This window comes from Pseudoalteromonas sp. S2893, from assembly GCF_005887105.1.
Taxonomy (GTDB): domain Bacteria; phylum Pseudomonadota; class Gammaproteobacteria; order Enterobacterales; family Alteromonadaceae; genus Pseudoalteromonas; species Pseudoalteromonas atlantica.
Genome location: NZ_PNCY01000019.1, coordinates 1 through 57,671 on the forward strand (window position 1 = coordinate 1; position 57,671 = coordinate 57,671).

Genomic DNA, 57,671 nt, shown 5'->3' on the forward strand with positions numbered 1-57,671 from the left:
GCTTTGCAGTGGTGGCCGATGAAGTACGCGCGCTTGCTAATCGTACCTCGCAATCAACCACCGAAATTCAGTCAATGATTGAAGAGCTAACCACTATTTCTGAAGATGTAGTAAACGATATTAGTCAATCTAAGCAAAAAGCCCAACAAAGCGTAGGCGCAATGCAAAGCTCTGTTGAATTACTTGATGCGATAAGCGAAACAGCAAATCAAATAAACGACATGGCTACCTTAATTGCCACCGCAACTGAGCAGCAAAGTAACGTGGTTGCTGATGTAGGACGTAATATTGAGCAAATAAGTGAAATTAGTGACCGTGCTATGAATGAGCAAATAAACACCGAGCAAGCAATTCGCGATTTAGCAAATAGCGCTCAAACCCTTGATGCACTCGTAGCCACCTTTGAAAAACACCACTAAACACCTTTTGTAACACTTTAATAAACCACCTACGCATATTGCATCTACACTTATAGATGTAATATGTTGGAGGTGGTTTATGAACATATCTTGTTTTAACGCATTATTACTAAGTAGTTGCTTATATTTAAGCGCATGTAACACCACGGTGCGTGAACCTCCACCGCTAGCCCTTGCAAACCATCCAACATTTAACCGTATTAACGTTGAAACCAAGCAAGAGATATTTAAGCTCGACAAAACAATCACTTCCCAACTTGATGCCCACTTAACCAGTAAGCGCAGCGCGCATTACTTAGCGAACAGTATTTTAAGTTTTTTATTAAAAAACGGCGATAACTCATTAACCTATCAAAGTGGTGCCACATTGAGTGCATCGCAAACCTACGCTAATTTAAATGCTAATTGCCTGTCGTTATCGATATTAGCGTATAGCTTAGCCGATTATTTAGGTATAAAAGCGCGCTTTCAAAAGGTCCATATTCCTGAATATTGGGCAATGAATAAAGGGGTTAATTTACTGACAGGGCATATTAATTTATCAATTGACAATGCGCTTATGCAAACAATACCAGCCACAATGGTTTATCAACGTGATAAACAGTTAACCATAGACTTCGACCCGAATATAAGAAAACAACGCTTTAAAACCAGCCCAATAAGCAAAGAGTTTGTTACGGCTATGTTTTATAACAATAAAGGCGCTCAAGCTTTAGTAAATAAAAATTATAATTTAGCTTATAGCTACTTTAGTGCCGCCGTTGAAGCCGCCCCATTATACAGTGGTGGCTGGGGGAATTTAGGCATTGTATTTAGGCAGCTTAATTATTTAAAAGAAGCTGAACAGGCATATAACTATGCATTATTGCTTGATAAAAATAACCATACTGCCATAGGTAATCTCGCTGTGCTGTACACCTTAAGTAACCGCGCTAAACAAGGTCAGCAAATGCTAAAACAGCTCAATAAAAAGCGCCAAGCTAACCCGTATTACCATATATCATTGGGTAATAGTGAACTGGTACTTAAAAATTACTCTCAAGCGATTAAGCATTTTAAAAGCACTTATAAAATTGACGCTAAGTTACACGAAAGCCACTTTGGCCTTGCGCGAGCATATTATTTTATCGGCAATATAAAGCAGGCAACACATTATTTGCGTTTAGCAGGTATAAACGCCGAGTTTAACTATGACAAAGCCCGCTATCATAATAAATTAAAAGCATTAAAAAATGCCACAGCTTCACTTAGTCATTAGCTGTTGTACGTAGTGCTCTTTTTGGGCCCTACTTAATTTTTTAATTTGCCACTCTAACTTGCTGGCTTCGCTTTTTGAGCCCACCTTTTGTTGATGAATTAAAACTAAAGGGCCTTTGCCTTTTAAGTTTTTTGCGCCTTTACCCGCTTGATGCGTGGCTAAGCGCTTATCAACATTGGTTGTTATACCTGTATACCAGTGGCCTAGACGCGTTTGCACTATATACAAATACCACGTTGAGGGTACTTTGTGTGCTTTGCTTATATTTATACTTAAACTTTTTTGTGTGTTTGTGGTCAAAACTTTACCCTAACCCTCGTAACTAAAAACAATTTCTTAAAAGGGTTTTACCTTCAGTGACTAATCGGTATCATGCAGATTATAAAAAATAAGGATCACAACTAACAATGCAGTCGTTAAAAACTTTTTCTCTTTGGCTTATCGTTGCTCTCACATTCAGCTCTTTAGCAGGTTGTTCTAGCTGGGTATATAGAATCAATATCCCACAGGGTAACTTTTTAGAGCAATCAGATGTAGATAAGCTTCGTGTAAACATGACACGAGAGCAAGTTATTTATGTATTAGGTCGTCCAATAGCAGAAGATGCGTTTGATAATAGTACCTGGCGTTATGTGTACAGCTTTAACAAAGGCCGCGATAATGAGCAGCATAAAGAGTTGCTGGTTAAATTTGAAAATGATCAACTAGTTGCTGTTTCGGGTGATTATGATCGACCAGAAAACTTTGATACTCCGCTAGAGCAGTAAACGCTTTAGTTATTAAAAAAAGGTGAGCATGGCTCACCTTTTTTATTTACTACATTAATAACCTTTATAAAGGACGCCCACCGGTAACTTTATTTGCTCGACCTTCCTCTTTTGCTTTTTCAGCCCGCTTTCTTCGAGCATCTTTAGGGTCTGCAATTAGTGGACGGTAAATTTCTATTCTGTCGCCATCTTTTAATTCGTAATGCGCTTTTACTGTTCTATTCCATACACCTAAAGTAAGCGCAGTTGGGTCTATTTCAGGGCACTTTTCAATGATCCCCGATTGAATAACAGCTTGTTCGGCTGTGGTTCCTTGCGCTACTTCCACTGTTAATGTGGTTGCTTTAGTCGGTAATGCAAAAACTATCTCAACGCTAATCATTATCTTGCTCCGTATACATCTTTTGCACGTTGCGTGAATGCACTAACCATATTTTTAGCTACATCATTAAATATTTTACCAAACGCCAATTCTATAAGCTTGCTAGAGAATTCAAATTCAAGCTTAAGCTCAACTTTACAGGCTTTTTTATCTAACGCTTGAAAATGCCAACGCCCTTTAAGAGTTTTAAATGGGCCATCAACCAGCCTTAATTGCACGGTTTGCTCGTCAATAAAGGTGTTTTCAGTGGTAAACCACTTTTTTATACCCGCCTTGGATATTTCTAAACTCGCGGTCATGTTATTATTGTGCTGCGAAACGATTTTAGAGTCTGAGCAATTAGGTAAAAACTGCGGATAAGCTTCTACATCATTAACTAGGTCAAACATCTCTTTAGTGCTGTACATAACCAGCGCACTTTTTTCTATTTGTGGCATACTCACTCCCAACTGTGTGGGCGAATTTTAGCAAGCTTTGCGCGTTTCCCCAAATTTTCATGGTCTTAAGTTCACCAGATTATTTTAAAGGCACATATAAAAAATCGATGTAAAACATCTCTTAATACGTATATTATAGGGCACTATGGCTAAGAACAAATCATCAAAATCGAACAGTAATACCATCGCGCTTAACAAAAAAGCGCGTCATGAGTATTTTTTACACGACAAGTTTGAAGCAGGTGTTGAACTACAGGGCTGGGAAGTAAAAAGTATCCGAGCTGGTAAGGTAAACATCTCAGAAACTTATATTCATCTTAAAAATGGCGAAGCTTTTTTATTAGGCAGTCAAATTCAGCCTTTAAATAGCGCCTCGACTCATGTTATTTGCGATCCAATGCGATACCGTAAACTGTTATTAAGCCGCAAAGAGCTTGATAGATTAGTCGGTGCCACTGAACGAGATGGCTACTCACTTGTTGCCACTGCCATGTATTGGAAAAAATGTTGGGTGAAACTTGAATTTCACTTAGCAAAAGGTAAAAAAATGCATGACAAGCGTGAAGACGGCAAAAATAAAGATTGGTCGCGTGAGAAAGAACGCCTCATGAAACATAAAGTATAAACACAACGCCTAATTTATTTAGGCGTTTTTTTTAATTTCTCACCGGTTAAATTTAAAACAACCTGATCAAATTACCCTCAGCTTTATTTAATTCATCCCTGTGCGTGATATAAATAAATTATTACACTTTATTTATTTTTTTAATTTCTTTAGATGCCTGCCCATTTTAGTGCGCAAATTTTATGGTACAAAGCGAGTAATTTAGCCTTGTCTATCCTTTTTCGTTGTTTCTATTATTGAATATTTTTCCCTCAATACTCTACAAAAACTCATACTAAAATCGCAAAGGGTGTAGATTGATAACACTTAAGTTACATGATATTAATGTCAGCGCTTGTTAAGCAACTAAATTTATAACATATCAACAAGGACTTAAGGATGAAGCAATCAATTGCATTTACACCTAGCATAATTGCAGGTGCTACAATCGCACTTTCAGCAGGATTTACAACAACAGCTTATGCTGCTGAAGAAGCAAAAAAAGTAGAACGCATTGAAGTAACAGGTTCGCGCATAAAACGCACCGATATCGAAGGGCCTTCGCCAGTACAATCTATTGGCAGAGCAGATATCGAAAACATGGGTTACGATAACCTTCAACAACTCCTCGAAAGAATGCCTGTGGCAGGCAGCGGTACTTTCTCAACACGCGGCAACAACCAAGATTCAACTGCAAATGGATCTGCCGCGGTCAGCCTACGTGGTTTAGGTGCTGATGCTACATTGGTGCTAATCAACGGCCGCCGTGTGGCTATTAGTGCCTTTGCCGAAGGTATTACAAACTCATTTGTCGATATTAATAGTATTCCGGTATCGGCGATTGAGCGCATTGATATTTTAAAAGATGGCGCATCAGCAATTTATGGCTCTGATGCAGTAGCGGGCGTAGTCAACGTTATTTTGAAAAAAGACATAGATGGCGTTGAACTAAACTTAGGCTACGGTGGTACCGATGGCCCAAATTACGAAGAAACAACAGCAAGTTTAGTATGGGGTACAACTAGCGAAAAAAGCAGCGCCTCAATTATTATTGATTACTTTAAAAACACCTCGCTTTCGTCAGATGAAATGGGCAGCTTAGGCACCGCTAACCAATCACCTTATGGCGGCGAAGACTTTCGCTCTTCACGTGGCTTTCCAGGCTACTTTTATGTTGATGGTGTAAAAACAATTGATCCAGATTGTCCTGCAGAAAACGCCACATCAAGCGGCAGCTGTTTATTTGATTACGGCCCATTTGGCTACATCGCCCCTGAGTCTGAGCGCGTAGGTGCTATTTCTCAATTTGAATACAATTTTGATAATGGTATTACCGGCTTTTTAGAAATGGCAGTGCAGCATAATACCTCAGTTGCAGCCGGTGCCCCTACTCCACTTGATGAAGATGCAGGTTTAACAGTACCCGCTAGCCACCCTAACAACCCGTTTGGTGAAGATATTCAAATTGGCCGTTACCGTACGGTTGATGCGGGCGCTCGCCAATGGGATATTGAATCAGACACGCTTCGCTTTGTAGCTGGCCTAAGAGGCGAAATCAACGAATGGAGCTGGGAAGCTGCGGTTCAAAAAGGCCGTAGTAAATCACTTCAAACAGGCGATCGCTCGCAAGGTTGGGTTCGCACCGACTTTTTACAACAAGAAATTGATGCCGGTAACTACAACCCATTTGGTGGCACCTATAACAGCCCAGAAGTTATTGACAGAATTACCACAAGCTTAGTTCGCCGCGGTGAGTCTCATATGACCTCATTCGACGCTAACATCTCTGGTGAAGCATTTAGCTTTGGTGATGATGTGGTTATGATGGCCGCGGGTATTGAATACCGTGAAGAAGATGTAACCGATACACCGGATGACCAATTTCAGCGCGGTTTAATTTTTGGTACTGAGTCTGTGTCTGCTGCAGCAGAGCGCGACCAATACGCAGCCTATGTGGAATTTTCAATCCCACTTGCTGAAAACCTAGAGCTACAACTCGCTGGACGTTACGATGATTACAGTGACTTTGGTAATACAACAAACCCTAAAGTCGCTTTACGCTGGGCACCTACCGACGAAATAACCATTCGTGGTTCGTGGGCACAAGGGTTTAGAGCGCCATCGCTTGCACAAGTAGGTTAAGGTCCATCACAAGAAAGTCAGTTTTTTGTAGATACTTATCGCTGTGAAGCAACTGGCCTTGATTGTGACGCGCTAGATTACAACATTGAATTCGCTGGTAACCCTGACTTAGAAGCAGAAGAGTCAGAATCATGGAACGTTGGCTTTATTTGGGCACCTTCTGCTGAGTTTGGTTTAAGCGTAGATGTGTGGAGTATTACCCAAGATAATAAAATTGATGAACAAGAATTTGGCCCAATTTATAACTCTGAGTGTAATAACCAAGATAGCACAGTGTGTGTACGCTTAGCACCTAGTGGTGGTAATAGCTTAGGCACCATTCAAAAAATATACAGCACCTTTGAAAACGTCTCTTCGCAAGAAGTGTCAGGTGTTGATTTATCAGCAAATTACAACCATTCGCTGGATGATTTAGGCTTACTTAAATTTAACTTAGAATGGGCGTACCAAAACAAGTTTGAAAAAGACGGCCGCGATTACACGGGTGAATACAATTACCCAGAGCACCGCTGGATTTTCTCTACTAACTGGGAAATTGGCCAATTTAATACCAACGTAAATATTAGCTACGTAGGCGAGTTTGAAGATACCCCAGATATAGACTTTGACGGTAATTTAGACTTTGATAGCAATACATCGCGTATGGTTGACTCGCAAGCATTGGTAGATTTACAAACATCTTACCGTGTAAGTGATGCAACTAAAGTGTCGCTTGGTGTAAATAACGTATTCGACGAAGAGCCACCATTTGCCATTGGTGATGGCGATGCCGACCTTTACGGGTATGCATCGGGTGTACACAACCCACGTGGTCGTTACTTCTACACTAAAGTAACCTTCTCGTTTTAATTTAATATAGCCCATTATTAAATGGGCTATGCTAAAAACAAAAAAACCGCCATTTGGCGGTTTTTTTATTAAAACGTAGGGGCTAAATTATAGCTCGCCTTCGTTTTCAGATAGGAACTTAGCAACACCTTCAGGGCTTGCGTCCATACCTTTTTTACCTTCTTCCCAACCAGCAGGACATACTTCGCCGTTTTCGCTGTGAAATGCTAGCGCGTCAACCATGCGGATCATTTCGTCGATGTTACGACCAAGTGGTAAGTCGTTCACTACTTGGTGACGTACGTTACCTTCTTCATCGATTAGGAAAGAGCCACGAAATGCAACGCCCGCTTCAGGGTGCTCAACGTCGTATGCTTTACAAATTTCGTGCTTAACGTCTGCAACTAGTGCGTATTGAACTTTACCAATACCGCCGTCTGCTACAGCAGTGTTACGCCATGCGTTGTGTGAGAATTGTGAATCGATAGAAACACCAATTACTTCTACGCCACGCTTTTGGAATTCTTCATAACGCTTATCAAATGCGATAAGTTCTGAAGGACATACAAACGTGAAATCTAGTGGGTAAAAGAAGATTACTGCTTTTTTACCTTTAATTGTTTCATGAAGGTTATAGCTATCTACAATTTCACCATTACCTAGTACAGCTGCAGCGGTAAAGTCTGGTGCCTGGCGGCCTACTAATACACCCATTTTATTCTCCAAATATTTTGAGTTTGTTGTCGATTGCATACGCAATGCTGATACTTATATGGGCGCTAAAAATTAAAAAACAATAGCGCCAACACATAATTACGTGGCATTTTAAATTTAATAAGGAAAAAAGAACAATCGTATTTAGCGATGTGCACAATCGAAAATACCGAACAGATATTAAAACTTTATTACGCCTATAAAAAAACCTGCATTTGCAGGTTTTAAAAATGGGCTAATCCATGATATCGGAAGGCATATCGCCTTTAATATTTTGCCAGATTTCACCGGTTTGATGGCCAAACTTACGCATCATTGAAATCGCGCCATCATGCTCACGGTTTTCAGCCAATACTGTTAGGTCTTTATAAAATTGACGTGCTAACTGGCGAGTGCCTGCGTCTGAGAAATAATGACAACCAATTTTAAAGTAAAACCCTCTAAAACCGTTAAGTATAAGTACGTAAATGCGGTTATTACCAGCGACAGCTAATTCGTGGTGTACTTTGTAATCGTAATCTGCAAAAGCTTGCGCAGTGTCTTCAAGTTCATCGCTTTTTGATAAAATCTCAATAACACGCTCAGGGTTAAGCTTTATCGCTGCACGGGTATAAATAGCACTAATATTAGTACGTGCAGATAATAACTGATCGGTCAGCTCTGGCATTTTGTCTTCATCTAAGCGCGCCAGCGTTTCGAGTATGTTTAAACCCGATGTTTCCCAAAAATTATTCACTCTGGTTGGCTTGCCGTGCTGAATAGTTAGCCAGCCATCGCGTGCTAAACGTTGCAGTACTTCACGTAAGGTTGTTCTGGTTACACCAATTAACTCAGAAAGCTCACGCTCTGCAGGTAGAATTGAACCTGGAGGGAAATCGCCGTTCCAGATAGATTCAACTATATACTCTTCAGCAAATCCTGCTGGGCTTTTAGCTTTAAAAATTCTCATTCAATTCCCACTCGAATTAATCACAACTCATCGTTTTATACGAATAACTGACAGATTGTACCAGATGAAATATAACTAACAAGTAAACTCGTGGATATAAGTGCCAACCAACCGCTGAAAATTTCGCAATAGTAAATAATAAAATTCAACATGCTTAAATTAGGCCTAATTAGCTAAATAAATTAACCCTATTCATAGTAGGTACATTAATGCTATTGCTGTTTTTGCTTAACCATTGCATTACTACAATAATTCCCGTGTGCGGCAACAAGCACATTCAAAAGTCGCATACAGCAGAGCCTGTTAACTGTAACGTTTAAACAAGCCTTTTTAGCGAACCAATCTTATATTACATGTTCACTTAGCAAATTAAGCTTAACCTTTCCCTAAATAGGATTGGCCATAACCGCTTATTAATTTCATCTTAAAAAAAGCGACTTCGGTAGCTTTTTTACCCTTTTTGTTGCTCGTTACTTTATCCTAGTACATAATTCAACGTCTTATTTCAATGCGGATTTTTTATGAACTGGCTAGCACAACTCCCTACTCAACGTACTCCATGGCTACTATTTACAGGCATTGTATTTTTATTAGAAGTCACCGCACTGTTTTTTCAATACCAGATGGGACTTGCTCCATGCATTATGTGTATTTACCAGCGAACTGCGGTATTAGGCTTATTAGGGGCAGGCATTATTGGCGCAACTAAACCACAAAGTAAATTAGTACGCGCTATCGCTTATTTAGTGTGGGGTGTATCAAGTGTGTGGGGTTACTTTATTGCACGTGAGCACATTGAAATGCAAACAACCACCGATCCCTTTGCGTTTAGCTGTGAGTTTGAGCCAAACTTTCCTTCATTTATGCCATTGCATGAATGGATCCCAAGCTTTTTTCAAGCCACAGGGGATTGCGGTAATATCGATTGGCAATTTGCGGGATTAAGTATGCCAGCATGGATGGAAATACTATTTGCGTTATTTACTATCACGCTTTTTGTAATTGTTACCACTCGCTTACTTACTAAAAAGACTATTTAATATGTTTACGTTTTTTACCAGTCAGCTGCCTGAACTAAAGCACCTTAAAGTGAGGCAGCGACAAGCCGTTGTTGCTATTGCGCTAAGCATGCTACCTGCCACCGATAGAGTGTTATTAAGAATAGTAAAGCTGATATTGCTCAGCCCATTGTTTTTATTATTTACTGTTTTTAAAGGGTGGGAACTCATTCCCTTTTTAATTTTAGGTGGCCTATGTTACCCGCTTTTAACAACCCCGATTGAAATAAACTTCGCTAAAAAATATTTAGCCAAAGCACTTGAGCAGTATTCACAGGGCGCTTAGCGCCCTGCCTATTATAAAGACACTTTTCCTTCTAGTTTAGCTACAAGCTTTTTACCTATTCCTTTTACGTTAGCTAAATCGCTCAGCTGGGCAAATTCGCCATTTTCAACCCTGTAATCAACAATAGCCTGCGCTTTTTTCTTACCAATACCAGGCAACTTGGCCAGCATTTCTGAATCGGCACTATTAATATTAATAACCGGCGCTTGCGGCATTTCAACCATAGGCTTATCTTCAACAGGGTTAGCGTGGGTAAACGCGCTAAAGCTTAAAAAGCTAATAATAAGTAGCGTTAATAGATTTTTCATTTGTCATTCCTTATTTTTGTTTATACCAAAGCGTTATAGTTAAACGGCTAATTTGGCTTTAAACATGTGCTTAATTTTTATTTGAGGAAATAATGTTAAATAAGGAGCAACGCGCATCACTTACATTATTTCCAGTGCATAATCACCTAAATCCGAAAACCTAAAATGCAGCTGGTACAACAAGTGATTGCTTAACTAAAGTAAAGTTACGCTTTTTTGTCAAATTGATGACAAGCTAAAAATGCACCGAATACTTGCAATTTTACACACAAACATTTACTGTATATAAAAACAGTGACCTACGGGTCAGTAACCACATTACCACGCAATCAAGCAGGAGAGATCATGGCTGTTGTTGTTAAATATGTTGTAGAACGAAACGGAGTTGAGCGAATGACGTTTACTACTAAAAAAGAAGCGGATGCCTATGACAAAATGCTCGATATAGCAGAATCGCTTGAAGTAATGCTGGAAAAAGTAGATGTGCCACTGAGCGAGCAACAGGTTGAATCGCTTGCGCTTGAAATTGCAAAGAGTAAAGATGACTTTATGGCGGTGTTAAAAGGCGCAAAAGAGCCCACAACAAAAAGTACAGCTAAAGCTAAAAAAGCCGACAACGTAGCATCAATAAAAGATAACGACGAGCAACAAGCTAGCTAATTTGTGACTATTTTAAATAAAGGGCTGCTACTAAATAGCAGCCCTTTTTTATTAATTTTTGAACAGTTACAAATTTTTTCTGGCTTTTTAAACTGAAATTGATACATTAATCCGGTTAATAGCGAGTGTTTATGTGCCATGTCAGTATTTATTAAGTCTTTTTACCAAAAATTTTTCCCAGCCCGTCAGTTGCTTATTCGTCAAAATGGCGAAGTTAAGCATGTTGTTTTGGCGCCTTGGTTTCAGCTTTTTACAGTACTGCTTATTTTAGGCACTATTACTTGGGTCGGTATTTCTAGTTTTCGTGTTTATAGCCAAACAAATAAAATTACCGACATAGAACAAAGCCAAATTGACAAACAACAAGTGTGGCAAAAACAGGTCCAAGAACAAAAAGCACTGCACGCTAAGCAATTAGAACAACTTGCTGTACTAGAGCAAAAGCAGGCACTTTTGCAAGGTATGATTGAATCCCTCCCCGCATCTATTAGTAAAGAGACAATAAAACTAGAAGAACAACTTGAATCGCCTGTTAATCAAGACAAAGGCGAGTTTCATGAACCACTTGTAGATGAAGAGCCGAAAAACAAACACGCCAGCCTTCTAACGCCAATCACTTTTGCCGCACGTTATGAGCGCTTAAATAAATACTACGAGCATAATTTTGCGCTTATTGATGCGCAAATTAATAAACGCCATGATGCAATTTTAGCGATGTTAAAAGGCGCAGGCTTAGAGTCAGCCCTTGAACAACATTTAGCACTGGGCGCACAAACCACTGCGCAAGGTGGCCCGTTAGATGTATTTGATGAAACTAAAATACCAGGGCAGTTTTTAGCCATTGTTGATAAGCTATTATTACTTAACAACCTTGAAAACTTTTTAACAGAGCTGCCTAACTCACTGCCCTTGCCTGCGGCTAAATACTATATTTCGAGCAACTTTGGGTTACGTAAAGATCCGATGAACAACCGCCGCGCTTTTCACAAAGGTGTTGATTTAGCCGGCTGGCATAAAACCGAAATTTTTGCCCCTGCTGATGCACGTGTATTGCGCGCAGGTAAAAATGGCGGCTATGGTAACTTTATCGAGCTAGAGCACAAAAATGGCTTGGTCACCCGTTTTGGCCACTTAAATAAAATTAAAGTGAAAAAAGGCCAAACAATTGCTAAAAATGAGGTAATTGGATTAATGGGCAGTACTGGCAGAAGTACCAGTACCCACTTACACTATGAAGTGTTACTCGATGGCAAACATGTCAATCCTCTAAAAATAACAAAGGCGCTTTCTCGTGTTCGGTAAAAAAAAGCAACCAAGTAGTCAAACTACGTTAAAAAGAGTAAATCATACCCCTTCTATTATTTCTGAAGATGTGCGCTTAACTGGCACACTTACCAGCCAAGGCGAAGTGCAGCTAGATGGCCGAATTGATGGCGATATAAAGGCAGAGCACCTGGTAATTGGCTCTACCGGCATTGTTGAAGGTGTGGTTGAAGCTAAAAGTGTCATTGTAAAAGGTAAAATTATTGGCTCACTAAACGCAAGTGAAGTGAATATTCAAAGCAGCGCTCACGTACATGGCGATGTTTTTCACGATACACTAAGTATTGATGCGGGAGCCATTATTGAAGGCAGCTTAAAACAGCGCTTTGAAAAAGAAGAACCGGAACTTATTAGCGAAGATTTAAAGCCGGCTAAAGAAGTAAAAACTTTGCTTGATGATGCTGATAGCGACTTGTCGTTTGTTAATAAGCAAGCCGCTGATAAAGCCAAATCTAATTAAGCGCTCATTACTTTTTCTCGGTTATGTACATCGTAATATCTGCAGTGAACACCAGTTCATTGCGGGTATTGTAAAGCTTAACTGGCACCACTAAATCTTCTTTATCTACCCATTGGCGAGGCAAGTCGATTTCTGCAATAGCAGTTACATCGGTATCAACCTTTGCTAAATAGTGTACCGTCATTCCTTTTGGGATCCAGCGATGCGTTTTATAAGGCACGGTGGCATCTACCATTACACCAGCACACAGCTCAGCTAAGTTACATTGTGCAATAGCATGAATAGTCCCAATATGGTTATGCACACTACGGCGGTTTTTTACGACAGCGCTACAGTGCCCTTCTCTTAAATCGAGTACGTAAGGTTTCATTGAGCCAAAATACGGGGCTTTTATGCATACCGCTTTGCTAAACAACCAATTGCCAAAAGGTAAGCGTTTAAATTTAAGCCAGGTTTTTAAAAGGGCTGATTTATTACTCATTGTTATTTCCCATTTTGTGTTTATAAATTCAAACTAACACATCAGACCAGTTAAAAAAAGCGCAATTCACCGCGCTGTTAATCCTAATGTCATGAAATATTTATCACAATAAAGCGTGGCTCACTCATAAGCCCTTTCTTTTTTATATGCGGGCACCTAAAATAGCCAGCAAAAGGAGACCTAATGCAAACACAGCCCGCTAAACCTAACTTAATTTTATTACTCATCTTAGCGTTACTCGTAATATTTTGCCCTATGGCAATTGATATTTATCTTCCCGCTTTTCCAACTATTGCCACGCAATTTAACGTAACCGAACAACAGGTTCAGCAAACAGTGGCTATTTTTATGCTTACTGTGGGTTTAGGGCAATTAATTGCAGGGCCATTAGCAGATAAGTTTGGCCGAAAGCCGGTAGCGGTTGTAGGTGTTAGTTTGTATGCAGGCTCAGCCTTACTTGCCTACATGGCACCCTCTTTTGCTGTATTAATGTTTGCACGCGCTCTGCAAGGGTTAGGTGCATGTGCTACGTTTGTTGTTGCTTTTGCCATTGTACGTGATAAATACGGCAGCGAACGCAGCGGGCAAATGATTACCTATTTAAATGGAATTGTGTGTTTTATTCCTGCGCTTGCGCCTATTTTAGGTGCTTGGCTTACCGTGCAATTTGGCTGGCGCATGAACTTTATGTTTTTAACCTTGTTTGCGTTAGCGGGCCTAGTCATTACGCTCACCTTATTTAGAGAAACCCGCCCTGCTGATAGTCACTACCAAGGGCATATATTGGACTTACGCCGCTTTGTGCCAATATTAAAAACACCGATATTTTTATTTAATAGCTTACTGTGTATGGTCGCCATGTCGGCGATTCTTGTGTATGTCACCTTGGCACCTGGGTGGATCATTACGCACTTAGGGGGCACCGTTGCCGACTTTACTTTTTGGTTTACGCTCAATGCCGTATTAAGTATTGTAGCCAGCTTTATTACGCCCATTTATATTAAACGTAATAGCCAAAAAGCCCTGCGCGTTGGAGTTACAGTATTGGTAGCCTCTGGCATATTAATGATTGCACTTAGCCATATAGAATCGGCCATTGCGCTTATGCTACCTATTTTAATTGCTGCACTTGGTTTTGCCCTGAGCTTAGGCTCTGCGGCTGGTATGGCGTTATCGCGCTTTCCAAAACAAGCCGGTACAGCCTCTGCCTTAATTGGTGCTATGCAAATGAGTGGCGCTAGTGTGCTTGTGTTTTTAACGCAATATTTAGGCCTTAGCACACCTTGGCTAATTGCTTTTCATTTATTGTTACTGGCACCACTTTGGCTAATTTTAATGAGTAAAAAAGCCCATACATTGCACCCGGTTAATACATGATCAACCCTGATTTTTTAGCATCCTTTTTACTAGCGAGCTTTTTAATGGCGGTGGCCCCTGGGCCATCAAACGCATTTTTAATGGCGCAAACATTTGCCAATGGCAGAGCGGCAGGTATGCAAAGCGCATTTGGCTTTGCTTTAGGTGGAGTAATACACACATTTTTTGCTGTTATTGGATTAAGCGCGGTATTAAAAGCCTCGCCCACCGCTTATAGTGCAGTACAGTACTTAGGCGCGGCTTATTTGTGCTATTTAGGGCTTGTGATGATTAAAAGCACTTTTTCGCAGCCAAATACCGTGGATTGCGCTAGTGATGATAAGCCTCATGTAAGCACCAGTAAAAAGCCAAATGTCATGTTTCAAGCCATGATGACCGAGGTATTAAACCCTAAAGTCGCGTTATTTTTTATTGCTTTTATCCCTCAGTTTGTAGACCCAAGCTTATCATCGGCAACGTTTCAATTAGCTTTTTTTGGTCTGCTCTACCCTATTTTTGCTTTCCCAATTGACTGTACGTATATTTATTTTGGCGACAAAATAGCGCAATTTTTCAAAAAATACCCACATAGCCAACTTTGGATAGACCGAGTGACTGGCATGGTATTTATTGCACTGGCCATTAATTTATTATACTAATTACACTAAATTGGTATTACTTAACCAAAACCTTGGTTACTCAACAAAATAAGATGCAGCATGGAACAAAAAAAACAATCGCTACCCGCTAATAAAAATATTGCCTTAGTTGCGCATGATGGTAAAAAAGCCGCGCTTAAATTATGGTGCGAAAAACACAAAGAAGCCTTAAGCAGACACACCTTATACGGTACTGGCACCACAGGCCATTTAATCGAAAAAACCACCGGGCTAGAGGTTATTCAGCTATTAAGTGGCCCTATGGGGGGCGATCAACAGCTAGGAGCTAAAATTGCCGAGCACGAAATTCATGTATTGGTGTTTTTTTGGGATCCGTTGGCATCGCAACCACACGACCCTGATGTTAAAGCATTACTGCGTTTAGCTGCTGTTTGGAATATTCCTGTGGCCTGTAATGAAGTCAGCGCCGACATGTTATTAAGCTCGCCCTTAATGGACACTGAGCTTGAACGTACTTTGCCAGATTACGAAAAATACCTCGCAACCCGACAAATTAGTCTTTAAAGCCTTTTAAGCTACTTATAAAGCATGCTGGCCCATTTTGTTAGGCCAGCCGTTACACTACCAAAGTGATCGCCATTCAGCATTTTAATATCACCTAAATGCTCACTTAACGCGGCTTTAATAAGTGGTGACTGCGCACTCCCCCCTGTTAAATAAATAACGTCTGGGGTGGTTCCTGCATCGGTAATTGCTTGTTTTGCTAACGTTACTATTTGGCTAATGCTACTTTCTACTGCAACCGCTAAATCGCTTACCGATAGGTTTTTACTAAGGTCATTATCTAAAAAGCGAAGATCGCAATCAAAAGCATCTGCCGATGAAAGCGCTATTTTAGCCGCCTCACCTTGCTGTACTAACTGATGGCCCTGTTTATTTTGCTGTAAATGAATTAAGCGTTTGAAAAGCGCAGGTGCACTGACATCGCGTAATTGGGCAGTGAGTTCTCGATAGTGGCTTTCACTATAAAACTGACTTTGTAAATTTACATCATTAATTTTACAGGCTTGCCAAAAAGGTTGGTTTGGTAAAGGTAGGCCCGATTTAAAGGTACTGCCTAAACCAAGCAATGGCATTAAACCATGAAAACTAAGCGCTATATCTAAGTCATTCCCGCCAACTCGCTTACCGCTGTGGGCTAAAAAGTCATTATCGCGCTCACTGTTGCCTCTAAAGCTTGGCCCCATTTGTACAAACGAGCAATCGCTGGTACCACCGCCAATATCAATAACCAGCACTTTTTGGTCTTCCACTAAACTACTTTCGTAATCAATCCCTGCTGCAAGCGGTTCGTATAAAAACTCAACGTCTTTAAAGCCCGCACGCTTAGCTGCGCGCTCTAAAATACCTACAGCTTGCTGATTTGACTGCTCACCGCCAACGGCCTGAAAGTTAACTGGACGACCAATAACCGTTTGCGTAAGGGGGGTTTTAAGTGAAAACTCTGCGCGTTGCTTTATTTTTAAAATCATTGCGGTAGCAATATCTTCAAAAAAATTAATTTGCCCTTGCTTTAAGCCTGTGGCACCAAAAAACGATTTAGGAGATTTTACAAAGTAGCCTTCTTCAGGAAACTGCACATATTCACTAATGGCTTCACGGCCAATAAAAAGCGTTTCATCTGTAGGTTGTAAATCAAGATCTGACTTAATACGCGGGAGTGTATTTAATAAAGCTTGGCGCTGCGTTAAAAAGTCATGCTCGTGGGCTGTGCCTTTTACATGCTTTGCCACAAAGTCGACAACTAATGCGCTGTGGTGTGTATAAAGAGTAGAAGGTAAATAATGTTTTCCTTGCTCAAGTGGCACTAACTGTACTTCCTCTTGCTCCATAACACCCATGGCACAATTAGAACTACCGTAATCAAAACCTACAAACATACTTCACCATACATTAGAAAAAGGCCGCGCAATTTAGCATACTTTGCCAAAATTATAAACGCTAATGACCCTCCCTCACCCTTAAAAAGCTCGCAAAACGTGGTAAGCCATGTTTTGTTAACCCATGGTACCGATACGTTACCGTGCTGCCTATAGCCGGCGGTGTTTGGCGCTGTTTGTTACTAAAGCCCGTGCCTATTTTAAATATTTGCCCATGGGGTGTTTTTACTTTTAATGCACCTAACATACCGGTGTATTTTCCTTTACCCGGTAAATGTGCAATCACAACCGCTTCAGCATCAAGATAGGGCTTTAACTTTAATAATGTATTGCTGCGCCCGCTTTTATATTTAGCATTGGCTAAATGCAGCATCACCCCTTCAGCCCCTTGCTTAGTTAAATCTTCAAAGTACGCTGTTAATTGGGCTGTGCTAGTAAAGCGGTGTTGCTTAACTGCAGTTATATGCTGCTTATTGATTTGTTTTACCAAGGCTTGGTAGTTTTTATAACGCGCACTAAAAGGAAGGGTTGAGTCTGGCATATCAAATATTTGATAGCGTATAGCGTGCCAATCTGAATTACTGGGGCGTTTGGTTCTTACAATCCCACTGACCAAAGAAAATTGAGTGCGTGCTATCCACAGCTCCCCATCTAACCAAACATTTGGTAATGGCGCCGTAAACCAATTCGGGGCGTTAATCGCATTTCCTTTACGGGTAATAAATTTATCGCCCGTCCATATTGCTCTTACACCATCAAATTTTTCACTAACGAGGTATTCACTAATATTGCCATGTTTAGCTTCATCATATACTTTTGCCAATAACACCTGAGGCTGCGCCGGAAAAACAAGCGATGAGCCAATTAAGCTGACAATGAAAAGTAAGTACTTTAGCTGAGCCATTACTGCATCCCTGCAAATAAAATAAGGCTTTAACTATAGTTGAGATTCGACCCACTGCCAAAACTCACCTAGGTCAGCCATTTTGTACGTCGCCTTACTAAAGTCATGGTCAATTGTATGATGATTTGCAATCGCAACGACTCTAACCTGTGCATTAGTTGCAGCACAAACGCCCGTAAAGGTGTCTTCAACAGCAATTGCATGCTCTGGGTCTACATGTATGTGCTCAAGCGCTAAAAGGTAAGGATCGCCTGCTGGCTTTGGATTTGTTACATCGTCTTTTGTCACTACAGTATCAAATAACTCATAAAAACCTAGCCCTTTTAAAATAGGCATAGCTTCGCTGCGAGCACTACCGGTAACTAACGCCATTTTTAGCCCACTGTTTTTAACAGCGTGTAAGGTTTGCTCAGTAAAAGGCATAACAGGCGGTAAATTAGTTTTTACGTATTCACCAAATAATCGATATTTTTCATCTGCTAAAAACTGTGCGCTGACGTCTAAATTATGCTCATTTTTAATATCAATTGCTGCTTCTAACGTTGGGCGCCCTGAAAAGCGCTGACAAAACTCCACTTCGTTATAACTTACATTGTAGGGTGCAAGCAGCTGACTCCAACACTCAAAGTGCATGCTTTCAGAGTCAACTAGCGTGCCATCCATATCAAACAATACTGCGTTTAAGCTCATCCTCATTCCTTAAATTTTAACGTTAAAAAAGGCGCCTAGGCGCCTTTATAATATTATGCTGTTAAGCCAGCAGGTGGCTCAGCAAATGCTTCCTCACCGGTTTCAACATCAACCAGTTCGTAGCCTCGGGCTTTGCGCACAACCTTAAGTATTGGTTTTTCTAGCGCCGTTTTTAAACGATCGGCATCAGCTGCTAACTCATCTAGCGTTGTACCAAAAGGTGCTGCGCCTGTTTCTGACCAATTAGTTACTTTGCCATTTAAGTTATATTCTACTTCGTGTATTTGGTATTGCGCTGCTTCATCTTTCGTTGCTTCACAAAAAATTACACGGTAGTTCCAAAATCCAGCCATTTTTCTATCTCATTAAAGTTAATTAACGCTACTTTACCAGCTTTATAAAAACATAAAAGCCTGCACTAGGCAGGCTTTTAAAAATTAATAAAATTTAAGGTTATCTTTAGAAGAAGTTAACTTTAAATTCAGCACCAATGTAGCGCTCTTCATTAACAATACCCGTATTGTTATTGAAGTCTACCGCACCAATTGCTTGTTGCTCATCAAATAAGTTACGAACAAATGCAGATACTTGGTACTCGTAGTCACCTTCAGCCCACTCGTAGCCTGCACGTAAACCTACTTCTGTTAATGCTTTACCTTCAAATTCTACTGAATCGTATAGGAACATGTTAATTTCGCTACGGTAAGAAATATCACCTAGCGCAAAGAAGTTACCATCTTCAAGCTCTTTGTTGTAACGAAGGGTAAAGTTAGAGATCCACTCAGGAGCATGCGGTAAGCTATTGCCATCTAGCACAGCTAAACCAGCATCATTAATAGGGTCATTCACGATACATTGAGCACATACCGCTACAGCTAACTCATCATCTTTAATTTCAGTCTTGTTGTAGCTTAAGTTAAATGTTGCATTAAACTCATCGCTTAATACCCATTCTGTATCTAGCTCAAAACCGTAGCCTGTTGTTTTATCAGCGTTAACTAGGCGGTTAAAGTTAGCACCACCACCTACCGCAGTAAGCTGTTGGTCGTCCATTGTGTAGTAAAATACCGTTGCATTTACACGGCCTTGGCCATCAAGAACGTCTGATTTAATACCGGTTTCGAATGAAGTAACGGTTTCTGACTCAGCCGTTGTTACGTCATCACCAAATAAAATACGACCTTGTAAGCTAGGCGCACGGAACGTGTTTGCTACACGGCTGTACCAGTTTACATCGTCATTAACTTTGTAGTTTGCAGATAAATCCCAGCTTACGTGGCTGTCACTTACACTACGCTCTACGTATAAAGCACCACCGCCAATTGGGCTAATTGTACGGTCTGCAACAAAATCTTTTTCGTCATCAGAGTAACGAAGACCCGCTGTTACTTTTAACTTATCTGAGAAGATGTAATCTACTGAGCCGAAAATAGCCCATGCTGTCGTGTCTTGTTGTTGCTGAACATAACCGTTTAAAGCGCCAGCAGGTGAAGAGAACGTATCGTAACTAAAGTTTTCGATTGTAAGCTCTTCATCAAAGTAAAAAAGACCAACTTGGTAGTTTAAGTCACCGCTGAAGTTACTAGCAAGGCGAAGCTCTTGCGTTAACTGATCTTGCTCTGGAATACCATCCGCACTTTCTGAAGAAAACGGAATAAAACCTGGACCCATGTAATCAGGGATATAAGAAGCACCGTAACCGCCGTCAATATCTGCACGTGAGTATATTTCTGCACTTTCCCAACCTGAAATAGAGGTTAGCGTGTATTCATCGCTAATATCCCACTCAAGCTTTAAGCTTGCGCCTTCAGATTCAACTTGCTGGGTATTGCGTACAGCGGCATCTTGATAAACAACATCATGCTCGTAGTTGTCTACTAAATCGTTTGAGCCTGATTCAATAACGTTTGCACGAAACGCAATTGGTGAGCCGTCTAGGTCACGCGTGTGGTAGTTTAGAAGAGCAGTAAAGTCATCGCCTTCGTATAAAAACTGAATACGCGCTGCTTTTTCTGTGTAGCCGCCCTGCTCGTCTTTCGCTTCAAAGCCAGGCGCTTGGTTGTCGATGTAATCATCTTTATCTTGCCATAGCAAAGAAACACGTGCAGATAAACGGTCAGTTAATGCACCACCTACAGCGCCTTCTGTATCTACAGCGCCACGGCTACCGTAAGAAACAGCACCGTAACCTTCAAATTCTTGGCTTGGTTTAACAGTATCAAATTTAACTAGGCCAGCCGGCGTATTACGGCCAAACAAAGTACCTTGTGGACCACGTAGTACTTCTACACGCTCAACATCAAATACTGGAAAGCCTTTTAAAATGGCATTTTCTTGAACCACTTCATCAACAACTAATGAAACAGGTTGTGAAGCATTAAGATCGAAATCGGTATTACCCAAACCACGAACATAAAAACGAGGGAAAGAACGTCCAAACGATGATTCGATTGAAAGACTTGGGATTTTCGCACTCATAAAGCGAATATCCATACCAGCAGAACTATAAGCATCAAGGTTATCACCTTGTAATGCAGATACAGCAACAGGCACTTCTTGTGCATTTTCTACACGTTTACGAGCAGTAACTTGAATAACTTCTAATTGGTTATTTTTTTTTACAGTTTCTTCTTCAGCAGCAAGAGTAGAAACAGAGGTACCAGCTGCAGATAATAAAGCAGCATTAATTATGGTCGCTATTGCAGTTTTTTTGATTGCTTTCATGTCGGGTATAAACCTTTTGTATGCACTCTTGTTCAACGGTTTTTTGTGTTGCGCAATGTATTCATTGCGGGCTCGTACAATTTTTCGCGTCTAGCTTTATGGCGCGCGGACCTCATCACCGAGAGTACAAAAACGGAGTAATGAGGCTGAACGAACGATGAAGATTATACCATCGTATTACAAATTTACTGCATAAATATGTACAAAAAAGTAAACTTTTTTGCAACATTTAACCTCATTTTATAGCTTATTTACCCGCTTTTAGATGCAAAAGACTAATAATGCGGACATATGTCCTTTCTTTCAAAAGTCACTTTAAAGTAGCAAACTGCGTATTTTTACAAATAAACCCAAACTAGAAACGCGCAGTTAAAACCCGTTAATGCTTGCTAAATTTTAAAGGCTAAATTCATTGAGTACGCTTTAACGCAATTTCTCCATCAATGTGAATATCGCGCTGTGGAAACGCAATCACCACATCGTGTTTTTCAAAAACAGCATAGATACTAAAACGGATATCACTACGTACTTTTCTGAGCATGGTTTCTGACTCTGCACAAACCCAAAAAATTGCATTAAACACCAGTGAGCTATCAGCAAAGTCGTCAAATAAAACAGAGGCTTTTGGATTTGTTAGTATCGCATCATGATCATCAAGCACTTGTTGAATTAACGTTTTAACTAACAATACATCGCTGCCATAAGCAACACCTACGCTAACCGAGGAGCGGGCATTACCGTCTATTAAGGTCCAGTTAGTCACTGTGTTTTCTAATAGTTGCGAATTAGGGATTAACATATGCACACCATCGTTACGGCGAATGCGGGTAGAGCGCGTATTAATAGTCTCTACTACGCCCTTTGCATTACCCACTTCTAAAAAGTCCCCAATACGAATTGGCCGCTCCCACATTAAAATCCAGCCACTAATAAAGTTATTAATAATGTTTTGCGCACCAAACCCGACTCCAATGGCTATAGCCCCTGATACAAATGCAAAGGCCGTAAGCGGAATACTTAAAACCTCTAACGAGGTGAAAATTAATATTGCGATACTCAAAATAAAATAAATACGCGTAAATAGATGGACCGCGTCTTGGCTGATTTTTTTTGCCAACAGTGTTTTTTTAATAAGTTTGCCAATGCGCGTTACTACAAACCACATAGCAAATAAAATTAAAGGAACTTGTATAACCTTAGCCACAGTGATGTGTACATCGTTATAGGTAAAAATAACCAAGCTGAGATAATGTTGAATGTGTTCGAGCGTCATGTGTTTTCCAAAGTATTATTTATTGTTTGTTATTTGTTCAGTAAAAATGAGTGTGGTTCAGTCTTCGCTAAGCTTAGCACGGCATAATAGTGTTAAAACGCTAAGTTAATAGGTTTAACGTTTTTGTTTAAACAATTTATTAACTCTTTATTGCACCGAGTGCTATATAAATAGTGTACAAGCACTGGAGATTACATATGTCACAACTTACTCTAAATCAAAGACTCGCTACTTTGCAGCCGCAGGTAGATTTAAATTTGTTTGAAAGCAGCCTAGATTACCGCAATAAAATTTTGTGCCTTCTTGCTGAGCAAGAACAAACACTTGCTACTATTAATAAAGAATTTGGCCAGCAATCTAATAGCTTTGGTTCTGAAAAACGCTTTGTTCTTGGCTATAACTAGCCTTTAAAAAACACACACAATACAATATTTAAGTAGCCTTACGTTTATTTTTAAGGCTACTTTTACCTCCAAATCGCATTTTTAGTAGCTAATTTGCGTTTAAATCCCGCTTAATACCGATAAACTTTATTGTATAAACGCCAAAATTTGATAAGTTAACTGGGTTTTCGACTCGAAAAGCCTATTTCGGCTCATCTTTTTATGGAGTTATTATGCGTAAAACACTGATCGCCACTACTATTGCTAGTGCCCTAATCCTATCTGCTTGTTCATCTAACGAAACTCAGAACACAGCTAAAGAGAGCGCAGCACAAGTGCAAGATATGAACGCAAACAATGTATTATTCAAACCAAGCCCATTACAATACATGGCACCAGAGTTTGATAAGTTTGGTACAAAAGACTACGAAGCAGGCTTTGATGCAGGTATTGCTCAGCACACTGCGCAAGTTCAAGCTATTGCAAACAACCCAGAACCAGCAACATTTGAAAACACACTTGTTGAGATGGAAAAATCTGGTGAGTTGTTAAACCGCGTATCTGCTGCTTTTTACAACCTATCGGGTTTAATTTCAGATGACGAATACCAACGTATAAGCAAAAAAATGGCGCCGGTATTATCTGCTCACTCTGATGACATTTACCTAAATGGTGCGTTATTTAAGCGTGTACAAACTATTTACGACAATAAAGATGCGCTTAACGCTGAAGATCAACGCTTAGTTGATTTCTACTACAAGCAATTTGTAAAAGCCGGTGCTAAGTTAAGTGATGCTGAAAAAGCAAAAATGCGTGAAATAAATGCTCAGCTTGCAGAGCTATCTACTGCGTTCTCTCAAAACATTTTAAAATCGTTTAAAGAAGACGTTATTGTTGTTACAGACAAATCTAAACTTGCTGGCCTATCTGAAGGTGAAATTGCAGGCCTTGCAGCCGCAGCTAAAAAAGCAGGCAAAGACGGCTACATGATCACCTTGGTTAATACCACTCAGCAGCCTATCTTATCAAGCCTTGAAAACCGTGAACTACGCGAGCAAATTTTTAAAGCCTCTACAAACCGTGCTGCTAAAACTAACGGCCCTATCATTATTGAAGAAACTAACCTGCGTGCACAAAAAGCAGAGCTGTTAGGCTTTAAAGATTGGGCATCGTATGTAATGACTTCGCGTATGGCACAAACAACCGACAACGTATACGGCATTTTAGATGACCTTGCACCAAAAGCTGTTGAAAAAGCCAAAGCAGAAGCGGCCGCTATCCAAAAAGTAATTAACGATTCTGGCGAAAGCTTTGAGCTTAAGCCATGGGACTGGGCGTTTTACGCAGAAAAAGTACGTGCTGAAAAGTACGACCTAGATCCTGCGCTAGTTAAGCCATACTTTGAAATGAACTCTGTGATCCATGATGGGTTATTCTTCGCAATGAACAAGCTTTACGGTATCACCTTTAAAGAGCGTAAAGACTTACCTGTTTACCACGAAGATGTAACAGCGTACGAAGTATTTAACGCAGATGGCAGCGCTATTGGTTTATTTTACATGGACCCATACGCACGCGAAGGTAAGCGTGGCGGTGCATGGATGAGTGCATACGTAAGCCAAAGCGGCTTAAAAGGCACTAAACCGGTTATTTACAACGCACAAAACATTCCAAAACCAGCTGAAGGTGAGCCAACGCTAATGACCTTCGACGAAGTATCGACTATGTTCCATGAATTTGGTCATGCTGCGCACGGTTTATTCTCAAATGTTAAATACCCAAGCCTAGCGGGTACTGCTACAGCACGTGACTTTGTTGAATTTCCTTCACAGGCACACGAAGACTGGATGATTGAACCTACCGTACTTGCTAACTACGCTAAGCATTACAAAACGGGTGAGCCAATTCCACAAGCATTACTTGATAAAGTATTAGCATCGCAAAAATTCAACCAAGGCTTTGGTACTACTGAATACTTAGCAGCTGCTTTACTTGATATGGAATGGCACTCATTTGGTTCTGATAAAAAAATCAGTGATGTTCAAAAGTTTGAAAGCGATGCGCTAAAAGCACACGGTATTGATTACTACCCAGTGCCACCGCGTTATAAATCAAACTACTTTAGCCATACTTTTGCCGGTGGTTACTCAGCAGGTTACTACGCCTACCTATGGACTGAAGTATTTGCAGCCGATGCGTTTGCACATATGGAAAATAACGGTGGTCTAACCCGTGAAAACGGTGACAAGTTCCGTGAAGAAATCCTATCAAAAGGTAACAGCCGCGACTTAATGCAAAGCTACATTGAGTTTAGAGGCCAAAAACCAACGACAGACGCACTTCTTAAGCGCCGTGGTTTGGTTGATTAATAACCTCGTTTATTAATTTTAACCTTATAAAAGCCCGCTTGCGGGCTTTTATTGTTTATAACAGATAAACTAGCCACACTATAAATTATAAAAAACGACAATTATGGGCTATTTATTTGCAGTTACCCTACTTTGGGCTTTTTCATTTAGTTTAATTGGTGTGTACCTAGCAGGCCAAGTTGATGCGTGGTTTAGCGTATTAATACGAGTTGCATTAGCCACATTGGTTTTTTTACCCTTTTTAAAACCTAAACTTACCTCAAAACCACTCGCACTTAAGCTAATGCTGATAGGCGCTGTGCAACTGGGTGTTATGTACAGCTTTTACTATCACTCCTTTTTATTTTTAAGCGTACCCGAAGTGTTGCTCTTTACCGTTATGACGCCGCTTTATATAACGCTTTTAAACGATGCACTTAATAAGCATTTTAACCCTCGCTTTTTTGCGGTTGCGCTTATTGCCGTACTAGGCGCGGTAGCTATTCGCTGGGAAAGCCTCAATAGTCATTTCATCATCGGTTTATTACTGGTTCAGGGTGCCAATATTAGTTTTGCCACCGGACAAGTAACTTATAAACGTTTAATGGCCACTAATCAGCTGGATGACAAAACCGTATTTGGTTGGTTTTTTATTGGCGCATTAGTAGTGGCGAGTGCTTGCTACGCTTTATTTGGCAATACAAGCAAATTACCGAGTACACTTACCCAGTGGGGTATTTTAATATATTTAGGTATTGTAGCCTCGGGCCTTGGTTACTTTTTATGGAACAAAGGGGCAACAAAAGTAAATGTGGGAGCATTAGCCGTTATGAACAACGTGCTTATTCCTGCCGGTATTATTGTTAACGTGCTTATATGGAATAAAAATGCCGAAATTATGCGCTTAAGTATGGGGGGTGCAATTATGTTAGCGGCACTGGTAATTAATCAATTGGGGACAAATAAACAGAACGTCACATCCTTGTAGCTAATTTGTCATTGAACGCGATTAGGGTTGAATAAAATAACGTTAAGGAACAAACATGAAACATCTCACCCTAATAACAAGCTCAGTAATACTTGCACTACTGAGCGGCTGCGACGACGATGTCGAAGTTGTAGAAAAAGACGTAGTCGTTACCAATACCACCGTTGAGGTTGTTGAAGTACCGACGCCTGTAATTGTTGAAGTTGCAAAAGGCGAGGCGCCTGATATTCAATTAGGTACTCGTGCCGACTACCTAATTAACGATATGGCACAAAGCGATTTAAAAACAAAATTAGAATCGTGTACAGATGGGCCATTTTACCGTACAGATTTTTCTATTAGTCATCGTGGTGCGCCAATGCAATACCCTGAGCATACAAAGGAGTCTTATATAGCTGCGGCGCGTATGGGCGCAGGTATTGTTGAGTGCGATGTAACCTTTACCAGCGACAAAGAGCTCGTGTGTCGCCACTCTCAGTGCGATTTGCACACCACCACCAATATATTAGCCATTCCTGAACTTGCCGCTAAGTGCAGTGTGCCTTTTACTCCAGCTAACGCGGCCAGTGGCACGCCTGCCACCGCTAAATGCTGCACAAGCGATATCAGCCTGAGCGAATTTTTAACGCTTGAAGGTAAAATGGATGGCGCCAACACCCAAGCCACTACTGTTGGTGAATATATGCAGGGCACGCCCAGCTGGCGCACCGATTTATACGCCACAGGTGGAACATTAGTAACTCATAAACAAAGTATTGAGTTATTTAAAAGCCTGGGTGTAAAAATGACCCCAGAGCTAAAATCGCCGCAAGTTAGCATGCCTTTTGAGGGAATGACACAACAGCAATACGCGCAAAAAATGCTTGATGAATACACGCAATTGAACGTACCAAGCAGTGATGTGTACCCGCAATCGTTTAATCTTGATGATGTGAAATATTGGATAAATAACAACCCCGACTTTGCAAATCAAAGCGTATATTTAGATGGCCGTGACAGCGAAGCGGGCTTTGATCCAAGTAACCCTGCAACGTGGCAACCAAGTATGGAAGAGCTAGTAGCCGATGGCGTTAAAATATTAGCGCCCCCTATTTGGATGATGCTCACCATAGACAACGAAAGTAATATTGTCCCCTCACAATACGCCATTGACGCAAAAGCTGCAGGGCTTGAACTGATAGCATGGAGCCTTGAGCGCTCGGGGCCTCTTAACGAGGGCGGTGGCTACTACTATCAATCAATCGCCGATGTTATCGATAACGATGGCGACATGATGACGGTGGTTGATGTACTCGCGCAGGATGTTGGGGTTATGGGTATATTTTCGGATTGGCCCGCGACCGTAAGCTACTACGCAAGTTGTAATAAAATGCCTGCAAGCATTTAAAAAACCAGTATCAGTGGTCGTTTATTTTTTTGCGCTCAGTTACCATAACCTTATTAATTATTTAACTGAGCGCTTTTATGATAATCCAACACCATAATACCGACCTACCCACCCCAACAGGCTTAATGCGTACTACCGTTTACCGCCCACAAGCAGCTGGCCAATATCCAAGTATTATTTTTTACTCTGAAATTTTTCAGCAAACCGCGCCTATTGCGCGCAGCGCTGCTATTTTAGCAAGCCATGGTTTTGTTGTGTTAGTGCCTGAGGTATTTCATGAGCTAAACCCGATTGGTACTGTACTTGCGTACGATGACGCGGGTAAAGATAAAGGCAATGCCGATAAATGGCAAAAGCCACTTGAGCACCACGACAGCGACACACAAGCACTCATCGACTTTGTACAAAATCAAGATTACTGCACTGGCACAGTAGGCGCCATGGGTGTGTGCATTGGTGGGCATTTAGCTTACAGAGCCGCATTAAACCCACACATAAAAGCTGCATTTTGTTTATACGCCACCGATATTCATAGTGATACCTTAACTGCTAATACAGGTAACAATTCGTTTGAACGCATGGCTGATATTCAAGGTGAAATACACTTTATTTGGGGTAAGCAAGACCCACATGTACCGCAACAAGGCCGAAATAAAATTTATCAGCAATGTGTAGCCACGGGTATTAACTACCACTGGCAAGAAGTAAACGCACAGCATGCGTTTATGCGTGATGAGGGCGAGCGTTACGATGCCGCGCTTGCAATTACTATGTACCAGCAAGCGGTTGCATTATTTAATCGTACTTTATAATTAAGTGCGGCTTTACGTGCTTTTTAGCATGCCCAGTGCAGTATGCTGTTTAACAAAATATGCTTTTAAATAATCAATAAACAACCTGAGCTTTTTGGAGCCTGCCGCCCCAGGTGGAAACACGCCATAAAGCTCAATATCTTTTGTTTTATAATCATCGAGTATTATTTCTAACAGCCCTGCTTGCACTTTAGGCCACGCATCATACAACGGAATGCGCCCAAGCCCGTGCCCGGCCTCTACAAACGCGGTACGCGCTGCGGCATTATTGGTGCTTATGCCGCCTTGTAATATTACATCGTATTTTTTGCCCTCTTTGCTAAGGGTTAATGTTTTACTGCTAAGTTGGTACACCACCCATTTATGCAAGGCTAATTCAGCTGGCGTTTTAGGTTTGCCAAAGTGTTCAAAATACTCAGCTGAGCCACAAATACAGGTACTCATGGTTGTTAGTTTAGTGGCTTGTAAGTTTGAGTCACTTAAAGCGACCCCACGAATAGCAATATCAAAGCCGTTTCTTATTATATCAACCACATCATCGGTTAGTTGCAGGTCTATTTCAATTTTGGGGTATTGGCGTTTAAACGTATTAATTGCAGGCACAATTAGTTGCATGCCTACATTAACAGGGCAGCTAATTTTTAATACTCCTTGTGGCTCACTTTTAATGTTTTCTATTTGCTGATTAGCTGCGTTTGCTTGTTCTGTGATCACTCTACAGCGCTCATAATACGCAATGCCCGCCTCAGTTAGCGCCATAGTGCGGGTTGAGCGATTTAGCAGCGTAACTTCTAATTGCGTTTCTAATTTTTTAAGGTGATAACTTACCACCGCACGCGTTAACCCCAACTGCTTTGCAGCCGCGGTTAAACTGCCCTGCTCGACAATTTGCGCAAATACCACCATGCTTTTAAGTTGCTCAAACGACACTTTCATCACAAACCCACCAATGATTATTCAACTCAATAATTGTATCAATAATTAAACCAATAAAGTTAAATTTATCATCGTTGTTTAAATACTTTTAAGTGCATATAGTTATTACAACACCTTGGTTAACACCAAGCTTTAATTTACTCACTAATCGAAGGAATATTGTTATGGCTAAAAAAATACTTATGGTACTTACCTCACATTCAGAGCTTGGCAACACAGGCGAAAAAACAGGTTTTTGGGTAGAAGAATTTGCAGCACCTTACTATGCATTTGTTGATGCTGGTGCAGAGGTAACACTTGCATCCCCTGCGGGTGGCCAACCGCCAATTGACCCAACTAGCACGCTTTCTGACTTTGAAACCGATGCAACAAAGCGCTATGACAACGACAGCGCAGCACAAACACTTATGGCAAACACCAAAAAGTTAAGTGAAGTAAACGCCAGCGACTTTGACGCGGTATTTTACCCAGGCGGCCACGGTCCACTTTGGGATTTAGTAGATAACAGCGATTCAATCTCACTTATTGAAAAGTTTGTAGAAGAGCAAAAGCCAGTAGCGGCTGTTTGCCACGCAAGTGCCGCTTTTTTAAATGTTAAAGATGCACAAGGCAATGCGCTGGTAGCTGGTAAAAAAGTAACAGGCTTTACTAACTCAGAAGAAGCTGCCGTGCAATTAACAGACGTAGTGCCATTTTTAGTTGAAGATGAACTAATCAAAAAAGGCGGCGATTATCAAAAAACCGACGACTGGGGCGTATTAGCGCTCGAAGATGGTTTAGTGATTACAGGCCAAAACCCGGCAAGTTCAGAGCTTGCTGCGAAAAAACTATTAACTAAACTAGGTTAAAATAACCCCTGTGCGCGGCGCATAACGCCGCGCTTATTAAATCGCTTTTAATAGCGAAAACATACTCCTATACTGGTACAAAACAATCCTACTAAAGCGTTTATATGCCAACTACCCCATCATCATCTTCACTGATAACCAGTACGCGATTTGCAATATTTAGCGTAGTTTTTATATGCCTAATACTACAAGTGATCAATAGTTTACCTGGCATTACGCTTAATGGTTTAGGTATTTACCCTCGCAGCGTTCAAGGGTTAATCGGCATTTTATGCGCCCCATTTTTACATGGCAGCTGGTGGCACTTTGCTAGCAACATGTTGCCTTTTGCTGTACTTAGCTGGCTAATTTGCCAATACAGTGTAAAACGCTTTTATACCGTGTTTATATTTACTGCGTTAATTGGCGGGCTATTAGTGTGGGCCTTTGGTCGAAGTAGTTTTCATGTTGGATTAAGCGGCGTTATTTATGGTTTATGGGGATTTATACTGTGCTATGGCGTGGTTAGGCGCTCATTTAAGTCTATTGTTATTGCCCTAGTAGTGGCAGTGCTTTACAGCGGATTTATTTGGGGCGTGCTACCACAACGCTTTCATGTCTCGTTCGAGAGTCACCTTTTTGGAGCATTAAGTGGGTTCTTTTTAGGGTATAAACTTGCCAAAGCAGATAAATTAAAAGCACGATAATTTTTTCATTGCCTTTAATTAATTTTTTACGCCCCCAGCTTGTTATCTATGAGTATATAAATTAATTACATTTTTAAATTGAGGTTATTTATGAGTAATGAACACGAATACACGCCGCCTAAAGTTTGGACGTGGGACAGCGAAAGTGGTGGTAAATTTGCTAATATTAACCGCCCTATTGCCGGCGCCACTCATGACAAAACCTTAGACATTGGCAAGCATGCGTTTCAACTTTATTCATTAGCCACGCCTAATGGCCAAAAAGCGACCATTATGTTTGAAGAGTTATTAGAGCTTGGCCTAACCGATGCCGACTACGATGCCTATTTAATTAACATTGGCGAAGGCGACCAATTTGGCTCAGACTTTGTTGATATTAATCCAAACTCTAAAATTCCTGCGCTAATGGATCACTCTACCACGCCACCAACACGCATTTTTGAGTCGGGTTCAATTTTACAATACTTGGCAGAAAAATTTGATGTGCTAATCCCAAAAGATTTTAAAGCCAAGACCGAGTGCCGTAATTGGCTATTTTGGCAAATGGGTTCAGCGCCTTATTTAGGTGGCGGATTTGGTCATTTTTATAGCTACGCACCAACAAAAATGCAATACCCAATAGACCGTTTTACTATGGAAACTAAACGCCAGCTCGATGTATTAAATCGCCACTTAAGTGAAAACGAATACATGGCGGGTAGCGAATACTCTATTGCCGACATTGCCATTTGGCCTTGGTATGGCTCGTTGATGCTTGGAAAATTATACGACGCCGCTGAGTTTTTAGATGTTGCCTCTTACACTCATGTAATGCGCTGGGCAGAGCAAATAGCAAAGCGCCCCGCTGTTAAACGTGGTCAACGTGTTAATCGCACCTGGGGCCCTGAAGAAGAGCAACTTAGCGAACGACATAACGCCAGCGACTTTTAATCTAACAGCCCATAACAAGACATTGTGTTATGGGCATTTTTTTATTTAAAATCTGCATTTCCCTGTCATTAAACTATATTTATTATTGTGTTTTTATAAAATCTAACCTGCTTTACCCGCATTACTTTTCATAAGGCTTTAATGAGTGCAATATAAAAATTTAAATAGTGATGAACGCAGAGAAGCCGTAAAACTTTTATATTCTAATGCTTTATCTGGCATTGGTGTTTCGGCGTTAGTTAGCTTTGTACTTGTATTTGCATTTGACCTAACGGATGAGAGAACAAATCAAGAAAAAATAATTTGGCTTTTTTTCATGCTGGTTGTTTTAGCAGCAAGGCTAATGGATGTTATTTACTTTAACTACACCAAAGGAGTTAACCAGCCTTTTAATGCAAATAGCTTTTTAAAACGCTTTTCGGTGGGGTGTATAGCGACCGCGATTTCGTGGTCATGTTACGCACTGTGGTTTCATAAAAGCTCATCCACCGTTGAAATTACCACCACAATAGCTATTTTGTCGGCATTTGCTGGAGGCTCAGCCAATTTGCTCTCGGGTAGTCGCTTTACCTCGGTGTGTTACAGCATTATTTTATTAATGCCTTACTCTATAGTACTAACCTTATCTGATGACTATTACCACTATGTATTAGGTTTTTTAGGCATTACTTTTTCGGCAATTATGGTCGCCTCTTCTTATAAGTCGGCCACGTTTACCCAAAAGGCCATAAAATTACGAAATCAAAACCGCGAACTACTTAACGAAATGGAAAGTAAAGTAGAAACACGCACAGAAGAAATTTACCGTTTATCAAATACTGACCCGCTAACAAGCTTGTTAAACCGCACCGCTTTTTTAAAAGTGGCAAATAAACAACTGGCAGATCACCCCGAGGAAAAACTCGCTTTACTTTTTGTAGACCTAGATGGCTTTAAGCAAATTAATGACTCTATGGGTCATAAAGTTGGCGACCAAGTACTTAAAGAAATAGCCGAGCGACTCACTAACGTTTGCACCCGCCACTTATACAAATGCCGCTGGGGCGGAGATGAATTTTTAATTTTAACAACCTATGAAGATGAACAAGACTTATTTGATTTTGCCAAAAAGGTTATTAAAAGCATTCGTGCCGAGCATGAACGATACAAATACCAAAGCTGGGTATCTGCCACTATTGGCATAGCGTTATTTCCTGAGCATGAGGGTAATTTAAGCGCGTTAATTCGTTCAGCAGATTTAGCAATGTACCATCAAAAACGTATTGCCAAAGGCTGCGTAAATATCTACAACAATGACTTAAAGCGCCAACAAGAACGCGAACAATTGCTCAGCAAGCGCTTGGCAAGTGCAATAAAAGACAACGGCTTGCGGTTAGTGTTTCAGCCTATTGTGGATAGCCAAACAGCGAAGGTGACCTCGTTTGAGTCACTTTTACGCTGGCAATTAAATGACGAAGCGATATTTCCTGATGAATTTATTGCCATTGCCGAGCAATACAACCTCATAACCGAACTTGGCTTATGGGTTATTGAGCAAGCGTGTGTGCAAGCTTGCACGTTTAAAAACGTACACCCCCCTATTGCTGTGAGCGTTAATGTATCTGTAATACAACTTCAAGACCCTGATTTTGTCACTAAGGTTGTAAATATCGTTGATCAATACGGCGTAAAGCCAGAAAACCTGCACCTTGAAATCACTGAATCTGTGTTTGCTGAGGATAAGCTCACCTTTTTAGCAGCAGTAAAAGAGCTGCAAAAACAAGGATTTTGTATTTCTATTGACGATTTTGGTACTGGGTACTCATCCTTGTCGAGCATGTTAGATATTGGTGTAGACATAGTAAAAATAGATAAAAGTTTCATTCAAAATATGGATAAGCGAGGCTTAAGTATAATTCATGCGATTGTGCAAATGGCCTCAACACTTGATTTTATAGTAGTCGCTGAAGGTGTAGAAACCCTAGAGCAAGCCAACATGTTAAAAGAAATTGGCGTGTCTCACCTACAAGGTTATTACTTTTCTAAACCTATGGAACAACACTTTGTAGATTCGTACCTCAAAGAGCAAAACAAATTGTGTAGCTAGCAGTATGAAAAAACTCACTAAAGATCAAGTCTATAAACGCCTTAACAACGATGAAGACGCACGCGCCTGTAAAGACATAAACGAAGATGACTGCAAAGAAGTGGCCGGTAACTTTATTCTTTTATTAACAAGTCAGCTTTTTAGTAAATTTGCCGATGCCCTCCTCAACCCTAAAGTCACTCTGCCTTGGTTAATGCAAAGCTTAAACGTACCAAGCGCGTTTATAGCGTGGCTGGTGCCTATAAGAGAATCGGGCTCTTTATTACCACAATTAGCGATAGCCAATATTATCCGTAAACTCTCAGTAAGAAAGTGGGTATGGGTTTATGGTGCATTTGCCCAAGCGGTATGTATTGGCGCTATGGTTGGTGTTTCATTTGTGCTAGAAGGCGCTCAGGCTGGCTATGCAATTTTAGCCCTGCTGGTGCTCTTTAGCCTCGCCCGCGGGTTTAACTCTATTGCCGCTAAAGATGTATTAGGTAAAGTTATTCCTAAAAAAAAGCGGGGCAATATAAGTGGCCTGGCGGCAAGTATTGCCGGCTTTGCAACACTCACTTTTGGTTTAATGATGTGGTTTTTTTCGGGGCAAAAAGAGCAAAATACGGTATTAATTGCGCTGTGTTTAGGCGCCGTTTTGTGGGTTGTTGCTGCACTTTTTTATAGCCGCATAAACGAATACAAAGGGGCGACACAAGGCGGTAAAAATGGCTTTTTAAATGCGCTAAGTAAATTAAAGCTGCTTTATCAAGATAAACAATTTGCACACTTTGTAATTACCCGCGCCTTTTTACTTTGCTCAGCCCTAAGCGCGCCTTTTTATATTATTTTAGCAAGCTCTCAGCAGTTTGAATTTTCATTATTGGCAGTATTTTTAGCCGTGTCTGGCTTAGCAAGTTTAATTTCTGGGCCAATATGGGGAAGACTCAGCGACTTTTCTAGCCAAAAGGTGCTTGTGATCAGTGCGTTACTTGTCACCATAAACGGCGTGAGCGTGTTTGTAATAGCCACATGGTATAGCCAGCTGTTTGAATATGCTTGGGTAATACCTGGTTTTTATTTTTTGCTATGCATTGCTCATCAAGGCGTGCGGCTCGGGCGTAAAACCTATTTAGTGGATATGGCACAAGGCAATAAACGCACTGATTACGTGTCGGTTAGTAATACTGTAATTGGCATTTTGCTTTTAATGTTAGGCAGTATAGGGCTTTTAGAAGCATTTTTATCAACCGCACAGCTTATTCTGCTGTATAGCCTGCTCGGTTTGTTAGGTGCTATTAGCGCGATTTTTTTGCCTCAAGCGGAGTAATACCAATGCGCAATAATACGTAATCAATTAAGCGAATTGGTATATTAAAAAAAGCCCAACAAAATAATTGCCGGGCTTTGGACTTAAGACCTAAGGATAAACAGTCAGCTTTACCTCAAGTTATAACACCTAAGCAGTTACATTTAGCAGTGAATCACCTTCACTTAAACCAAATTTTTCTTGTACCGATGAAAGAATTGATTCTTTATCTTCATCAGATAGTTGGCTTGAATACTCAGTTAATAACTCATCTAAGTAGCTAACCACTTCGTCAGTATCAACAGATTCTAGCGAGTTTTGCGGCGGCGGTGGCGGGCGCTGCCCTTCAGGGCGTCCTGCATCGCCAATACTTTTAGCGTCAAAATCAAGTTCGCTCATTAAATCAGCTAACTCTTTTGTAGGTGAGATCCCCTGCTCTTCAAAAGCGGCTTGAATACTTTGCGCATCTTCCGTACTTAGGTTTTGTGCATCAAATTCTGCAAGTGTTTCTTTAACAAACTCAGTTTGCTCTGAAGTTAAAGCGCTTACTTGGCTAGATTGTTGAGTCATAAAACTCGCTGAGCTACCAATACTGTTGATCATATTTTTCTCCCTTAACGTGCGCGGCGTGGTGGCTTGTGTTCACTTAACTCTTGTTCGCTAATTTCGCCATTCCCATCGGCATCTATTTCGTCAAAAATAGTTTGCGCATCGCCTTGCGGTGGCGCACTTTCGCTAAATTCTGCAAGGCTAATCACACCGTCACCATCTGCATCTATGCTTGAAAAGTCAGGTTTAGGTGGTGGGTTATCACCGCCTCTGGCTGCAACATTGGCTGAAAAAGCCATTGATAATAATGCAGCAACGGCAAAAGTAGAAAAATGCTTCATCGTGGTCACCTTGGGTTAAATATTAATAAAGGGTATGAATATAAAGTACGCTTAAAAAACGCAAACATTGTGCAAACAATAAGGAAATAAAAATAAATCCGATTTTTATCATGTTATTTTTACCTTATTCGGTATTTCGGTTATTGTGATAACTAATTACTTAAAACCACTTTCAACACCTGTTTTGAGAGCTAACATACTAAGGACTTATTAACATACATGTTTAATCTTCCAATTTTTCTAGTTGTATCGCAGTGAAAATACCTAAACGCCTCCAGCCACTCGTTGATGATGGCCTAATTGATGAAGTGATAAGCCGCTTAATGAGCGGTAAAGAAGCGGATGTATTTGTGGTGCGCAGCGGTGGCGAAATTCGCTGTGCTAAAGTCTACAAAGATGCCGTTAAACGCAGCTTTAAAAAGGCAGCTCAGTATCAAGAAGGCCGAAAAGTAAGAGGCGGACGCCAAGCCCGCGCCATGGGTAAACGCTCTAGTTATGGGCGGCAACTAGAAGAAGAAATTTGGCAAAATGCAGAAGTAGACGCGCTTTCACGTTTATCACGCGCTGGCGTCAGAGTTCCTGATACTTATTACTGTATTGATGGCGTGTTGTTAATGGAGCTTGTGTGCGATGAAGACGGTGATGTTGCTCCACAGTTAGGGCATGTGACCCTTACACAGCAAGACGCTATTGAGCAGTACAGTATGATGGTTCATTATATTAAATTAATGCTGTGCGCTGGTATTATCCACGGTGACTTATCGGAATTTAACGTACTTGTTGATAGTAAAGGGCCTGTAATTATTGACCTTCCGCAAGCTGTAAACGCCGCAGCCAATAACAGTGCGCAAGCAATGTTTACGCGCGATGTAAACAACATACGCCGTTATTATGCGCAGTTTGCACCTAGCCTATTAAACACCCATTACGCTAAAGAAATGTGGGCACTGTTTGAAGAGGCCAGCTTAACACCAAACACTGTGCTCAGCGGAGAATTTGAAGACAGTAATGAATCTGCAGATGTAGATGCGGTACTCGATGAAATACAAGCGGCCGAATACGAAGAGTTCGACCGTTTAGAGCGTATTAAAAACGCTGACGATGAGTAAAACTGCGCTCACGTTTAGCTATTGAGGGTGAACAAACCGATAGCCCACACCGTAAACCGACTGAATAACGCTGTCGGTTTGCGTTACTTCATCAAGCTTTTTACGTAACTTTTTTATGTGGCTGTCTATAGTACGGTGGCTAACTATGCGTTGGTCTGCGTACATGGTGTCCATTAAGCTATCGCGTGAATAGATTCTGTTAGGGTTGGAATACAAGGGCTTAAATAGCTGAAATTCAAAATTAGTAAGTTCTATACTGCTATTTTTATAGTTTACACTGTAAGTACTTTCATCCAGTGTCATGGCATTATTTACCGGCTCTTTTGTGGTATTCACACGCCTTAAAATTGCTTTTACTCGCGCCACCAGCTCAGCATAACTAAACGGTTTACAAATGTAGTCATCGGCGCCTAGTTCAAGTCCGAGTAACCGGTCAATCTCCTCTACCTTTGCCGAAACCATAATAATGGGCACATTAGAGAACTTTCTTATCGCTTTGCACAGCTCTATACCGCTTTGCCCTGGCAACATAATATCTAATAAAATAACACTTGGCTTATTACTTTCAAGCCAGCTAAGTACTTCATCACCATGATGAATAAGGTGCGTTTGATAATGATGACTTGTTAAAAAGTCGCTCATTAAATTGGCAAGTTTTATTTCATCTTCAACAATGAGTATTTGCTCACTCATATTTATCCTCTACTGAACTAATAAGGGTAATTTAATAACAATGCCAAGCCCGCCAATACTGGCTTTTTCGGCTGATATTTCGCCATTATGACCTTTAACAATATGCTGACAAATAGACAAACCTAAACCAGAGCCACCCTCTTGGCGATTGCGAGAGCTGTCTACACGGTATAAATATTCAAACAAGTGCGATAAATGCGTTTGCTCAACGCCTATCCCGTTGTCCTCTATTATAAGCTCTAAATAGGCTTGGCCTTTAATATTTACGTTATTGGCACTTAAAGAAATAGTTGAGCACTGGGCATAATGCACCGCATTCATTAAGATATTATCTAGTAATTGCAGTATACGTGTTTTATCTGCGTTTACTGTGGTGTTGTTAGCACTATTAAGAAGGTAAAAATTAATAGCGTGCTGCTCAAAAATAACGTGATACTTCTGCTCTATGGAGTTAAGTAAAAAGCCTACGTCGGTAGGTTGCATGGTGTAATGCATGCCGCCTAGTTCTGCGCTGTTTAACATGTGTAGGTCGTCAATCAAGCGCTTTAAATGCAGCGCTTCATCGTTAGCAGAACTAATATTTTTATTGTTTGGTTCACGTATCCCAAGCAACATAGCTTCGAGCTCACCGAGTAAAATGCTCATGGGCGTTCTTAGTTCATGAGAAATATTAGCTAACCAGCGTTTACGTACTTGCTCATCTTTAGCGAGCGTAAAGGCCAAGGTGTTAAAATCTTCACTAAGCTGGCCCAGCTCGTCTTTTCTATCTAATAAAAGCTTTGTGCTGTACTGCCCTTTGGTTAGCTTATGCATACCACTGGCAATTTGCTTTACAGGGCCAACTAAATGCCTTGCCAGTAAAAAAGACAACAGTAAGGTAAGTAGCCCTGCGGTTAACGCAATAAGCCATAAATAGTTAGTTTGTTGCTTTAAAAAATCCAGCTCGTACCCATCTGCTAGGCTTTTTCTTTTTGAAACAGCAAGGTAAGCAATTGTTTTACCTTCAAGCTCTATGGGCGTTTTAATGTACTTTAAATCCTCAAATAATTTACCAAAAATACGCTGCTGGTTTTCATCCAGTAGTGCATAGTGCGCGGCATGCTCGGGCGGTGGGCGACGATCTCGTTGCGCCATATGCTGTGGGGGTCTGGGTCTGCGTTCACCGCGAATTTCTGGGCGCTGTGGCATATCGCGTAAACTAGGTAAAAACTGGCTTGATTGCAATTGCGATTCAACCAACCTTAAAAAGCGCTGATCGTTACCTATAATTTTATCCCACGAGGGAGTTTGCGCGTATTTATTAGCCAGCTGTACCGCTAATGGCTCTAATGCTTTTACTTCTTTGGCGTTTACAAAATCAATAATACCTTGGCCAATACTGTACTGAATAAGCACAACTAGCCCCGCAATAATGCTAAAGGTGAAGCTAAATAATATTAAAAAAAGTTTGTTATGAATTTTCATTTATTTTTTATAAACCTGACTCTAAAAGCATTTGAGCTGTTATTTATTGCGTATTTTTTTACTGCTAAAACGTATTTTTAAAAGCTCTAAGCACTTTAAAGAATAGCCTGTAATAACAATTGTATTAATTGCGTGTTCTATTATAGCGACTTATAAATAGCGCCTTTAATAACAACGTATAACGTTAACAAGTAAAAGTGCAAACAATGTGCATTATATAAAAAATTAAGCTCAAAAAAGGCGACCTAAGTCGCCTTTGTTATTAATCGTTTTTTAAATGCTTATCAAAAAAATCGAGAAACGCTTGTAACGTTTTAATTCTATGCGGCTGATAAGACAAGTAATGATCGCCATCTTCTAGCTCAATGTAAGTAACATCTTTATCTTCGTCATCTAGTTCATCTTCCATTTCTCTACTATGGTAAATAGGGACAACACTGTCGTCGCTACCATGCACAAGTAAAACAGGTTTGTTAATTGATTTAGCAAAATTGACCGGCGAATTGGCCTCTAACTTATCGCTATTTGTTCCAAACTGTTTTCGTACTATGTCTTTGTTTGTAAAGTGTCGGGCTTTACTCACAATATGCTCAAGGTCAGTTACCCCTGCAAAACTTGCCGCACATTTAAATGTTTCAGGGTGTTTAATAACAGCCATTAAGGCGGCGTATCCACCATAGCTTGCGCCACCAATACAAATTTTATCTGGCTGAGCAATCCCTTGGTCTATTAACCAGTTAGCTCCATCTTGTAAGTCATCTTGCATGGCTAAACCAAAACCTTGGATCGACTGCATTAAAAAGTCATAACCATAACCACTTGAGCCACGAAAGTTAGGCTGTAACACGGCGTAGCCATTATATGCCAGTAGCGCAGTCCAATAGTCAAAGCCTGCATAGTCTCGCGCCATAGGCCCACCATGTGGAAATATAATAGTGGGTAACTTATCGCCTTTCTCATAGCCAACAGGCAGCGTTAAGTAGCCTTCTATAATAAGCCCGTCACGTGCTTTATAGCTAATGTGTTCTTTACCGGCGTATACGCTTTCGTTAATGTGTGGGTAAACGTCTGCAAAAAATGTTAAATCACCTCGCTTTCTGTCACCTAACATATAGGCGCCTGATGTTTTATCTGAGCTGACATAAAGTACATATTTTTGCTGATCGTCGCTGGTGCTAACAATATCCATTTCAAATGAATCTTTAGGTAGTGATGCTCGTAAAGAGCGATGTAGCTTGTCTAAGTCTTCATCCCAATACGCAATACCATCTTCTAAATGCGAATGCGTAAAGCCTGCCACTTCGCCAGTTTTACGTGAGTAAAAAATATCGCCATCTACATCATACTTGTCGTCGCTAAAAATGAGCTCACGTTTGTTAGTTGTTAGATTAAGCTTAAATAATGCATCACGCCCTTCATGGAGCGCAGTGATGTATAAAAAGTTAGGATCTTTATCAAAGCCAAGTATCGAAATGCTTTGCTCACTAAATACTTCGTAGCTAAATAGTGTTTGCCACGACTCATTTTGCTCATTGTACAGCTCGTAAGTAAATTGTGTTTCATCCATTTTTTTAGCAATACGAACCTTGCCTTGTCTATCAGCAAACCAACTGGTTACATCTGCACGAGCACGTTGTATTTGTTTTTTGCGTAAGGTAGTTAGGTCAAGTTCATACACAGCAGGGGTATTGGCTATTTTAAAATCGCCCTGAACGAGTATTTTATTTTCTTGCTCCGGTAAAAAGCTAATAATTCGGTCAGAAAACTGAGGCTGCTTTTCATCACGCGTGTTGTTTGCTCTAAAAGCCAGTTTTATTCCTTTATCATCACTAAGATTATACGAATACATTAATGTAGACGCATACTTAACCCCACCAAATTGATATTTAATGTATCGTGCGCCCAATAACAACACATCATTACTTGCCCAACTAAACCAGTCAAAAAATACAGTGTGGTTATCCGATTTAATAATCGGCTTGCCCTTGCCTGTTGTAAGGCTTTGCACCATTAAAACTAAATCGCCATCAAGGTTTCTAACATACGCAATGTTATTTCCATCTGGTGAGAGCTTAACTTGGCTTATGCTTTTTAAGCCTGCAAACGCTTCTATGGGTAGCTTTTTATCAGAGGCTGATAGGCAGCTAAAACTAAGTAGGGCAAATACTAAAGTGAGGTAAAGTTTAGACATTCAATATCCATTTGTTTTTATAAGTAACGCTTAATGAGTTAACAGTAAGTGTATAAAGTTAATCTGTTATTTTACAATTGTGGCCGCTTTAGTACAAATTTATCTTTAGTAGAGCTAAAGTAGTCTCCACCCATTTTACCTACGCTGTTTAATCGCGTGGGATCTATATAGCCATTCACTAACACGTTATCGTCAATATAAATTCCCACCACGTTGAGTAGCATAACCTTGCCGCCACCGGGTTCGTCGCTTATCTGAATAACGTCTCTTAAGGTGCACTCGTATCTTACTTTAGCCGCTGCGGCGCCTGGGGATGTTACGTGTGTACTGGCGATTGTTTCAATATTTGCCGCCTCAAATTCACTCACATTATGTGGATAATTAGCGCAGCTTTGATTCATTTTTTCTACTAGCTCTTCACTAACAATATTAACCACGCAGTTGTTAGTGGCTTGAAGGTTTAAAAGCGTGTCTTTATTGGCTTTGTCGCGTGGGTTTACTTGGGTCACGCTCAGCACTGGCGGGTTACAGCTGGCCACTGTAAAAAAAGAGTACGGGGCAATATTAGCAACCCCCTCCTTACTAAGTGTGCTTACCCAAGCAATAGGACGCGGGCTAATACCCCCCACTAAATACGAGTAAACATTGTGCTGCGTGTTTTGCGTTAAATCTAAAAACATAATTTTCCTTTATACGTCGTACTGCAAATCGTAAAAGCGCTGTATTGCGTACAGTATTTCATAACTGCAGCCACTTTTTTAAATATGCGCGAAAAAATAAACATAGTGTGGTTTAAACGCGATTTACGCCTTAGCGACCATCAACCACTTAAAAATGCATTTAGTGATGATTTACCCACGTTACTGCTATACAACTTTGAGCCACTAATGCTTGAGGATGCACATTATAATGCGCGCCATTGGCGTTTTGTTTATCAATCAATAGGCGAAATAAATCAGCAGCTAACTCGCTACAAAGCAACGCTGTATATTTTTAACCAAGACATGCTGACACTGTTAAACACGCTTAATCAAACATACCAAATAGCAAACATATTTAGCCATCAAGAAATTGGCTTAAACAATACCTTTGAACGCGATAAAGCCGTGGCTATATGGTGTAAAGCTAACAAAGTTAACTGGTTTGAGTCACAAACGGGCGCCGTTATTCGTGGCAAAAAAAACCGTAAAGATTGGAACGCACGCTGGCAACAAACAATGCAGGCCCCTATTGCTATTCCTAATTGGAAAAACATAAAAACCATTACACTTAATAACTACCAACCCCCTAAATTACCCGACAGCTACACGCAAAATGATGACAACTTTCAAGTAGGTGGGCCTTTAACTGCGCACACAATATTGCAAAGCTTTTTTGCTGAGCGCGGTAAGGGATATCAAAAAGGCATATCTAGCCCCAGCTTAAGCCGTATTCATTGCTCTAGGCTTTCTCCTTATTTAGCGTGGGGTAATATTAGCCTTAAACAGGTGTACCAAATGGCTATTGATGCATACCATGCAAAACACCCAAGCAAAAAAGGATGGAAGCGCCCGCTTGCTGCATTTGTATCGCGTTTGCATTGGCACTGCCATTTTATGCAAAAGTTTGAAAGTGAGAGTACGATGGAATTTAAAGCGCTCAATGCGGGGTATCATCAGTTCCCATATAGAAACGATGACAACGTACAACACGATATTGAGCGCTGGGCACAAGGCCAAACGGGTATACCTATTATTGATGCCTGTATGCGCTGCTTAAAAACCACGGGCTATATTAATTTTAGAATGCGCGCTATGTTGGTTAGCTTTGTAACGCATCATTTAAATATAAGCTGGCAGCAGGCAAGCTTACCTTTGGCAAATTACTTTTTAGACTTTGAACCTGGCATTCATTACCCACAAATACAAATGCAGGCCTCAGTTACGGGTATTAACACCATTAGGCATTACAACCCAATTAAGCAATCTGAAGATCAAGACCCAACCGGCGCCTTTATTAAAAAATGGTGCCCCGAACTTGAAAAGCTGCCGATAGAATATTTACACGAGCCTTGGCAGCAAACACCAATGGAAGCGCTGTTTAACGACTTTAAACTTGGTGAAGACTACCCCGAGCCCATGCTTGATTTAACTCAAGCCTCCAAACAAGCGCGCGAACGTTTATGGCAATACCGCGAGCGCGCCGATGTTAAATGTGCAATTCCTAACATATTAAAAAAGCATGTAGGGCTTACTCGTACACAAAAAAACACCGCAAAAAGTAATTAATATGGCACATAAAAAAAGTTACTTACCACAAAAAATGTGCCCTGTTTGCAACAAGCCTTTTGCGTGGCGTAAAAAGTGGCAGCGCGATTGGGATAACGTTATTTACTGCTCAGAGCGCTGTAAACGTAATAAAAATTAAAAGGTATTAATCCTTTATGCTATGCGTGAGCTGGCGCCTATTTTGCAATGGTATGAATAACTCGGCTTTTAAGGCTGTATTTAGGTGTTTTATGTAAATAGCACTTACTCAGCCTGAAAAGCTTACATGCAACGCAAGGAGAAGATGATGACGATTAAAAAAACGGCAAACTCAACCTGGTCAGGCGATATTAAAACAGGTAAAGGCAGTATTTCTACACAAAGCGGCGCACTTGATAAACAACCATTTGGTTTTAATACTCGCTTTGAAGACGAGCCTGGTTCTAACCCAGAAGAATTAGTGGGAGCTGCGCACAGTGCCTGCTTTAGTATGGCGCTTTCGCTTGCTCTTGGCGATGCCGGTTTTAAAGCCGATAAAATTGATACTAAAGCCACCGTAAGCCTTGATGAGGTTGATGACGGCTTTGCAGTCACCCATATAGCGCTTGAAGTAAAAGCACGTATTAGTGACATAGCCAATGAGCAATTTCAGGCACTGTGTGAGCAAACTAAAAAAGGCTGCCCTATTTCAAAGCTACTTAATACCGAAATCTCCCTAAAAGCAACGCTCGACTCAACCGCATAAAACGTAATTTTTAAACCTTACGGTTTTTCGCGTTAAGCCAGGTAACCTGTTACTTGGCTTAACACTCATCCCTAACCCTTTTTGAGTTATTTGAGTTTAACAACTCATTTAGCAATGCAATGCCCATCCCTAAAGCAGGCCATACTACCCATAAATTATTTGGCGATGTAATTAAGTTTATCGCGGTTAAAAATACCAAAGCCACAAAGTAACGTTTTAAATTATCAAAAAATGTTGGTGTATTCATGTTTGCTCTCCTCTTAAAATGTAAGGTTATTATTGCCTTAATTTTTAAGCTTTGGAGGTGTTATTTGTCATTAGTTAATATGACATTAGTCATCAATTTATAGCAGCCCCTTCAAGCGCATCTCTACAAATACTTATACAAACATACAGTTACTTACAATTAATTAAATGTATTTTAAAGAGTATTTAATATAATACCTTTTCTAGATACACCTATTTAATTATAAGAAAGGATACTTATGCGCTACTTAATACCACTCTCTTTGCTTGCACTTAGCTGTACAGCATCAGTAAATGCTGAACAATCAGCGTCAAAGCAATGGTTTAATACAATTAACTACGCAAAAATTGATTCTCGCTATTACAGCGATAATGTGTACGGATTATCTACGCATTATTACTTTGAAGAGCAACAAAGCTCGGGAGTATGGGATGATTATGGCTACCTAGATACAGATAGTAATATAGGCTTAAATTACTTTAATTCAGATGGTTATAGTGGAAAAGGGATTTTTGGAGAAGGCTTTTACGGTAATGCTTTTGCAACCATAGAGTTGCCTAATATTGGCGATACTGATACCTATTCACTTGGCATAGGTTACTTATTTGCTGATTCGTTAAAAGTATCTGCACGTATGGTAGATTACGAATATGGTGACACAGTTTATTTGTTTAAAGCGCAATATAATCACCAAATTAATGACACCGACTACATTGGTTTTACTGTTGAGACGGATGATGAAATAGAGTCGTGGGACTTATCATCACGTTACTTTGCTCACCTTTACGATGAACGCTACTTTACTATAAATGCTGACTATCTCGATGCTGGCGATGATTCAATTTTTAATGTGTTGGCAAATTATTACTTTAATAAGCATGTTGCAGTTGGCGTTGGTTTATACGACTCAGATTTAGTTGTTGAAGGTAAATACTTTATTAACGATAACTACTATTTTACAGCTAATTACACCGATAACGATGACTACGATATATACAATCTCAGTTTTGTAGCTCAGTTTTAGTAAATACAAAAAAGCCGCCTTGCTGGAGTCACTTCAGCTAAATAAGGCGGCTTTTATATTAAAACAGCTATAACTTACATATTACCTAGCTCTATCATCATTGCGGTATACATACGTAAATTAAGCGCTAATTGCTCAAGCGTAATAAATTCATGCTCTGAGTGGCCGGTATAACGCTTGCCTGGCATTGAAGGGCCAAACGATACTGCATTATCAAATAATTTTGCGTTAGTGCCTCCGCCTATTGATACAAAGTCAGCTTGTTCGTCACCTGTAAAATGTTTAAAAATATCGAGCAGCTTTTGTGCGTGCGGCGCGCTATCTAACAGCATGGGTGTACCAATAATGGTCTCGACTTTAGTAAGCGTTACGTTATTTGCAGTTTCCCATTCCTTAATCGCACTATTTATTTGCGCTTTAAGTAGGTTTTCATCTTTACCAACTGGGCGGCGCGCGTTAATGGCTAACGTTAGTGCGTTACCATCGCGTTCAATTACGGTAGGGGCTACGCTCATTGGACCCATGAATTCATGCTTGTAGGCAATATTACCAAATTGCTTACCATGAATATCTAAGCCAATTAATTGATTTACAAATTTTATAAGCTGGCCATCGCTATTATTTTCAAGTGCGACGTCTTTAAATAGCTCGCTCAGGTGTGCAATAGCATTAACGCCCGACTCTGGCTCTGATGAGTGCGCAGACACCCCTTTTACAGTTATTTTTAAGCCTTCACCTTGCTCTTCAAAGTTAAACTCAACTTCACTAAGTGTTTTAGCTTTAGCTTTTAATGAGTTAATAACTACAACGCTTGCGTTATGTAGCACTAAGCTTGCATCTTCTGGTATTTGGCTTTTAAACGCGCCACCCGCTAAATCACTCACATACATACCGGTTTGTTTTGAGGTAGCATTAAAAGTAGGAGCAATTAAGCTCCAGCCTTTCTCGGCTACTACAACTGGGTATGATGCATCAATGGTTACGGCGTATTTTGGCTGCTCGTAGGTTTTCATAAATTCTGTAAGCGGGCCCCAGTCAGATTCCTCGGCTAGGTAAATCATCAGCTCTATGCGGTTATTAAGCTCTATGCCTTTATCTTTAATCGCTTTCATGGCGTATAGTGCGGTGGCTATTGCGCCTTTGTCGTCTTCTGTGCCGCGCCCGACTAATTTGCCAGGCTCTGAGGTATCAATAATAAATGGGCTTTGTTTCCATTTACTGGCATTGGCAGGTTGTACGTCTCCGTGGGTTACAACGGTAACCTTTTCGTTTTGATCTCCCATGCCTATAAGCACGGTGTAGCCTAGGTCTTGGTAATCAAACCCAAGCTCTGCAGCTTTCATTTTTAATACAGATTTAAAATTAATAAAGTCAGGATTTTGTGGCGCGGGTATCGACTCTTTATTTACCGTAGGAAAAGCCACTAAATTAGTTAACGTGTGAATTTGTGATTGTTGATAAGTATTAACAGCGTAATCGGCAACACTATCAATATTTGTATGTAATTGTGCATGTGCGCTAAAAGCAAATAAAGCACTGCAAAGCAAAGCTAACTTTTTCAAAACGTATCCTTTTGTATGAATCATTACTACCAATGCGCAATAATAAATCGCTTAAATAATTAAATTGGTATTAAAGCTAAATTATACCGCCAAGCAATAGTATTAAATAGACCTTTGCGGCAGGGTTACAACAATCGCGCTTTAAATTTAGATAGCGGCTTACATTGCATTGGTTGTATAATGCGCGACCTTAATTAATCAGAGTATTAGTACTAATGAACCGCCGCAAAAAAATTGTCACCAAATTTCAGAAAAAAGATAAACGTGCTAATGCTAAATTGCATAAAAGTAATAAACCGGCGTATGTATCAAAAGCAGAGCGTGAAAAACTAGCTTTAGAGGCGCAGCAAACAACCAACGCCGAGCAAGTTACGCCAACATCTGATTAAACTAAAGCGCCAAGCAACCTATTCTCAACGCTTTATATGGGTTTAAAATGCGTAACTGGCACTTATATTAAATGAGCGCCCTTGCCCAGCTAATTGAGTAAACCCCGTGCTGCTACCTTGCTTAAGCGCTGCAATACTTACCCCGCCTAGGGGTAATTGATAAAACGTATCAAATAAGTTTACCACCTCAATACCCAGCGTAAGCGCATCAAAAGTAGCTTTAGAGCTTATATTAACTAAGCTGTAACTAACGGTTTGGTTTTCTAAGCGGTTAACATCAACGCGTGATTTTGTATCCACCCAGTGCCACAACAGTGCATTTTCAAATACCCCTATTTGCTGGCTTAATGAGAGCGCTGTATGTAACGGCTTAATTTGATAAAGCGGTTGGTTAGTGTCGCGGCGCTTACCACGAGTGCTCGTTATGTTTGCTTTTAATTGCCATTCGCCAAACTGTGTTGATTGATAAAGTGACTTACTTATATCAAGCTTTGCGCCATAAAGTGTGGCGTCAACATTAGTAAAGTTTAAAATGTTACGTGTTGTATTTGCTAAACCATAACTATTAAAACTACGTACAATATCTGCATCAATGTAGTCCGTTACATCGGTGTACCACACATTAGCACTTACCCGCCACGCATCATTTTTTGCTGTTTTTGAATACGTTGCACTGATGGTATGGGCGGTTTCGGCTTTGAGGTTTGGGTTACCAATATAACCATTAGCGTCGCCGTACCAGCCAATCATAGTGCTTGCCATATTACTTACACCCCAACTGTAACGCTCATATAAATTAGGGGCTCGGCTTTTACGGGCAAGGCCTAATTGCAGCTCGTCATATAGTGTAACTTGGTAATTAGCTAACACATTTACATCAACTAAGGTGTCGGTTATGTCTCTATCGGCATTGTTAAAGTTATTGGCAGCTAGCGCATTATTGGCAGTTGTCATTGCGCTCATACTGCCCATATTCATCATGCCATCGTTATAGGCTTGTACTTCATCAACCTGTGTATTAACACGCTCAACCCTTAAACCCGTATTTAACCAGAGCTTGTTATTGATTTGGCTTTCATATTCTACAAATAAGGCAATACGCTCACGCTTACCGCTATTAATATTTATATAATCATTTGGCCCCATCATAGTTGAGCCTTCAATCGCCGGCCACCAATCATCAATGCGGTAATTATAATATTCTTGTCCAAGTAGTAATGAGCTATTTTGATCAAGTGTAAGGCGCCATTTAAGCTGTGTGCTTATGTCTTTTGCATCTGTTTTCATGGGCATCATGCCGGTTTTTTCTTTACTAAAAAAACCCATTTCGTGTTTAACGCTGTGCCAATTAACTTGCCCTTCTAGCTCGCTGTTTTCAAAACTGCGCTTATATTGGGCAATAGCGCCATAACTGGTGTTATCAGTCATATCCATGTACTGGTTAGCAAAACCCTGATACGGTATTTTTTGATGCGTAAGCTTTATCACAACTTGCTGTTTATCGTCACGTATCGCGCCAGTTAGGCTGTGGTTTTGAGCCCGATATAATGTATCTAGTACCACATTCCCCTTTCCATCTTCGTAGCTGTTGGCATCACTAAACGACCCTTGGTAATTAAGGCTCACAGTATCGCTTGCTAAACGTGCTCCCACACCTAGTTTTTGGCCGTTATCAACACTGCTGTACTTAGCTGAGACATAGCCTGAATGCCATGCAAGCTCACTATTTTCGCTGTATTGTGGTGAAATTGAGTTAACGCTTATTACACCTGCAATATTATCGCCACCAGCACTCACTGGCGAAACACCAGCAACTACATTGTAAGCCGTTACTTGATTAGCTGATACGTAAGAAAGAGGCGGGTTCATCTGATTAGCGCACGCTGCAGTAACCTCTGCGCCATCAATCAGTACTTTTACTCTATCGCCCATTAAACCATTTAAAATAGGTAAGTTAGACACCCCGCCCGCAGCCGAAAAATCAACACCTAAATAACTAAGTATTGCCTCTGACGAACCAAGCGATAAGTGCTTGTTGTGTACCTGCCCATGCACTTCAATAATTTCTAAAGTGTTATCATCTGCAAATACTGCAGGAGAAAAAAGGCCAGTTAATAAAAGTGCTAAAGGAGAGAATAAATAAGTGTGTTGGATGTGTTGAATATGAGCCATTTATAATTTATGCCACTGTTATATATGGCATAAATTATATAATGTAGTTACAAGTTTAGAGCGCGACAAAATGTCGCACTTTGAGAACTTACTGCCACTTAACTCGCGTTAAGCTTAGACACTGTTGCAGAAACAGCATCTGCGCCGCGTTCTATTTCTTGAATTACTTCTGAGACTTTCGCTATTAGCTCTCGGCCTTGCTCTGACGAATCAGAGACGGAGGTGATTTGTTTTGAAATATCGTTAGTCAGCTCTTGGTTGTTTTTAACTACGGTTGCAATTTCGTTGGTTGAACTGCTGGTGCTTGCTGCAAGCTGCCTAACTTCATCGGCTACCACGGCGAAGCCGCGCCCGTACTCGCCCGCTCGGGCGGCTTCAATGGCTGCATTTAACGCCAATAAATTAGTTTGATCGGCAATACTGCTTATGGTCGACACAATAGAGCCGATAACTGCTGACTGCTCATTCAGGTTTTTAATTAAATCAACCGATTTAAGTACTTGGCTTACAATTGCATCTGAGTTTGCAATTGCATCATGTAATATATCTGAGCCCCTTTTAGCCGTTTGCGCACTCGACACCGCCGATTCATACGCAATTTGTGCGGCCTCACTAACGGCTTCGTTGTCTTTTATGCGATCGGTAATATTAGAGGCAAACTTCACTATTTTTATCACTTTGCCTTTATTATCTAAAATGGGGTTATAAGTTGCCTCCAGCCATATTTGCGAGCCATCAGAGGTTATGCGTTTAAACTTACCCGACTTAAATTGTCCATCGCTTAGCTCTTCCCAAAACCGAGGGTTATTTTGATAAAAAGAATCAGTACAAAACATTTTGTGATGCTTGCCAACTATTTCTGCAAGTGAATAACCCACCGTAGATAAAAAGTTTTGATTTGCTTTAATTATAGTGCCATCGGGGTTAAATTCTATTGTAGCCAGCGCCTTATCAAGCGCTTCGGTGAGCGCTTCTTGAGATTTTCGCTGTACATAATTTTTTGTAATATCCGACGCTATTTTAATAACCTTAGTAACCACCCCGTTTACTTCAACAGGAAAATAAGTAGCCTCTAGCCATAGCTTTTCGCCATTAGCGTTAAATCGCATAAAGGTACCGCTTGTTGAGTTTGCCCCTTGCAGTGCTTGCCAAAATTGGCTGTACTCACTCGACTTAGCGTAGTCTGAATCGCAAAAAATCCGGTGGTGCTTGCCTATTACCTCTTCTCTTTTGTAGCCTACGGTATCTAAAAAAAGCTCATTAGCGTCTAAAATTTTTCCCTCGGGTGTAAATTCAATATACGCTACATGGTTATAAATAGCGGATAGTACTGATTTACTTTCATTGAGTTGACGTTCCAATTCGTCAACTTTGGCGTTATCTTTTCGTAGACCAAACATGTGTTAAACCTTTAGGGAATAATAATAGGATGACAATAACAAACAAATATAAAAATAATATGTAAGCTAGCAATAAATGTAATAACTTTGTAAATATAGGTGTTTTTTAGTTTTTCTGCGAGCAATTAAACACTAGCTAGTGAGCTGCTTTTTAAAAACTTTTTATAAATTAACCCAATAAGTCACACTTTATAGCAATTAACAAAAGTAAAACAAGCCAAAAATACTATTTTTTATACATGACGCAGTACACTTTTTAACTTAAAATAGCCATCTCACTGACACACTCCACACCTAATATATGTTTACTCTCCACGCAATTAATGTGTGGCTATTCACTATTTTTAAAATCAAAGTTAAAGGATCTTCTATGAGTGCAGATGTTGCGTCGGCATCTAATCAGTTAAATAAAGCTGCTATTTTATTAGTGTTAGCACTAGGTACGTTTATTTTAGGATTATCAGAATTTTCAATGATGCCTATGCTGCCGCTGATCAGTGAAACGTTTGGCTCAACTCCTTCGCAAAGCGGCTATGCAATTAGCGCCTATGCTATTGGTGTTGTGGTAGGCGCGCCGGTATTAATGCTTACAACGGCCAATATGCGAAAACGCAAAGCTTTGCTGATTTTTTTAAGCCTAATGTGTATTTCTAATGGTTTGAGTGCATTAGCAACCTCATTAGAGCAGCTCGTTATTTTTCGCTTTTTAAGTGGCTTACCTCACGGCGCTTACTTTGGTGCCGCTATTTTGCTTGCCTCCGATATTGCCCCTTCGGGTAAACGCGCAAGCTTTATGTCAAAAGTATTTATGGGCTTAACCATTGCAACCATCGTAGGCGTGCCTATTGTTACCTTGGTGGGGCAAAACCTAAGCTGGCGTTATTGCTTAGGTGGCGCTGCGGTTTTAGCGTTTATTGCGTTTATATTTGTATACAAAGTAGTGCCAAATATCGATAACGCTAAGCCATCTAACTTACTTAACGAGTTTGGCGTACTTAAAAATAAACTGGTGTGGTCTATTTTAGGTATTGTTATTATTGGCTTTGGCGGCGTGTTTTGTATTTATACATACATTGCCGATACAATTTTAGATGTAACTAAAACAGCCCCTTACACTATTTCTATCGCTATGGTGATGTTTGGTATTGGTTGTACGTTAGGTAATTACATATTAGGCAAAGCGGCCGATAAATCTGCCATTAAAACCACAGGCCTTGCACTGGTGTGCACCATCGTATTTGCAATTGCCTACGTTAGCGCAAGTTACAATATTTGGATGCTGTATGCGGTTATATTTTTTATTGGTTGCAGTGTGGGTTTGGCAACGCTTATTCAATCTTTATTAATGGATGTAGCCCCAGAGGGCCATGCAATGATTGGTGCATTAGTACAATGCGCATTTAACACCGCAAATGCTATCGGCCCTTGGGTTGGCGGGGCTGTTATTGCACAAGGTGCAGCGCCTAACCAAACAGGTTATGTCGCAGCGGCGTTGTTTTTAGGCGGCTTAGTAATGTGGTTTTTAAGCTATTTGCAACTTAATAAACAACAACCCGCAGCACAAACGTGTTAAGCATATAAAAAGAGCGGCTAATACAATTAGCCGCTCTTTTACTTTAATAAGGGTATTTAATCACCCACCTTACTGGGCCTCTAACGACGCCATATCAATAACAAAACGATAGCGTACGTCTGATTTTTCCATTCGCTCATACGCGGTGTTTATTTGGTCAATATTAATCATTTCGCACTCTGGCAATACGTTATTTTTGCCGCAGAAATCTAGCATCTGCTGGGTTTCTTCTATCCCACCAATCAGTGAGCCTGCGATGCGGCGGCGACCCATTAAAAGAGGCACAGTGTTTAGCTCTTCTACGGGGCCAACTTGCCCAACAATAACTAGCGTCCCATCTATGTCTAATAAGGGTGTGTAAATAGACAAATCGTGCTTAACAGGTACGGTGTCAATAATAATATCAAAAGCCGACTGCGACGCTTTCATTGCATCTTCGTCAGTCGACACTAAATAATGCTGCGCGCCAAGTTTTACTGCGTCATCTTTTTTAGACTCACTTCGCCCAACCACTGTTACACTCGCGCCCATGGCTACGGCATTTTTAACAGCCATGTGACCCAAGCCACCAAGCCCTACAACGGCAACACGGCTGCCTTTTGTAACGCCCCACTTATGTAATGGAGAGTAAGTAGTGATACCTGCACATAATAAAGGGGCAACGCGCGAAAGCTCTAGATTTTCAGGGACTGATAGTACAAATTCTTCACGAACAACAATATGTTTAGAATAGCCACCTTGGGTCATCTCGCCGGTTTCTCTATCTTTACCTGCGTATGTGCCTACCATGCCTTCTTGGCAAAATTGCTCTTCGCCGTTATCACACTGTTTGCAGCTTTGGCATGAATCAACCATGCAGCCTACCGCTACCGTGTCACCTTTTGCATAGTTTTTAACAGCGCTGCCAATGGCTTTTACTTTACCTACAATTTCGTGCCCAGGGACTAACGGGTAACGGCTTCCGCCCCAGTCATTGCGCACTGCATGTAAATCAGAGTGGCATACGCCACAATATAAAATTTCAATTTCTACATCGTTATCGCGTAAATCGCGGCGCTCAAAAGTATATTCACCTAGTTGCGCACCTTCGCTTTTTGCTGCATATCCTACTGTTTTCATAACAACTCCATAGTCTGTAAAAATTTAAGTCGTCTACCTTTTCGCTTATTTAAGTGCTTTATTTTAAAACCAATCCCATAAGGGCTGGCTCTAAAAATAATACCGGTATGCACTTTGATGTGGTTTACACTAACGCCGGCGCAGTGAATGCACCCTGACCAAAAAAGCCCAACAAGGTTGGGCTTTTTAAACTCAAATGTTGGTTACTTATCCAGTAACGTATTTATCTCATCAATGAGTGAATGTATACGTTCAGCATTTTTTCCTAAATCGCTTCGCCCCACGCGTGACTTACTGCGTATATCGACAAAGCGCTGGCTGCCTTCATCATTGATACGCACAACTACATCGTCTTTAAAACCAAACCATGTGGTGGTATCCGTTGCTTCTACAATGCCCGTAGCCGCATTAACATTAATAAGCTCAAACCCTAAATTTTTAACCGCTTGCTCGGTAGCAGCCAATAAGTCTGTTTTTGATTGTGCATAATTTAGTGTTTTTAGCTCAGGGTAAGCTTTGCGTTGCTGCGTGGCTGTTTCTTCTCCTGCGTATTCAGCTGGGTTTTTAGCATCTGCTCGCAGCGGTACAATTGCCACAAATTTTGGCGGGTTAATTAAATCGGTCGAAATATCATGGATCGCGGGTACGCTTTTAGCCTTGCTCATCATGCTCAGTGGCATTGCAATCGCGATGGCTGCAAACACCAATGCCATTAAAGTGCTGCCCATGCTAAGCGTTTTACGCATAAAAATAACCTGTATAACAAGCAGCACTAATGCAGCGCCACCCACATACACACCAAATCTAAACCCTGCAAACGCAGTACTTAGTTCAACAACGCCATACTTATATAAAGGCCCTGGCAGTAAAACGAGTAAAAAAGCGATTAAACTTACTAAGCTCACTAAAATTTTCATTATTATGATTCCTTTATCATGTGTGATCTTTAATTTTAAGTATTTGAAACCAGTACATTATACTGCCAAGCACTGGGTTTAGATTACAATTAACAGCTCACGCCACTGTATAGTGATACTTAAGTGCTTTAAATAATAAGCTTTGTTCAAGAACCTTAAAATAAGCTAATTAAAACAACTAAATAACGCATTTTTATTATCAAGCAGCGGCGCTTTAACCTTAAACTAACGTACCTAGGCTGGCGTGTCAGTATCATTACACAAAAAAGTCTAAGGTAGCGCTGTTAAAGTTACTTAAATTAGGAAAAATATCAACCAGCTCCGAAACAGGCACGCCAAACCACTGCGCTAACGTTGCAAAGTATTGCTCGTTAGCCACTTGCGGAATTAACCGCCCGCCACCGGTATCGTATTCGCCCTCTAATTGCTGAGTAAGTAACTGGCCATAAATAGAACGGCCTTTTACCGCGCCGCCCATTACTATTTGATTACCCGCCCAGCCATGGTCGGTGCCATCGCCGTTTGAGGTGAGCGTGCGGCCAAAGTCCGACATAGTAAACGTGGTGACTTTATCATTCATGTTTAGCTCTTTCATGGCACTGTTAAACTCGCTGAGCCCTTGAGCTAGCGTATTTAATAATGCAGGGTGCGCAGTAAGCTGATCATCGTGGGTGTCAAATCCCCCCATAGAGACAAAAAATACTTGGCGCTGTGTACTTAACGACGACTGCACACTAATTGCTTTGGCCACCGCGGCTAATTGCTCACTCAAGCTAGTATCGCTAAAGGTGGTAGTAAGCGCTGGGGCTTGTTCAAGCGCACTGTTCATCGTTTGCGTGTTGGTAATTGCGCTATTTAAGCCATTTGCATATTCACGCCCTAGTACATGGCTTGCATTGCCTAGCAAGCGGTTCATTATGTTAGTAACGTGCTCAGTGCGGGGCTGATAACCTCCAAAGGCGTTAATTGTGCTTATGCCACTTTTGTTGAGCGCAAAGGCACTGGTATTTGTGCCTGTTTGCCATAAATTAGTGCCATCGAGAGAGATATTTGCCGCAAACTGATCCTCCACAGCTAATCGCTCTAGCATACGTGCGCCCCACCCACTGTTTAAAGAGGCTTTTTCTCGGCCGTACATCCATGACGCTTGCTGATCGTTATGCGAAAATAAATGCTTAGGTAAAGGCACCGCGTTATTTTTGTAATCTGTTAATGTGGTGGGAGTAAGTAAAGTGCCTACGCCACCAACAAAGGCTAAATCATCCGACTCAAACACGCTCTGTAAAGGCGCAAGTGAGGGATGAATTCCCACGCCACCTGCAAACTGCTGAGAAACACTTAACGCTAGCGGATTGTCTACTGCGAGGTTTTGCCGGCTTTGCTCGTATAAACTACGCTGCTCTCCCTCAAGGGGTAGCAACATATTAAGTGAGTCGTTTCCGCCGTATAAAAATACACACACTAGGGCTTTATAATCACCGAGTTCTATTGCATTAGTTGCCCCCGTTAACGCTTGTAGCTGCAAACTGGTTAAAGCGGCTGCCGATACCCCGCCTTTTAAACATAATGACAAAAAGTCTCTTCTATTTAGGCTCATTATGCGCTCCTAATACTGCACGTTAAATTCAGGTGAAATAGCAATCATGTATAACAAGTACGAAACCCTCACACGGTACTGATCCTCGTCAAAGTAGGCATCTAAATCGAGTAAAGCTTGTGTAGTGCCAGCGCTCATATTGCCGGCAAAATACAGGGTATTATATTGCTCTATCAGTGCGCTAATGCCATTTTGCGCCAAGTAATCCATATCGCTTTGAACATAAACATAAATTCCTGCAGGGTTTAACTCGGTATGCGCTTCGGCTGTACTCCAAACCAAACTTGCAAATAAGGCATTCATTGTGCCTATTAAAGTCGCATCGTTGGCTATTTGTAATTCAGGCGCTACCAAACCTTGGGTGCGTAACGCCGCACTTTGGTAATCGGGTCTAAAAAAGTTAAATACAGAGCCCGACTGCATGGGGCCTTGCCCATAGCTATCGACTAAGTTCCACGTTTTATAATAACCTTGCTGCGACTTCGCATTAAGGTTTCGCCAAAACTGCACAGTTTTTAAAAGTGGTTCTTTAATTTTACCTTGATAGCTAAGTACACTGCCAAAATGGCGTGCTTCGTCATCTAAATAAATAGCTTTAACAACTGCGGCTAAATCGCCTCGCACACCACTTCCATTATCGTTAAATACACGTGCAACGCGCTCTACATATTGCGCAGTAGGGTTTGAGGTAATTAACCGCTGAATAAGCTGCTTAGAAATAAACGGTGCTACGTTGTCGTGATTAAATAAATTATCGAGGGCTATTTTTAGCGACTCCTCTGGGCCATAACCAGGCGGTATAACCTCATTATTTAATAGTACTTTTTCTTTGCTCGAATGGTATTCGCTGTAAGCTTGCATAGGGTTTATATAATCGCGGCTTTTGCGTTTAAAGGTTTCGCTGCCGGCAAATGTCCAGCCTGTAAATACACGCGCAAACCCCTGTATTTGAGCCTGTCCGTAAGTTGCTATGCTATTACCGTTTGCATCTAGCTTAGCGGAGCCATCAAGGTTTAACTCATCTAGGCCAATGGTAAATAATTGCATAACCTCACGGGCGT

At 40.8% G+C, this 57,671-nt stretch carries 57 protein-coding genes and 2 pseudogenes (1 of these 59 running past the window's edge); 30 read left to right on the forward strand and 29 right to left on the reverse strand.

Going from position 1 to position 57,671, the window contains the following annotated elements; translation table 11 throughout:
• Both CWC04_RS11595 and CWC04_RS11600 read left to right on the forward strand, forming a co-directional pair.
• On the forward strand, positions 1–419 hold a 419-nt coding region (locus CWC04_RS11595), incomplete at its 5' end, for a methyl-accepting chemotaxis protein (protein WP_249326137.1).
• Positions 420–498: 79 nt separating this feature from the next.
• The gene (locus tag CWC04_RS11600; protein ID WP_138685499.1) at positions 499–1,677 is read left to right on the forward strand and encodes a tetratricopeptide repeat protein; all 1,179 of its coding nucleotides are present in this window, start codon (positions 499–501) and stop codon (positions 1,675–1,677) included.
• Here the strand turns inward: CWC04_RS11600 and CWC04_RS11605 are convergent.
• On the reverse strand, positions 1,663–1,977 hold the full coding sequence (locus CWC04_RS11605; protein ID WP_004587367.1) for a GIY-YIG nuclease family protein: 315 nt from the start codon (positions 1,975–1,977) through the stop codon (positions 1,663–1,665). The two genes, CWC04_RS11600 and CWC04_RS11605, sit on opposite strands and share 15 nt — an antisense overlap.
• Before the next feature lie 107 nt (positions 1,978–2,084).
• On the opposite strand from CWC04_RS11605, the gene CWC04_RS11610 reads away from it, so the two are divergent.
• Positions 2,085–2,444, forward strand: a complete 360-nt coding sequence (locus CWC04_RS11610; protein WP_138685500.1) for an outer membrane protein assembly factor BamE — start codon at positions 2,085–2,087, stop codon at positions 2,442–2,444.
• A 64-nt stretch (positions 2,445–2,508) separates the two neighbouring features.
• Here the strand turns inward: CWC04_RS11610 and CWC04_RS11615 are convergent, their stop codons facing one another.
• Both CWC04_RS11615 and CWC04_RS11620 read right to left on the reverse strand, forming a co-directional pair.
• On the reverse strand, positions 2,509–2,826 hold the full coding sequence (locus tag CWC04_RS11615) for an RnfH family protein (RefSeq protein ID WP_029773434.1): 318 nt from the start codon (positions 2,824–2,826) through the stop codon (positions 2,509–2,511).
• On the reverse strand, positions 2,826–3,263 hold the full coding sequence (locus CWC04_RS11620) for a type II toxin-antitoxin system RatA family toxin (RefSeq protein ID WP_055253005.1): 438 nt from the start codon (positions 3,261–3,263) through the stop codon (positions 2,826–2,828). The genes CWC04_RS11615 and CWC04_RS11620 overlap by 1 nt, the downstream gene beginning before the upstream one ends.
• Positions 3,264–3,408: 145 nt before the next feature.
• Between CWC04_RS11620 and smpB the strand changes: the two genes are divergently transcribed.
• Positions 3,409–3,888: an SsrA-binding protein SmpB gene (gene smpB / locus CWC04_RS11625; RefSeq protein WP_004587371.1), complete on the forward strand. Its 480-nt coding sequence runs from the start codon at positions 3,409–3,411 to the stop codon at positions 3,886–3,888.
• 378 nt (positions 3,889–4,266) lie between these two features.
• Positions 4,267–6,858, forward strand: a pseudogene (locus CWC04_RS11630) (TonB-dependent receptor).
• Between the two features lie 87 nt (positions 6,859–6,945).
• On the opposite strand, the gene CWC04_RS11635 reads toward CWC04_RS11630, so the two are convergent.
• Both CWC04_RS11635 and fadR read right to left on the reverse strand, forming a co-directional pair.
• A complete protein-coding gene (locus CWC04_RS11635; protein ID WP_004587374.1) occupies positions 6,946–7,551 on the reverse strand; it encodes a peroxiredoxin in 606 nt (201 codons plus the stop codon).
• Positions 7,552–7,786: 235 nt separating this feature from the next.
• A complete protein-coding gene (gene fadR, locus CWC04_RS11640; RefSeq protein ID WP_004587375.1) occupies positions 7,787–8,500 on the reverse strand; it encodes a fatty acid metabolism transcriptional regulator FadR in 714 nt (237 codons plus the stop codon).
• A gap of 521 nt (positions 8,501–9,021) precedes the next feature.
• Between fadR and dsbB the strand changes: the two genes are divergently transcribed.
• Both dsbB and CWC04_RS11650 read left to right on the forward strand, forming a co-directional pair.
• Positions 9,022–9,540, forward strand: coding sequence for a disulfide bond formation protein DsbB (dsbB, locus tag CWC04_RS11645; protein ID WP_004587376.1), 519 nt, complete (start codon positions 9,022–9,024; stop codon positions 9,538–9,540).
• Position 9,541: 1 nt separating this feature from the next.
• The gene (locus tag CWC04_RS11650) at positions 9,542–9,844 is read left to right on the forward strand and encodes a DUF6170 family protein (RefSeq protein ID WP_004587377.1); all 303 of its coding nucleotides are present in this window, start codon (positions 9,542–9,544) and stop codon (positions 9,842–9,844) included.
• An 11-nt stretch (positions 9,845–9,855) separates the two neighbouring features.
• Here the strand turns inward: CWC04_RS11650 and CWC04_RS11655 are convergent, their stop codons facing one another.
• Positions 9,856–10,152, reverse strand: coding sequence for a ComEA family DNA-binding protein (locus CWC04_RS11655; RefSeq protein WP_004587378.1), 297 nt, complete (start codon positions 10,150–10,152; stop codon positions 9,856–9,858).
• Positions 10,153–10,497: 345 nt separating this feature from the next.
• On the opposite strand from CWC04_RS11655, the gene CWC04_RS11660 reads away from it, so the two are divergent.
• The 3 genes from CWC04_RS11660 (at position 10,498) to CWC04_RS11670 (ending at position 12,595) form a co-directional block, all read left to right on the forward strand.
• Entirely contained in the window at positions 10,498–10,812 is a 315-nt protein-coding gene (locus CWC04_RS11660; RefSeq protein ID WP_055253001.1) for a YebG family protein, read from the forward strand.
• Between the two features lie 138 nt (positions 10,813–10,950).
• Positions 10,951–12,114 carry a M23 family metallopeptidase gene (locus tag CWC04_RS11665; protein ID WP_138685501.1) on the forward strand — a complete coding sequence of 388 codons (1,164 nt, stop codon included), beginning with the start codon at positions 10,951–10,953 and terminating at the stop codon, positions 12,112–12,114.
• Positions 12,104–12,595, forward strand: coding sequence for a bactofilin family protein (locus CWC04_RS11670; RefSeq protein ID WP_004587381.1), 492 nt, complete (start codon positions 12,104–12,106; stop codon positions 12,593–12,595). Before CWC04_RS11665 ends, CWC04_RS11670 begins: the two co-directional genes overlap by 11 nt.
• A gap of 7 nt (positions 12,596–12,602) precedes the next feature.
• Here the strand turns inward: CWC04_RS11670 and CWC04_RS11675 are convergent, their stop codons facing one another.
• Positions 12,603–13,076: a hotdog fold domain-containing protein gene (locus tag CWC04_RS11675; RefSeq protein ID WP_029773430.1), complete on the reverse strand. Its 474-nt coding sequence runs from the start codon at positions 13,074–13,076 to the stop codon at positions 12,603–12,605.
• 183 nt (positions 13,077–13,259) lie between these two features.
• On the opposite strand from CWC04_RS11675, the gene CWC04_RS11680 reads away from it, so the two are divergent.
• The 3 genes from CWC04_RS11680 to CWC04_RS11690 are packed head-to-tail and all read left to right on the forward strand — an operon-like array spanning position 13,260 to position 15,616.
• Entirely contained in the window at positions 13,260–14,453 is a 1,194-nt protein-coding gene (locus CWC04_RS11680) for a multidrug effflux MFS transporter (RefSeq protein ID WP_055252998.1), read from the forward strand.
• Positions 14,450–15,091 carry a LysE family translocator gene (locus CWC04_RS11685; protein ID WP_138685502.1) on the forward strand — a complete coding sequence of 214 codons (642 nt, stop codon included), beginning with the start codon at positions 14,450–14,452 and terminating at the stop codon, positions 15,089–15,091. Before CWC04_RS11680 ends, CWC04_RS11685 begins: the two co-directional genes overlap by 4 nt.
• A 60-nt stretch (positions 15,092–15,151) precedes the next feature.
• On the forward strand, positions 15,152–15,616 hold the full coding sequence (locus tag CWC04_RS11690) for a methylglyoxal synthase (RefSeq protein ID WP_004587385.1): 465 nt from the start codon (positions 15,152–15,154) through the stop codon (positions 15,614–15,616).
• Between the two features lie 11 nt (positions 15,617–15,627).
• On the opposite strand, the gene yegD is transcribed toward CWC04_RS11690, so the two are convergent.
• From yegD to CWC04_RS11720, 6 genes are all read right to left on the reverse strand, one after another.
• Positions 15,628–16,992, reverse strand: a complete 1,365-nt coding sequence (gene yegD, locus CWC04_RS11695; protein ID WP_126006306.1) for a molecular chaperone — start codon at positions 16,990–16,992, stop codon at positions 15,628–15,630.
• A gap of 61 nt (positions 16,993–17,053) precedes the next feature.
• On the reverse strand, positions 17,054–17,896 hold the full coding sequence (locus CWC04_RS11700; protein ID WP_138685503.1) for a DNA ligase: 843 nt from the start codon (positions 17,894–17,896) through the stop codon (positions 17,054–17,056).
• Between the two features lie 33 nt (positions 17,897–17,929).
• A complete protein-coding gene (locus CWC04_RS11705) occupies positions 17,930–18,586 on the reverse strand; it encodes an HAD family hydrolase (RefSeq protein ID WP_138685504.1) in 657 nt (218 codons plus the stop codon).
• Between the two features lie 53 nt (positions 18,587–18,639).
• The gene (locus CWC04_RS11710) at positions 18,640–18,939 is read right to left on the reverse strand and encodes a hypothetical protein (RefSeq protein ID WP_126006300.1); all 300 of its coding nucleotides are present in this window, start codon (positions 18,937–18,939) and stop codon (positions 18,640–18,642) included.
• 106 nt (positions 18,940–19,045) lie between these two features.
• A complete protein-coding gene (locus CWC04_RS11715; protein ID WP_138685505.1) occupies positions 19,046–21,310 on the reverse strand; it encodes a TonB-dependent receptor in 2,265 nt (754 codons plus the stop codon).
• Positions 21,311–21,719: 409 nt separating this feature from the next.
• Positions 21,720–22,583, reverse strand: coding sequence for a mechanosensitive ion channel family protein (locus CWC04_RS11720; RefSeq protein ID WP_024034237.1), 864 nt, complete (start codon positions 22,581–22,583; stop codon positions 21,720–21,722).
• A 197-nt stretch (positions 22,584–22,780) separates the two neighbouring features.
• On the opposite strand from CWC04_RS11720, the gene CWC04_RS11725 reads away from it, so the two are divergent.
• From CWC04_RS11725 to CWC04_RS11745, 5 genes are all read left to right on the forward strand, one after another.
• On the forward strand, positions 22,781–22,987 hold the full coding sequence (locus CWC04_RS11725) for a hypothetical protein (protein ID WP_004587392.1): 207 nt from the start codon (positions 22,781–22,783) through the stop codon (positions 22,985–22,987).
• Between the two features lie 212 nt (positions 22,988–23,199).
• A complete protein-coding gene (locus CWC04_RS11730; protein WP_096042068.1) occupies positions 23,200–25,335 on the forward strand; it encodes a M3 family metallopeptidase in 2,136 nt (711 codons plus the stop codon).
• Between the two features lie 103 nt (positions 25,336–25,438).
• Positions 25,439–26,302, forward strand: a complete 864-nt coding sequence (locus tag CWC04_RS11735) for a carboxylate/amino acid/amine transporter (RefSeq protein ID WP_138685506.1) — start codon at positions 25,439–25,441, stop codon at positions 26,300–26,302.
• 55 nt (positions 26,303–26,357) lie between these two features.
• Entirely contained in the window at positions 26,358–27,689 is a 1,332-nt protein-coding gene (locus CWC04_RS11740) for a glycerophosphodiester phosphodiesterase family protein (RefSeq protein ID WP_138685507.1), read from the forward strand.
• 77 nt (positions 27,690–27,766) lie between these two features.
• Entirely contained in the window at positions 27,767–28,501 is a 735-nt protein-coding gene (locus CWC04_RS11745) for a dienelactone hydrolase family protein (RefSeq protein ID WP_138685508.1), read from the forward strand.
• 12 nt (positions 28,502–28,513) lie between these two features.
• On the opposite strand, the gene CWC04_RS11750 is transcribed toward CWC04_RS11745, so the two are convergent.
• A complete protein-coding gene (locus tag CWC04_RS11750; protein WP_138685524.1) occupies positions 28,514–29,437 on the reverse strand; it encodes a LysR family transcriptional regulator in 924 nt (307 codons plus the stop codon).
• A 164-nt stretch (positions 29,438–29,601) separates the two neighbouring features.
• Here CWC04_RS11750 and CWC04_RS11755 point away from each other — a divergent pair, with 164 nt between their 5' ends.
• From CWC04_RS11755 to CWC04_RS11775, 5 genes are all read left to right on the forward strand, one after another.
• Positions 29,602–30,285, forward strand: coding sequence for a type 1 glutamine amidotransferase domain-containing protein (locus CWC04_RS11755; RefSeq protein ID WP_126006292.1), 684 nt, complete (start codon positions 29,602–29,604; stop codon positions 30,283–30,285).
• A gap of 104 nt (positions 30,286–30,389) precedes the next feature.
• On the forward strand, positions 30,390–30,971 hold the full coding sequence (locus tag CWC04_RS11760) for a rhomboid family intramembrane serine protease (RefSeq protein WP_024034245.1): 582 nt from the start codon (positions 30,390–30,392) through the stop codon (positions 30,969–30,971).
• Positions 30,972–31,061: 90 nt separating this feature from the next.
• Positions 31,062–31,901, forward strand: a complete 840-nt coding sequence (yghU, locus tag CWC04_RS11765) for a glutathione-dependent disulfide-bond oxidoreductase (protein WP_126006290.1) — start codon at positions 31,062–31,064, stop codon at positions 31,899–31,901.
• A 145-nt stretch (positions 31,902–32,046) separates the two neighbouring features.
• Complete coding sequence (locus CWC04_RS11770; RefSeq protein ID WP_126006288.1) at positions 32,047–33,987, forward strand: putative bifunctional diguanylate cyclase/phosphodiesterase; 1,941 nt, start codon at positions 32,047–32,049, stop codon at positions 33,985–33,987.
• A gap of 4 nt (positions 33,988–33,991) precedes the next feature.
• A complete protein-coding gene (locus CWC04_RS11775; protein WP_138685509.1) occupies positions 33,992–35,293 on the forward strand; it encodes an MFS transporter in 1,302 nt (433 codons plus the stop codon).
• 129 nt (positions 35,294–35,422) lie between these two features.
• Here CWC04_RS11775 and CWC04_RS11780 read toward each other — a convergent pair whose 3' ends face one another.
• A complete protein-coding gene (locus CWC04_RS11780; protein ID WP_004587402.1) occupies positions 35,423–35,875 on the reverse strand; it encodes a hypothetical protein in 453 nt (150 codons plus the stop codon).
• Positions 35,876–35,886: 11 nt separating this feature from the next.
• Positions 35,887–36,162: an EF-hand domain-containing protein gene (locus tag CWC04_RS11785; RefSeq protein WP_004587403.1), complete on the reverse strand. Its 276-nt coding sequence runs from the start codon at positions 36,160–36,162 to the stop codon at positions 35,887–35,889.
• 254 nt (positions 36,163–36,416) lie between these two features.
• Here CWC04_RS11785 and CWC04_RS11790 point away from each other — a divergent pair, with 254 nt between their 5' ends.
• Positions 36,417–37,271, forward strand: a complete 855-nt coding sequence (locus tag CWC04_RS11790) for a PA4780 family RIO1-like protein kinase (RefSeq protein WP_024034251.1) — start codon at positions 36,417–36,419, stop codon at positions 37,269–37,271.
• 18 nt (positions 37,272–37,289) lie between these two features.
• On the opposite strand, the gene CWC04_RS11795 is transcribed toward CWC04_RS11790, so the two are convergent.
• The 4 genes from CWC04_RS11795 to CWC04_RS11810 form a co-directional block, all read right to left on the reverse strand.
• Positions 37,290–37,964 (reverse strand): response regulator, encoded by a 675-nt coding sequence (locus tag CWC04_RS11795; protein ID WP_029773415.1) that lies wholly within the window; start codon positions 37,962–37,964, stop codon positions 37,290–37,292.
• Between the two features lie 9 nt (positions 37,965–37,973).
• A complete protein-coding gene (locus CWC04_RS11800; protein WP_004587406.1) occupies positions 37,974–39,428 on the reverse strand; it encodes an ATP-binding protein in 1,455 nt (484 codons plus the stop codon).
• 262 nt (positions 39,429–39,690) lie between these two features.
• The gene (locus tag CWC04_RS11805; protein WP_138685510.1) at positions 39,691–41,619 is read right to left on the reverse strand and encodes a S9 family peptidase; all 1,929 of its coding nucleotides are present in this window, start codon (positions 41,617–41,619) and stop codon (positions 39,691–39,693) included.
• A gap of 71 nt (positions 41,620–41,690) precedes the next feature.
• Positions 41,691–42,299 carry a flavin reductase family protein gene (locus tag CWC04_RS11810; protein WP_138685511.1) on the reverse strand — a complete coding sequence of 203 codons (609 nt, stop codon included), beginning with the start codon at positions 42,297–42,299 and terminating at the stop codon, positions 41,691–41,693.
• Positions 42,300–42,383: 84 nt separating this feature from the next.
• Here CWC04_RS11810 and CWC04_RS11815 point away from each other — a divergent pair, with 84 nt between their 5' ends.
• The 3 genes from CWC04_RS11815 (at position 42,384) to CWC04_RS11825 (ending at position 44,610) form a co-directional block, all read left to right on the forward strand.
• Positions 42,384–43,886 (forward strand): cryptochrome/deoxyribodipyrimidine photo-lyase family protein, encoded by a 1,503-nt coding sequence (locus tag CWC04_RS11815; RefSeq protein WP_138685512.1) that lies wholly within the window; start codon positions 42,384–42,386, stop codon positions 43,884–43,886.
• Position 43,887: 1 nt separating this feature from the next.
• Positions 43,888–44,025, forward strand: coding sequence for a DUF2256 domain-containing protein (locus tag CWC04_RS11820; RefSeq protein WP_138685513.1), 138 nt, complete (start codon positions 43,888–43,890; stop codon positions 44,023–44,025).
• Positions 44,026–44,172: 147 nt separating this feature from the next.
• Positions 44,173–44,610, forward strand: a complete 438-nt coding sequence (locus tag CWC04_RS11825) for an OsmC family protein (protein ID WP_138685525.1) — start codon at positions 44,173–44,175, stop codon at positions 44,608–44,610.
• 58 nt (positions 44,611–44,668) lie between these two features.
• On the opposite strand, the gene CWC04_RS11830 is transcribed toward CWC04_RS11825, so the two are convergent.
• The gene (locus tag CWC04_RS11830; RefSeq protein ID WP_138685514.1) at positions 44,669–44,857 is read right to left on the reverse strand and encodes a 2TM domain-containing protein; all 189 of its coding nucleotides are present in this window, start codon (positions 44,855–44,857) and stop codon (positions 44,669–44,671) included.
• A gap of 238 nt (positions 44,858–45,095) precedes the next feature.
• On the opposite strand from CWC04_RS11830, the gene CWC04_RS11835 reads away from it, so the two are divergent.
• A complete protein-coding gene (locus CWC04_RS11835) occupies positions 45,096–45,881 on the forward strand; it encodes a putative porin (RefSeq protein WP_138685515.1) in 786 nt (261 codons plus the stop codon).
• Positions 45,882–45,955: 74 nt separating this feature from the next.
• On the opposite strand, the gene CWC04_RS11840 is transcribed toward CWC04_RS11835, so the two are convergent.
• Positions 45,956–47,443: a dipeptidase gene (locus tag CWC04_RS11840; protein ID WP_138685516.1), complete on the reverse strand. Its 1,488-nt coding sequence runs from the start codon at positions 47,441–47,443 to the stop codon at positions 45,956–45,958.
• Positions 47,444–47,658: 215 nt separating this feature from the next.
• Here CWC04_RS11840 and CWC04_RS11845 point away from each other — a divergent pair, with 215 nt between their 5' ends.
• A complete protein-coding gene (locus tag CWC04_RS11845) occupies positions 47,659–47,832 on the forward strand; it encodes a DUF2986 domain-containing protein (RefSeq protein ID WP_004587415.1) in 174 nt (57 codons plus the stop codon).
• Positions 47,833–47,874: 42 nt separating this feature from the next.
• Here the strand turns inward: CWC04_RS11845 and CWC04_RS11850 are convergent, their stop codons facing one another.
• From CWC04_RS11850 to CWC04_RS20080, 3 genes and pseudogenes are all read right to left on the reverse strand, one after another.
• Positions 47,875–50,004, reverse strand: coding sequence for a TonB-dependent receptor plug domain-containing protein (locus tag CWC04_RS11850; RefSeq protein ID WP_138685517.1), 2,130 nt, complete (start codon positions 50,002–50,004; stop codon positions 47,875–47,877).
• Positions 50,005–50,102: 98 nt separating this feature from the next.
• Positions 50,103–50,585, reverse strand: a complete 483-nt coding sequence (locus CWC04_RS20075) for a methyl-accepting chemotaxis protein (protein WP_232510987.1) — start codon at positions 50,583–50,585, stop codon at positions 50,103–50,105.
• A 48-nt stretch (positions 50,586–50,633) separates the two neighbouring features.
• A pseudogene (locus tag CWC04_RS20080) lies at positions 50,634–51,404 on the reverse strand (PAS domain-containing protein); the annotation flags it as partial.
• A 370-nt stretch (positions 51,405–51,774) separates the two neighbouring features.
• Here CWC04_RS20080 and CWC04_RS11860 point away from each other — a divergent pair.
• A complete protein-coding gene (locus CWC04_RS11860; RefSeq protein WP_004587418.1) occupies positions 51,775–52,977 on the forward strand; it encodes an MFS transporter in 1,203 nt (400 codons plus the stop codon).
• Positions 52,978–53,046: 69 nt separating this feature from the next.
• Here the strand turns inward: CWC04_RS11860 and CWC04_RS11865 are convergent, their stop codons facing one another.
• The 4 genes from CWC04_RS11865 to CWC04_RS11880 form a co-directional block, all read right to left on the reverse strand.
• Complete coding sequence (locus tag CWC04_RS11865) at positions 53,047–54,096, reverse strand: NAD(P)-dependent alcohol dehydrogenase (protein ID WP_096739975.1); 1,050 nt, start codon at positions 54,094–54,096, stop codon at positions 53,047–53,049.
• Between the two features lie 203 nt (positions 54,097–54,299).
• The gene (locus CWC04_RS11870) at positions 54,300–55,013 is read right to left on the reverse strand and encodes a DUF1499 domain-containing protein (RefSeq protein WP_138685519.1); all 714 of its coding nucleotides are present in this window, start codon (positions 55,011–55,013) and stop codon (positions 54,300–54,302) included.
• Positions 55,014–55,269: 256 nt separating this feature from the next.
• Positions 55,270–56,610, reverse strand: a complete 1,341-nt coding sequence (locus CWC04_RS11875; protein ID WP_126006262.1) for a DUF1501 domain-containing protein — start codon at positions 56,608–56,610, stop codon at positions 55,270–55,272.
• A gap of 9 nt (positions 56,611–56,619) precedes the next feature.
• A protein-coding gene (locus tag CWC04_RS11880; protein WP_138685520.1) for a DUF1800 domain-containing protein crosses the window boundary here: on the reverse strand, positions 56,620–57,671 show its 3' portion. 856 nt of this gene lie beyond the right edge of the window; the window shows 1,052 of its 1,908 coding nt (coding positions 857–1,908); its start codon lies beyond the right edge, outside the window — the gene reads right to left on this strand; it ends in the stop codon at positions 56,620–56,622.

What these genes read in the sequence shown, in the direction of transcription:
- yegD (WP_126006306.1), bottom strand. Translation starts at nt 16,992, where the DNA reads ATGTTTGTAGGTTTTGATTACGGTAGTTCTAATTGTGCCATGGGTGTT.
- CWC04_RS11875 (WP_126006262.1), bottom strand. Translation starts at nt 56,610, where the DNA reads ATGAGCCTAAATAGAAGAGACTTTTTGTCATTATGTTTAAAAGGCGGG.
- CWC04_RS11700 (WP_138685503.1), bottom strand. Translation starts at nt 17,896, where the DNA reads ATGGCTCAGCTAAAGTACTTACTTTTCATTGTCAGCTTAATTGGCTCA.
- CWC04_RS11870 (WP_138685519.1), bottom strand. Translation starts at nt 55,013, where the DNA reads ATGAAAATTTTAGTGAGCTTAGTAAGTTTAATCGCTTTTTTACTCGTT.
- CWC04_RS11785 (WP_004587403.1), bottom strand. Translation starts at nt 36,162, where the DNA reads ATGAAGCATTTTTCTACTTTTGCCGTTGCTGCATTATTATCAATGGCT.
- CWC04_RS11795 (WP_029773415.1), bottom strand. Translation starts at nt 37,964, where the DNA reads ATGAGTGAGCAAATACTCATTGTTGAAGATGAAATAAAACTTGCCAAT.
- CWC04_RS11735 (WP_138685506.1), top strand. Translation starts at nt 25,439, where the DNA reads ATGGGCTATTTATTTGCAGTTACCCTACTTTGGGCTTTTTCATTTAGT.
- dsbB (WP_004587376.1), top strand. Translation starts at nt 9,022, where the DNA reads ATGAACTGGCTAGCACAACTCCCTACTCAACGTACTCCATGGCTACTA.
- smpB (WP_004587371.1), top strand. Translation starts at nt 3,409, where the DNA reads ATGGCTAAGAACAAATCATCAAAATCGAACAGTAATACCATCGCGCTT.
- CWC04_RS11715 (WP_138685505.1), bottom strand. Translation starts at nt 21,310, where the DNA reads ATGAAAGCAATCAAAAAAACTGCAATAGCGACCATAATTAATGCTGCT.
- CWC04_RS11705 (WP_138685504.1), bottom strand. Translation starts at nt 18,586, where the DNA reads ATGAGCTTAAACGCAGTATTGTTTGATATGGATGGCACGCTAGTTGAC.
- CWC04_RS11685 (WP_138685502.1), top strand. Translation starts at nt 14,450, where the DNA reads ATGATCAACCCTGATTTTTTAGCATCCTTTTTACTAGCGAGCTTTTTA.
- CWC04_RS11775 (WP_138685509.1), top strand. Translation starts at nt 33,992, where the DNA reads ATGAAAAAACTCACTAAAGATCAAGTCTATAAACGCCTTAACAACGAT.
- CWC04_RS11655 (WP_004587378.1), bottom strand. Translation starts at nt 10,152, where the DNA reads ATGAAAAATCTATTAACGCTACTTATTATTAGCTTTTTAAGCTTTAGC.
- CWC04_RS11745 (WP_138685508.1), top strand. Translation starts at nt 27,767, where the DNA reads ATGATAATCCAACACCATAATACCGACCTACCCACCCCAACAGGCTTA.
- CWC04_RS11860 (WP_004587418.1), top strand. Translation starts at nt 51,775, where the DNA reads ATGAGTGCAGATGTTGCGTCGGCATCTAATCAGTTAAATAAAGCTGCT.
- CWC04_RS11680 (WP_055252998.1), top strand. Translation starts at nt 13,260, where the DNA reads ATGCAAACACAGCCCGCTAAACCTAACTTAATTTTATTACTCATCTTA.
- CWC04_RS11690 (WP_004587385.1), top strand. Translation starts at nt 15,152, where the DNA reads ATGGAACAAAAAAAACAATCGCTACCCGCTAATAAAAATATTGCCTTA.
- CWC04_RS11600 (WP_138685499.1), top strand. Translation starts at nt 499, where the DNA reads ATGAACATATCTTGTTTTAACGCATTATTACTAAGTAGTTGCTTATAT.
- CWC04_RS11755 (WP_126006292.1), top strand. Translation starts at nt 29,602, where the DNA reads ATGGCTAAAAAAATACTTATGGTACTTACCTCACATTCAGAGCTTGGC.
- CWC04_RS11835 (WP_138685515.1), top strand. Translation starts at nt 45,096, where the DNA reads ATGCGCTACTTAATACCACTCTCTTTGCTTGCACTTAGCTGTACAGCA.
- CWC04_RS11710 (WP_126006300.1), bottom strand. Translation starts at nt 18,939, where the DNA reads ATGGCTGGATTTTGGAACTACCGTGTAATTTTTTGTGAAGCAACGAAA.
- CWC04_RS11660 (WP_055253001.1), top strand. Translation starts at nt 10,498, where the DNA reads ATGGCTGTTGTTGTTAAATATGTTGTAGAACGAAACGGAGTTGAGCGA.
- yghU (WP_126006290.1), top strand. Translation starts at nt 31,062, where the DNA reads ATGAGTAATGAACACGAATACACGCCGCCTAAAGTTTGGACGTGGGAC.
- CWC04_RS11780 (WP_004587402.1), bottom strand. Translation starts at nt 35,875, where the DNA reads ATGATCAACAGTATTGGTAGCTCAGCGAGTTTTATGACTCAACAATCT.
- CWC04_RS11805 (WP_138685510.1), bottom strand. Translation starts at nt 41,619, where the DNA reads ATGTCTAAACTTTACCTCACTTTAGTATTTGCCCTACTTAGTTTTAGC.
- CWC04_RS11665 (WP_138685501.1), top strand. Translation starts at nt 10,951, where the DNA reads ATGTCAGTATTTATTAAGTCTTTTTACCAAAAATTTTTCCCAGCCCGT.
- CWC04_RS11815 (WP_138685512.1), top strand. Translation starts at nt 42,384, where the DNA reads ATGCGCGAAAAAATAAACATAGTGTGGTTTAAACGCGATTTACGCCTT.
- CWC04_RS11730 (WP_096042068.1), top strand. Translation starts at nt 23,200, where the DNA reads ATGCGTAAAACACTGATCGCCACTACTATTGCTAGTGCCCTAATCCTA.
- CWC04_RS11830 (WP_138685514.1), bottom strand. Translation starts at nt 44,857, where the DNA reads ATGAATACACCAACATTTTTTGATAATTTAAAACGTTACTTTGTGGCT.
- fadR (WP_004587375.1), bottom strand. Translation starts at nt 8,500, where the DNA reads ATGAGAATTTTTAAAGCTAAAAGCCCAGCAGGATTTGCTGAAGAGTAT.
- CWC04_RS11720 (WP_024034237.1), bottom strand. Translation starts at nt 22,583, where the DNA reads ATGACGCTCGAACACATTCAACATTATCTCAGCTTGGTTATTTTTACC.
- CWC04_RS11635 (WP_004587374.1), bottom strand. Translation starts at nt 7,551, where the DNA reads ATGGGTGTATTAGTAGGCCGCCAGGCACCAGACTTTACCGCTGCAGCT.
- CWC04_RS11825 (WP_138685525.1), top strand. Translation starts at nt 44,173, where the DNA reads ATGACGATTAAAAAAACGGCAAACTCAACCTGGTCAGGCGATATTAAA.
- CWC04_RS11610 (WP_138685500.1), top strand. Translation starts at nt 2,085, where the DNA reads ATGCAGTCGTTAAAAACTTTTTCTCTTTGGCTTATCGTTGCTCTCACA.
- CWC04_RS11750 (WP_138685524.1), bottom strand. Translation starts at nt 29,437, where the DNA reads ATGAAAGTGTCGTTTGAGCAACTTAAAAGCATGGTGGTATTTGCGCAA.
- CWC04_RS11725 (WP_004587392.1), top strand. Translation starts at nt 22,781, where the DNA reads ATGTCACAACTTACTCTAAATCAAAGACTCGCTACTTTGCAGCCGCAG.
- CWC04_RS11675 (WP_029773430.1), bottom strand. Translation starts at nt 13,076, where the DNA reads ATGAGTAATAAATCAGCCCTTTTAAAAACCTGGCTTAAATTTAAACGC.
- CWC04_RS11620 (WP_055253005.1), bottom strand. Translation starts at nt 3,263, where the DNA reads ATGCCACAAATAGAAAAAAGTGCGCTGGTTATGTACAGCACTAAAGAG.
- CWC04_RS11650 (WP_004587377.1), top strand. Translation starts at nt 9,542, where the DNA reads ATGTTTACGTTTTTTACCAGTCAGCTGCCTGAACTAAAGCACCTTAAA.
- CWC04_RS11800 (WP_004587406.1), bottom strand. Translation starts at nt 39,428, where the DNA reads ATGAAAATTCATAACAAACTTTTTTTAATATTATTTAGCTTCACCTTT.
- CWC04_RS11850 (WP_138685517.1), bottom strand. Translation starts at nt 50,004, where the DNA reads ATGGCTCATATTCAACACATCCAACACACTTATTTATTCTCTCCTTTA.
- CWC04_RS11865 (WP_096739975.1), bottom strand. Translation starts at nt 54,096, where the DNA reads ATGAAAACAGTAGGATATGCAGCAAAAAGCGAAGGTGCGCAACTAGGT.
- CWC04_RS11740 (WP_138685507.1), top strand. Translation starts at nt 26,358, where the DNA reads ATGAAACATCTCACCCTAATAACAAGCTCAGTAATACTTGCACTACTG.
- CWC04_RS11810 (WP_138685511.1), bottom strand. Translation starts at nt 42,299, where the DNA reads ATGTTTTTAGATTTAACGCAAAACACGCAGCACAATGTTTACTCGTAT.
- CWC04_RS11760 (WP_024034245.1), top strand. Translation starts at nt 30,390, where the DNA reads ATGCCAACTACCCCATCATCATCTTCACTGATAACCAGTACGCGATTT.
- CWC04_RS11845 (WP_004587415.1), top strand. Translation starts at nt 47,659, where the DNA reads ATGAACCGCCGCAAAAAAATTGTCACCAAATTTCAGAAAAAAGATAAA.
- CWC04_RS11820 (WP_138685513.1), top strand. Translation starts at nt 43,888, where the DNA reads ATGGCACATAAAAAAAGTTACTTACCACAAAAAATGTGCCCTGTTTGC.
- CWC04_RS11615 (WP_029773434.1), bottom strand. Translation starts at nt 2,826, where the DNA reads ATGATTAGCGTTGAGATAGTTTTTGCATTACCGACTAAAGCAACCACA.